55 protein-coding genes (2 of these 55 cut by a window edge) are annotated in these 56,894 nt (G+C 69.9%); 31 read left to right on the top strand and 24 right to left on the bottom strand.

Translation table 11 applies throughout. From position 1 onward, the window contains the following. Both CSX12_RS15760 and CSX12_RS15755 read right to left on the bottom strand, forming a co-directional pair. Positions 1-324: the 5' end (the start) of a sugar ABC transporter permease gene (locus tag CSX12_RS15760; RefSeq protein ID WP_051000795.1), read on the bottom strand. 615 nt of this gene lie to the left of the window's left edge; only the first 324 of its 939 coding nucleotides appear in the window; it begins with the start codon at positions 322-324; its stop codon lies off the left edge, out of view. Continuing rightward, positions 305-1,594 (bottom strand): extracellular solute-binding protein, encoded by a 1,290-nt coding sequence (locus tag CSX12_RS15755; RefSeq protein ID WP_026049649.1) that lies wholly within the window; start codon positions 1,592-1,594, stop codon positions 305-307. The genes CSX12_RS15760 and CSX12_RS15755 overlap by 20 nt, the downstream gene beginning before the upstream one ends. A 165-nt stretch (positions 1,595-1,759) precedes the next feature. Here CSX12_RS15755 and CSX12_RS15750 point away from each other — a divergent pair, with 165 nt between their 5' ends. Next, positions 1,760-2,779, top strand: coding sequence for a LacI family DNA-binding transcriptional regulator (locus CSX12_RS15750; RefSeq protein ID WP_017201760.1), 1,020 nt, complete (start codon positions 1,760-1,762; stop codon positions 2,777-2,779). A 65-nt stretch (positions 2,780-2,844) separates the two neighbouring features. Here the strand turns inward: CSX12_RS15750 and CSX12_RS15745 are convergent, their stop codons facing one another. The 5 genes from CSX12_RS15745 to CSX12_RS15725 all read right to left on the bottom strand — a co-directional run bounded on the left by CSX12_RS15745 (position 2,845) and on the right by CSX12_RS15725 (position 8,755). Next, the gene (locus CSX12_RS15745) at positions 2,845-4,380 is read right to left on the bottom strand and encodes an alpha-N-arabinofuranosidase (RefSeq protein ID WP_124896398.1); all 1,536 of its coding nucleotides are present in this window, start codon (positions 4,378-4,380) and stop codon (positions 2,845-2,847) included. A 37-nt stretch (positions 4,381-4,417) separates the two neighbouring features. Continuing rightward, positions 4,418-5,329 carry a carbohydrate ABC transporter permease gene (locus CSX12_RS15740; RefSeq protein WP_017201758.1) on the bottom strand — a complete coding sequence of 304 codons (912 nt, stop codon included), beginning with the start codon at positions 5,327-5,329 and terminating at the stop codon, positions 4,418-4,420. Next, positions 5,329-6,279, bottom strand: coding sequence for a sugar ABC transporter permease (locus tag CSX12_RS15735; RefSeq protein WP_017201757.1), 951 nt, complete (start codon positions 6,277-6,279; stop codon positions 5,329-5,331). The genes CSX12_RS15740 and CSX12_RS15735 overlap by 1 nt, the downstream gene beginning before the upstream one ends. Continuing rightward, entirely contained in the window at positions 6,276-7,613 is a 1,338-nt protein-coding gene (locus CSX12_RS15730) for an extracellular solute-binding protein (RefSeq protein ID WP_017201756.1), read from the bottom strand. Before CSX12_RS15730 ends, CSX12_RS15735 begins: the two co-directional genes overlap by 4 nt. Positions 7,614-7,708: 95 nt before the next feature. After that, entirely contained in the window at positions 7,709-8,755 is a 1,047-nt protein-coding gene (locus CSX12_RS15725) for a LacI family DNA-binding transcriptional regulator (RefSeq protein WP_124896397.1), read from the bottom strand. A 78-nt stretch (positions 8,756-8,833) separates the two neighbouring features. Between CSX12_RS15725 and CSX12_RS15720 the strand changes: the two genes are divergently transcribed. The 8 genes from CSX12_RS15720 (at position 8,834) to CSX12_RS15690 (ending at position 17,763) form a co-directional block, all read left to right on the top strand. After that, positions 8,834-10,093, top strand: a complete 1,260-nt coding sequence (locus tag CSX12_RS15720; RefSeq protein WP_124896396.1) for a D-arabinono-1,4-lactone oxidase — start codon at positions 8,834-8,836, stop codon at positions 10,091-10,093. A 135-nt stretch (positions 10,094-10,228) separates the two neighbouring features. Next, positions 10,229-11,248: a LacI family DNA-binding transcriptional regulator gene (locus CSX12_RS15715; RefSeq protein WP_017201753.1), complete on the top strand. Its 1,020-nt coding sequence runs from the start codon at positions 10,229-10,231 to the stop codon at positions 11,246-11,248. Continuing rightward, entirely contained in the window at positions 11,245-12,534 is a 1,290-nt protein-coding gene (locus CSX12_RS15710) for a sugar ABC transporter ATP-binding protein (RefSeq protein WP_346773344.1), read from the top strand. Before CSX12_RS15715 ends, CSX12_RS15710 begins: the two co-directional genes overlap by 4 nt. Next, on the top strand, positions 12,495-12,791 hold the full coding sequence (locus CSX12_RS18925; protein ID WP_346773343.1) for a hypothetical protein: 297 nt from the start codon (positions 12,495-12,497) through the stop codon (positions 12,789-12,791). Before CSX12_RS15710 ends, CSX12_RS18925 begins: the two co-directional genes overlap by 40 nt. A gap of 179 nt (positions 12,792-12,970) precedes the next feature. After that, a complete protein-coding gene (locus CSX12_RS15705) occupies positions 12,971-13,966 on the top strand; it encodes a substrate-binding domain-containing protein (protein WP_017201751.1) in 996 nt (331 codons plus the stop codon). A 91-nt stretch (positions 13,967-14,057) separates the two neighbouring features. Further along, positions 14,058-15,665 carry a sugar ABC transporter ATP-binding protein gene (locus tag CSX12_RS15700; RefSeq protein WP_124896395.1) on the top strand — a complete coding sequence of 536 codons (1,608 nt, stop codon included), beginning with the start codon at positions 14,058-14,060 and terminating at the stop codon, positions 15,663-15,665. Next, positions 15,662-16,729, top strand: coding sequence for an ABC transporter permease (locus CSX12_RS15695; RefSeq protein ID WP_017201749.1), 1,068 nt, complete (start codon positions 15,662-15,664; stop codon positions 16,727-16,729). Before CSX12_RS15700 ends, CSX12_RS15695 begins: the two co-directional genes overlap by 4 nt. Next, on the top strand, positions 16,726-17,763 hold the full coding sequence (locus tag CSX12_RS15690) for a sugar ABC transporter permease (RefSeq protein WP_017201748.1): 1,038 nt from the start codon (positions 16,726-16,728) through the stop codon (positions 17,761-17,763). The genes CSX12_RS15695 and CSX12_RS15690 overlap by 4 nt, the downstream gene beginning before the upstream one ends. Before the next feature lie 98 nt (positions 17,764-17,861). On the opposite strand, the gene CSX12_RS15685 is transcribed toward CSX12_RS15690, so the two are convergent. Then, complete coding sequence (locus CSX12_RS15685; RefSeq protein ID WP_124896394.1) at positions 17,862-18,701, bottom strand: NAD(P)-dependent oxidoreductase; 840 nt, start codon at positions 18,699-18,701, stop codon at positions 17,862-17,864. A 57-nt stretch (positions 18,702-18,758) separates the two neighbouring features. Between CSX12_RS15685 and CSX12_RS15680 the strand changes: the two genes are divergently transcribed. From CSX12_RS15680 to CSX12_RS15660, 5 genes are all read left to right on the top strand, one after another. Further along, on the top strand, positions 18,759-19,775 hold the full coding sequence (locus CSX12_RS15680; protein WP_124896393.1) for a LacI family DNA-binding transcriptional regulator: 1,017 nt from the start codon (positions 18,759-18,761) through the stop codon (positions 19,773-19,775). A gap of 213 nt (positions 19,776-19,988) precedes the next feature. Next, on the top strand, positions 19,989-20,708 hold the full coding sequence (locus CSX12_RS15675; RefSeq protein WP_017201746.1) for an L-ribulose-5-phosphate 4-epimerase: 720 nt from the start codon (positions 19,989-19,991) through the stop codon (positions 20,706-20,708). Further along, positions 20,705-22,309 (top strand): FGGY-family carbohydrate kinase, encoded by a 1,605-nt coding sequence (locus tag CSX12_RS15670; RefSeq protein ID WP_124896392.1) that lies wholly within the window; start codon positions 20,705-20,707, stop codon positions 22,307-22,309. Before CSX12_RS15675 ends, CSX12_RS15670 begins: the two co-directional genes overlap by 4 nt. A gap of 171 nt (positions 22,310-22,480) precedes the next feature. After that, a complete protein-coding gene (araA, locus tag CSX12_RS15665; RefSeq protein WP_124896391.1) occupies positions 22,481-23,995 on the top strand; it encodes an L-arabinose isomerase in 1,515 nt (504 codons plus the stop codon). Beyond that, positions 23,992-24,915 (top strand): aldose 1-epimerase family protein, encoded by a 924-nt coding sequence (locus tag CSX12_RS15660; protein WP_124896390.1) that lies wholly within the window; start codon positions 23,992-23,994, stop codon positions 24,913-24,915. The genes araA and CSX12_RS15660 overlap by 4 nt, the downstream gene beginning before the upstream one ends. 68 nt (positions 24,916-24,983) lie before the next feature. Here CSX12_RS15660 and CSX12_RS15655 read toward each other — a convergent pair whose 3' ends face one another. The 3 genes from CSX12_RS15655 to xylA form a co-directional block, all read right to left on the bottom strand. Further along, positions 24,984-25,952, bottom strand: a complete 969-nt coding sequence (locus CSX12_RS15655; RefSeq protein ID WP_124896389.1) for a hypothetical protein — start codon at positions 25,950-25,952, stop codon at positions 24,984-24,986. Between the two features lie 169 nt (positions 25,953-26,121). Next, positions 26,122-27,426, bottom strand: a complete 1,305-nt coding sequence (gene xylB / locus CSX12_RS15650; RefSeq protein ID WP_124896388.1) for a xylulokinase — start codon at positions 27,424-27,426, stop codon at positions 26,122-26,124. Between the two features lie 7 nt (positions 27,427-27,433). Continuing rightward, complete coding sequence (xylA, locus tag CSX12_RS15645) at positions 27,434-28,642, bottom strand: xylose isomerase (protein ID WP_017201741.1); 1,209 nt, start codon at positions 28,640-28,642, stop codon at positions 27,434-27,436. A 125-nt stretch (positions 28,643-28,767) separates the two neighbouring features. On the opposite strand from xylA, the gene CSX12_RS15640 reads away from it, so the two are divergent. Then, on the top strand, positions 28,768-29,922 hold the full coding sequence (locus CSX12_RS15640; protein WP_124896387.1) for an ROK family transcriptional regulator: 1,155 nt from the start codon (positions 28,768-28,770) through the stop codon (positions 29,920-29,922). Positions 29,923-29,969: 47 nt separating this feature from the next. Here CSX12_RS15640 and CSX12_RS15635 read toward each other — a convergent pair whose 3' ends face one another. After that, positions 29,970-30,992 (bottom strand): LacI family DNA-binding transcriptional regulator, encoded by a 1,023-nt coding sequence (locus tag CSX12_RS15635; RefSeq protein WP_124896386.1) that lies wholly within the window; start codon positions 30,990-30,992, stop codon positions 29,970-29,972. Between the two features lie 127 nt (positions 30,993-31,119). Between CSX12_RS15635 and CSX12_RS15630 the strand changes: the two genes are divergently transcribed. From CSX12_RS15630 to CSX12_RS18540, 8 genes are all read left to right on the top strand, one after another. Then, positions 31,120-32,355, top strand: coding sequence for an amino acid ABC transporter substrate-binding protein (locus CSX12_RS15630; RefSeq protein WP_192576678.1), 1,236 nt, complete (start codon positions 31,120-31,122; stop codon positions 32,353-32,355). 7 nt (positions 32,356-32,362) lie between these two features. Beyond that, positions 32,363-33,247, top strand: coding sequence for a branched-chain amino acid ABC transporter permease (locus CSX12_RS15625; RefSeq protein WP_124896385.1), 885 nt, complete (start codon positions 32,363-32,365; stop codon positions 33,245-33,247). Next, a complete protein-coding gene (locus CSX12_RS15620; RefSeq protein WP_241160487.1) occupies positions 33,231-34,367 on the top strand; it encodes a branched-chain amino acid ABC transporter permease in 1,137 nt (378 codons plus the stop codon). The genes CSX12_RS15625 and CSX12_RS15620 overlap by 17 nt, the downstream gene beginning before the upstream one ends. Beyond that, complete coding sequence (locus CSX12_RS15615; protein ID WP_206427103.1) at positions 34,364-35,128, top strand: ABC transporter ATP-binding protein; 765 nt, start codon at positions 34,364-34,366, stop codon at positions 35,126-35,128. The genes CSX12_RS15620 and CSX12_RS15615 overlap by 4 nt, the downstream gene beginning before the upstream one ends. After that, positions 35,118-35,870 (top strand): ABC transporter ATP-binding protein, encoded by a 753-nt coding sequence (locus CSX12_RS15610; RefSeq protein WP_124896384.1) that lies wholly within the window; start codon positions 35,118-35,120, stop codon positions 35,868-35,870. Before CSX12_RS15615 ends, CSX12_RS15610 begins: the two co-directional genes overlap by 11 nt. Positions 35,871-36,050: 180 nt before the next feature. Further along, the gene (locus tag CSX12_RS15605; RefSeq protein WP_241160486.1) at positions 36,051-40,235 is read left to right on the top strand and encodes a PQQ-dependent sugar dehydrogenase; all 4,185 of its coding nucleotides are present in this window, start codon (positions 36,051-36,053) and stop codon (positions 40,233-40,235) included. 96 nt (positions 40,236-40,331) lie between these two features. Beyond that, positions 40,332-40,700, top strand: a complete 369-nt coding sequence (locus tag CSX12_RS15600) for a hypothetical protein (RefSeq protein ID WP_124896383.1) — start codon at positions 40,332-40,334, stop codon at positions 40,698-40,700. 124 nt (positions 40,701-40,824) lie between these two features. Next, positions 40,825-40,995, top strand: a complete 171-nt coding sequence (locus CSX12_RS18540) for a hypothetical protein (RefSeq protein ID WP_017201731.1) — start codon at positions 40,825-40,827, stop codon at positions 40,993-40,995. 17 nt (positions 40,996-41,012) lie between these two features. Here the strand turns inward: CSX12_RS18540 and CSX12_RS15595 are convergent, their stop codons facing one another. Together CSX12_RS15595 and CSX12_RS15590 are read right to left on the bottom strand one after the other, a co-directional pair. Next, a complete protein-coding gene (locus CSX12_RS15595; protein WP_124896382.1) occupies positions 41,013-41,297 on the bottom strand; it encodes a DUF1905 domain-containing protein in 285 nt (94 codons plus the stop codon). A gap of 40 nt (positions 41,298-41,337) precedes the next feature. After that, positions 41,338-41,718: a DUF1761 family protein gene (locus tag CSX12_RS15590; RefSeq protein WP_124896381.1), complete on the bottom strand. Its 381-nt coding sequence runs from the start codon at positions 41,716-41,718 to the stop codon at positions 41,338-41,340. A 76-nt stretch (positions 41,719-41,794) separates the two neighbouring features. On the opposite strand from CSX12_RS15590, the gene CSX12_RS15585 reads away from it, so the two are divergent. Then, positions 41,795-42,415 carry a TetR/AcrR family transcriptional regulator gene (locus tag CSX12_RS15585; protein ID WP_124896380.1) on the top strand — a complete coding sequence of 207 codons (621 nt, stop codon included), beginning with the start codon at positions 41,795-41,797 and terminating at the stop codon, positions 42,413-42,415. Positions 42,416-42,448: 33 nt separating this feature from the next. Here CSX12_RS15585 and CSX12_RS15580 read toward each other — a convergent pair whose 3' ends face one another. After that, the gene (locus CSX12_RS15580) at positions 42,449-42,754 is read right to left on the bottom strand and encodes an NIPSNAP family protein (protein ID WP_017201730.1); all 306 of its coding nucleotides are present in this window, start codon (positions 42,752-42,754) and stop codon (positions 42,449-42,451) included. A 232-nt stretch (positions 42,755-42,986) separates the two neighbouring features. On the opposite strand from CSX12_RS15580, the gene CSX12_RS15575 reads away from it, so the two are divergent. Beyond that, positions 42,987-43,745, top strand: coding sequence for a glycosyltransferase family 2 protein (locus tag CSX12_RS15575; RefSeq protein WP_124896379.1), 759 nt, complete (start codon positions 42,987-42,989; stop codon positions 43,743-43,745). A 1-nt stretch (position 43,746) separates the two neighbouring features. Here CSX12_RS15575 and CSX12_RS15570 read toward each other — a convergent pair whose 3' ends face one another. After that, complete coding sequence (locus CSX12_RS15570; protein ID WP_124896378.1) at positions 43,747-44,634, bottom strand: alpha/beta fold hydrolase; 888 nt, start codon at positions 44,632-44,634, stop codon at positions 43,747-43,749. Positions 44,635-44,708: 74 nt separating this feature from the next. Then, the gene (locus tag CSX12_RS15565) at positions 44,709-45,317 is read right to left on the bottom strand and encodes a TetR/AcrR family transcriptional regulator (protein WP_124896377.1); all 609 of its coding nucleotides are present in this window, start codon (positions 45,315-45,317) and stop codon (positions 44,709-44,711) included. Positions 45,318-45,351: 34 nt separating this feature from the next. Here CSX12_RS15565 and CSX12_RS15560 point away from each other — a divergent pair, with 34 nt between their 5' ends. From CSX12_RS15560 to CSX12_RS15540, 5 genes are all read left to right on the top strand, one after another. Next, positions 45,352-46,278 carry a DMT family transporter gene (locus tag CSX12_RS15560; RefSeq protein ID WP_241160485.1) on the top strand — a complete coding sequence of 309 codons (927 nt, stop codon included), beginning with the start codon at positions 45,352-45,354 and terminating at the stop codon, positions 46,276-46,278. Between the two features lie 66 nt (positions 46,279-46,344). Further along, positions 46,345-48,051: an MDR family MFS transporter gene (locus CSX12_RS15555; protein ID WP_124896376.1), complete on the top strand. Its 1,707-nt coding sequence runs from the start codon at positions 46,345-46,347 to the stop codon at positions 48,049-48,051. Position 48,052: 1 nt separating this feature from the next. Then, complete coding sequence (locus CSX12_RS15550) at positions 48,053-48,508, top strand: MarR family transcriptional regulator (RefSeq protein WP_017201724.1); 456 nt, start codon at positions 48,053-48,055, stop codon at positions 48,506-48,508. A gap of 54 nt (positions 48,509-48,562) precedes the next feature. Next, positions 48,563-49,051, top strand: a complete 489-nt coding sequence (locus tag CSX12_RS15545; protein WP_017201723.1) for a MarR family transcriptional regulator — start codon at positions 48,563-48,565, stop codon at positions 49,049-49,051. A 48-nt stretch (positions 49,052-49,099) separates the two neighbouring features. After that, positions 49,100-50,188, top strand: coding sequence for an alkene reductase (locus tag CSX12_RS15540; RefSeq protein ID WP_124896375.1), 1,089 nt, complete (start codon positions 49,100-49,102; stop codon positions 50,186-50,188). Positions 50,189-50,191: 3 nt separating this feature from the next. Here CSX12_RS15540 and CSX12_RS15535 read toward each other — a convergent pair whose 3' ends face one another. Beyond that, positions 50,192-51,001 carry a DNA/RNA non-specific endonuclease gene (locus tag CSX12_RS15535; protein WP_124896374.1) on the bottom strand — a complete coding sequence of 270 codons (810 nt, stop codon included), beginning with the start codon at positions 50,999-51,001 and terminating at the stop codon, positions 50,192-50,194. Between the two features lie 110 nt (positions 51,002-51,111). Between CSX12_RS15535 and CSX12_RS18535 the strand changes: the two genes are divergently transcribed. After that, on the top strand, positions 51,112-51,264 hold the full coding sequence (locus tag CSX12_RS18535) for a hypothetical protein (protein WP_164479594.1): 153 nt from the start codon (positions 51,112-51,114) through the stop codon (positions 51,262-51,264). Positions 51,265-51,303: 39 nt separating this feature from the next. Here the strand turns inward: CSX12_RS18535 and CSX12_RS15530 are convergent, their stop codons facing one another. The 6 genes from CSX12_RS15530 to CSX12_RS15505 all read right to left on the bottom strand — a co-directional run. After that, complete coding sequence (locus tag CSX12_RS15530; RefSeq protein WP_124896373.1) at positions 51,304-52,050, bottom strand: glutamine amidotransferase; 747 nt, start codon at positions 52,048-52,050, stop codon at positions 51,304-51,306. A 102-nt stretch (positions 52,051-52,152) separates the two neighbouring features. Further along, positions 52,153-52,359, bottom strand: coding sequence for a CDGSH iron-sulfur domain-containing protein (locus tag CSX12_RS15525; RefSeq protein WP_017201718.1), 207 nt, complete (start codon positions 52,357-52,359; stop codon positions 52,153-52,155). After that, a complete protein-coding gene (locus CSX12_RS15520; RefSeq protein WP_124896372.1) occupies positions 52,356-53,405 on the bottom strand; it encodes an iron-containing redox enzyme family protein in 1,050 nt (349 codons plus the stop codon). Before CSX12_RS15520 ends, CSX12_RS15525 begins: the two co-directional genes overlap by 4 nt. 98 nt (positions 53,406-53,503) lie before the next feature. Beyond that, the gene (locus tag CSX12_RS15515; RefSeq protein WP_124896942.1) at positions 53,504-54,325 is read right to left on the bottom strand and encodes an endo alpha-1,4 polygalactosaminidase; all 822 of its coding nucleotides are present in this window, start codon (positions 54,323-54,325) and stop codon (positions 53,504-53,506) included. Positions 54,326-54,372: 47 nt separating this feature from the next. Further along, a complete protein-coding gene (locus tag CSX12_RS15510; RefSeq protein ID WP_124896371.1) occupies positions 54,373-55,770 on the bottom strand; it encodes an MFS transporter in 1,398 nt (465 codons plus the stop codon). A 38-nt stretch (positions 55,771-55,808) separates the two neighbouring features. After that, positions 55,809-56,894, bottom strand: the 3' portion of a protein-coding gene (locus CSX12_RS15505) for a YbdK family carboxylate-amine ligase (RefSeq protein WP_124896370.1). It continues 3 nt past the right edge of the window; the window shows 1,086 of its 1,089 coding nt (coding positions 4-1,089); its start codon lies beyond the right edge, outside the window; it ends in the stop codon at positions 55,809-55,811.

The raw sequence follows: 56,894 nt of genomic DNA, 5'->3' as shown, positions 1-56,894 counted from the left end.
CCGGATCAGCGACTGTCCGCGCATCCGGCGGTTCAGGAGCAGGGCGAGAAGGATCGCCGCCGGCCCCTGGAGGATGAGCGAGAAGACGAGGATGAACCCGTTGTGGGCCAGGGCCTCGTGGAAGAGCGGGTCCTGCAGGATCGTGAGGTAGTTCTTGAGGCCGACGAAGTCCGTGGGCGGCCCGTAGCCCTGCCAGCTGAAGAATCCGTAGTAGCCCGCCATCAGCACCGGGAAGATGACGAAGGCGAGGAAGACGAGGAGGGCGGGCCCGGCCAGAAGGATCACTTCCAGCCGGGCGACCGCCTTATGCCTTGGCTGCGGCATCCTGGACGGCCTTGACGATGTCCTCCGGGGTTCCCTGACCGGCGAGCATGTTCACGACGGCGACGTTCAGGGCGTTGCCGACGTTCTGTCCGTACACGGTGTCCAGCCACTGCGATGCGTAGGGCGCCGCGTTGTAGGCCTCGAGGATCGACTGCAGGTACGGTTCGGTCACGGCCTCCTGCGCGACGGTGTTGACGGGCGGGGCGTTGAACGCCTTGTAGTACGCGGTCTGCACGTCGGACGTGCCCAGGTAGTTGAGGAAGTCGACGCAGGCGTCCGGTGCGTCGACCGAGCAGGAGTAGCCGTCGACGCCGCCCATCATCGATCCGGGCTCGCCGTCGCCGCCCTCGACCTCGGGGAACGGGAACCAGGCCAGGTCGGCGAGGGGCTTCTGGTCGGGCGTCAGCGATCCGATGACGCCGGGGTTCCAGGCGCCCATGAGCTCCATGCCGGCCTGGTGGTTCGCGATCAGGCCCGCCGAGCTTCCGGCGCCCTGCTGGGCCGTGGTGGTGAGGAAGCCCGCGTTGAAGGGCTCGGTGGCCGCGAACGCCTGGAGGTCCTCTCCGGCGCGCACCCAGCACTCGTCGTCGAAGTTCATCTCGTCGGCGGCCTTGGCGAGCGTGTCGGAGCTGCATTCGCGCAGCGCCAGCCAGTAGTACCAGTGCGCTGCGGGCCAGGCGTCCTTCGCGCCGAGGGCGATCGGCTCGATCCCGGCGGCCTTGAGCTTCTCGGTCGCGGCCTCGAGCTCGTCGAGCGTGGCCGGGTTCTCGGTGATGCCCGCCTGGTCGAACAGGTCCTGGCTGTAGAAGAGTCCGCCGGGGAGCACGGCGACCGGCATCGCGTAGATCTTGCCGTCCAGGCTGTTGGCCGAATACGCCGCCTCGGAGATCTCCTCCTTCGCGTCGCCGGTGATCGCGTCGGTCAGGTCCTTGAGCTGGCCGGCCTTCACCATCGCCGCCATCTTGCCTCCGCCGCGCTGCAGGAAGATGTCCGGGGCATCACCGGAGTTCAGTGCGGTCTGCAGCTTGCCGTCCAGATCCTCGTTCTGAATGGACTGGATCTCGATGGTGACGCCGGGGTTCGCCTCCTCGAAGTCGGCGACGGTCTGCTCCCAGAACTCGACCCCCGGGCCGGTCGTGGAGTTGTGCCAGAGCGTCATCGTGGTGTCTCCGCCCTCCTGCGGATCGCTCGCGGTGCACCCGCTGAGTGCGAGAGCTCCGACGGCCGCGATCGCGGCCGCGCCCATCAAGGAACGCCGTGTGCTGTTCATGTGATCGTTCTCCTCGTCGAGAGTTGCGCACCGCGTCTCTGCGGGCGCCGCGGCAGCAGGGAATGAGACCGCGTCGGATGCAGTCTGCTGAGGGGAACGGATCTCGTCAAACGTTTTCGAAAACAGTTTCCGTCCGCACCGTCGACGCCGATACGCTGGGCGACCATGAGCACGCGAACCACCATCCACGACGTCGCCAAGGCGGCAGGCGTCTCGGTCTCGACGGTCTCGAAGGCGGTCAACGGCCGCTACGGCATCGCCGACGCCACGGTCCGTCGCGTGCTCGACGTGGTGCAGGAGCTGGGGTACGAGTCGAGCCTGGTCGCCAGCAGCATGCGAGCCAGACGCACCGGGGTGATCGGGGTGCTCCTGGCCGACTTCGAGCCGTTCAGCGCCGAGATCCTCAAAGGCGTCGGGGCCGCCGTCCACGACACGGCCGTCGACCTGCTGGCGTACAGCGGATCAGGGCACGGCCAGGGGCAGGGGTGGGAGCGGCGCTCGCTCAGCCGTCTCTCCGGAACCCTCATCGACGCCGCGATCATGGTCACCCCGACGGTGGTGGGGGCATCGGCCGAGATCCCCGTGGTGGCGATCGACCCGCACACCGGACGCGCCGACCTGCCCACGGTCGAATCCGACAGCTTCGGCGGTGCGCTGACCGCCACGCGTCATCTGCTGGACCTCGGCCACCGCCGGATCAGCTTCCTCGGCGGTCGCCCCGACCTGCGCTCCGCCGGACTGCGCGACGCGGGATATCGGCGGGCGCTCTCCGACGCCGGCATCCCGATCGACCCGGCGCTCATCCGGGACGGACGGTACGAGCTGGAGACCACGAGGGAGTCGGCGCGGGTGCTCCTGGCCGGGCCCTCGCGTCCGACCGCCGTGTTCGCGGCGAACGATCTCTCCGCCATCGCGGTGATCGAGGTCGCCCACGAACTGGGGCTGCGCGTGCCGGAGGATCTCTCCGTCGTCGGATTCGACGACGTGCCGGAGGCCTCGCGCCGCGCCCTGCCGCTCACCACGATCCAGCAGCCCATGCGTCGTCTGGGCGGGGTCGCTGCGGAGATGGTCTTCCGGCTCCTGGAGGGGCAGCCGGTGGAGGAGATGCATGTGACGCTGCCGACGCGACTGGTCGTGCGGGCCACCACGGCTCCGCTCGGCGCGGGCGCGGAACGCGGGCGCTGAGCACGCGCACGTGACGCGCACGCGGACGGGCTCGGCGACGCGATGCACCGCCGAGCCTGTGCGGCTCAGGCCCGCGCCACCTCGAGCTCGATGACCGACCAGGACAGCGCCGGCAGGGTCGCCCGCACCGCGCCGTCGAGGACCTCGGCAGCCGTGAGCGGCACCATGTGCACGCTGTCCGGCGCGGTCTCGAGGTTCGACGTGTGGCGGTCGCCACCCTCGGGCACGGTGAGCGTCTCGGCCTGCCGCACGCGCACATCGCCGAGGCCGTGCAGGTCGATCGTCAGGTCGTTCGCCTCGTCGAGCGAGCGGTTGGCGACGAACACCACCAGGCGGCCGGACTCCTCATCCCAGGTGGCCGCCGCATCGATCGCATCCACGCCGCCGTAGCGCTTGGTCTCGATCTGGGGAGCGGTGACCGCGAGGCGCAGGATGCGGCCGGTCGCGAGACGCGCCATGCGCTCGAAGGGCCAGAAGCTCGTCTGGCGCCAGGCCGGACCGTTCTCCTCCGAGCGGATCGGGGCGATCACGTTCACCAGCTGCGCCTGGTTGGCGATCTTCACGCGGTCACCGTGGCGCAGGAGGCTGTTCAGCAGAGTACCGACGACCACCGCATCCGTCACCGAGTAGGTGTCCTCGATCAGGCGGGGATGCTGGCGCCATCCGGCCTTCGCGATCTCCTTCGCCTCGACGTCGTTGTACTTCACCTGGTCCCACACGTTCCACTCGTCGAAGGAGATGTCCACCTGCTTCGTGTGCTTGCCGGATGCCTTGACCGCATCGATCGTGGCGATGACGCCCTCGATGAACGCGTCCATGTCGACGGACTCCGCCAGGAACGATTCCGCGTCTCCGTCGTGCTCCTGGTAGTACGCGTGCATCGAGATGAAGTCGACCTCGTCGTACGCGTGCGTGAGGACAGTGTGCTCCCAGCTGCCGAACGTGGGCATGGATCGTCCGGAGGAGCCGACGGCGACGAGCTCGATCGACGGATCGACCAGGCGCATCGCCTTGGCGGACTCCTGGGCGAGCCGGCCGTACTCGGTCGCCGTCTTGCCGCCGATCTGCCACGGACCGTCGAGCTCGTTGCCCAGGCACCACAGCTTGATGTCGAACGGCTGCTCGGCTCCGTTGCGGCGTCGCAGGTCGGACCAGTAGGTGCCGCCGGGGTGGTTGGCGTACTCGACGAGGGCGCGGGCCTCCTCGACGCCGCGGGTGCCGAGGTTCACCGCCTCCATCACCTCGACGTCCGCCTCCTTCGCCCAGGCCATGAACTCGTGCAGCCCGAACGCGTTCGTCTCGATCGTGTGCCAGGCTCCGTCGATGCGCACCGGGCGGTCCTCGACAGGGCCCACCCCGTCCTCCCAGCGGTAGCCGGAGACGAAGTTGCCGCCGGGGTAGCGGACCACGGTCGGGCCCATCTCCTTCACCAGGGCCAGCACGTCCTGCCGGAAGCCGCGCTCGTCGGCCTGCGGGTGGCCGGGCTCGTAGATGCCGGTGTAGACGCAGCGCCCCATGTGCTCGACGAACGACCCGAAGAGTCTGCGGGGGACGTCGGCGATCGTGAAGTCGCGGTCGATGGTGATGCGGGCCTGAGACATTGCTCTCCTTGTGTCTGGCTCTGTGGCCGGGTGGGGACTACTGACCGCCGAAGCCGCTGGTCGCGACGCCCTTGACGATCTGCTTCTGGAAGATGATGAAGATGACGATGAGCGGGAGCGCCGCGAGCACGGCCTGCGCCATGACCTGCGCGTACTGCACGCCGTAGGCGCTGATCACCGTCTGGAGACCGACCGGCAGCGTCATCAGCGTGGTGTCGTTGATCACGAGGAACGGCCAGAGGAAGTTGTTCCACGCGCCGATGAAGACGAAGATCGCCACGGACGCCAGGATGGGGCGCGACAGCGGGAGCACGATGGACCAGAAGATGCGCAGCCGGCCGGCGCCGTCGACGCGGGCGGCGTCCTCGAGCTCGATCGGGATCGCATCGAAGAACCGCTTCAGGATGAACACCATCGCCGGGGCGACGACCTGCGGCAGGATCAGGCCCCAGTACGTGTCGACGAGGTTGAAGGCGAGCATCTCGTAGAACAGCGGGATGATCAGCACCTGCGGCGGCACCACGATCGAGGCGATGATCACCACGAACAGCCACTTGCGTCCGGTGAAGTCCAGGCGGGAGAAAGCGTAGGCCGCCAGCGCCGAGATCGTCAGCGTGATCAGGGTGATCGCGACCGACGTGAGCAGGCTGTTCAGCGCCCACGTGTACACGTTGCCCTGCGACAGGATCGCGGTGAAGGCCTCGATGGTGGGGCCGCTCGCGCCGATCCAGCCCGGGTCGCCGGAGGCGGCATCCGTCTCGGTCTTGAAGGCGGTCGCGACCGCCCAGAGGAAGGGCAGCAGCCAGCCGATGGCCATCAGCGCGAGCACGATGAAGGCCACGACGCGGAGCGGGCCGAAGGGCTTCTGGCCGGGGACATGCGAGCGGCGAGGACCGCGGGCCTTCGCGGTCGTGATGGTCTCGGTGCGGGTGAGGGTGGCGGAGGACATCACAGCTGCTGCTCCTTCTTGCCGCGCATGATCAGAGCCTGCGCGACGCCGATGATGACGATGAGGGCGAAGAACACATAGGAGATGGCGGCCGAGTAGCCGAACCGGTAGCTCACGAAGCCGGCTTCGTAGATGTACTGCACGATCGACCGGGTGGTGTCGCTCGCGACGCCGCCGAGCATCTGGTACGCCTGGTCGAACAGCTTCAGCGAGGCGAGGATCTGGAGAATGAGGATCAGGACCGTCGCCGGCCCGAGCTGCGGGAGGGTGATGGACCAGAACTGCCGCCACGGTCCGGCCCCGTCGAGCGACGCCGCCTCGTATTGCTGCGGCGGGATGTTCTGCATCGCCGCGAGGTACAGCAGGAAGTTGAACCCGACCGTCCACCAGACGGTGGCGATCACGATCGACAGCATGTTGGTGTCGGGGTTCTGCAGCCAGGCGATCGGCTCGAGCCCGAGCGCCTTGAGGATGTTGTTGGCCGCGCCGACCTGGGGGTTGAAGATCCAGACCCAGATCTGCGAGATCACGGTCGAGGCGAGCAGATACGGCATGAAGAACGACAGCCGCCAGAGCCACTGCCCCGGAAGGCCGCGGTCGACGAGGGCGGCCATGACGAGCGCGATCAGCACGAGCGGCACGGTCGACAGGAGGGTGAACCACACCGTGTTGCCCATCGACTGCCACATCTTCGGGTCGCTCAGCGCCTCGGCGTAGTTGGCGAAGCCGACGAACGCGCCGCCGGCGCCGGTGAGCGACTGGTCGGTGAAGCTCAGGATGATGCCGTGGATGATCGGCCAGACCAGGAACAGGGCGAAGGCGATCAGGAACGGGGCGAGGAAAGCCCAGCTGACCAGCTGCTCCCGGTTGCGGGAACCCGGGCGACGGTCGCGGGGGATGGCCTTGGAACCCGTGACGATGGTGCGCGTGGAGTCGGTGGCGGCGGTCATGATCCGAACGTCCCTTCGGGGTCTGCCGGGTTGGGCTGGCGCAGCAGGGTGTTGACCCGTTCTTCGAACCGGTCGATCGCGGCGGCGGGGTCATCGCCCGAGAGCAGGACGCCCTGCACCGCGGCGCCGAACTCGCCCTGGAAGTTCGATCCCGATCCGGTGAACCAGGCCGTCGGATCGTAGACGACGTGCTGCGCGGCCTCGGCGTAGTGCGCCTGGGGGATGAGGTCGGCGTATTCGGGAGACTCGGTCACCGGCAGATACGCCGGGATGTGACCCGCCTCGGCCCAGTCGAACGAGCCCTTCAGCATGTCCGCGACGAACCGGTAGGTCAGGTCGCGGCGCGCGGGGTCGGCGTTCGTCTGGTGCGGGAGCACGAAGGAGTGCGAGTCCGCGTAGACGGCCGGCGTGCCGTAGAGGGTCGGGATCATCGTCGCGTCGAAGGGCAGCTCCGCCGCCTGCATCGTGCGCAGCTCCCAGACGCCGGTCATCAGCATCCCGCTCTTGCCGGTGGCGAACTCGGCGATGGCGCTGCCGTAGTCGTTCTGCGCCGCGGCGATCTCCCCGTCCAGCAGGGTCTGCATGAAGGTGAGGGATTCGACCGCGGCATCCTTGTCGATCACGGCAGTGCCGCCGACCGGAAGCTCGATCGCGAGCCCGTGCTGCGCGTAGAGGCCGTAGAACAGCCGCCACATCTGCGCGCCGTCGCCGAGGTAGCCGTAGGACAGCGCGTGGCCCGAGGCGGCTCCGCTCACCGTGCGCAGCTGATCGAGGAACTCCTCGGGTGAGTTCGTCTCCTGCAGCCGGCCGTCGGAATCGAGCACGCCGGCCGCGTCGCACACGTCGGTGTTGAACATCAGGACGAAGGGATGCGCGTCGAGGGCGACGCTGTACATGTTCTCGCCCACGAATCCCTTCTCCCAGATCGGCGTCGGGAAGGTGGAGTCGTCGACGCCGAGTTCGGCCAGCCGGTCCAGGTCCCAGGGGTCGAGCAGGCCGCCCGGCGCCCAGCCGACCGTGCGGGTGGCGTGCATGATCGCGACATCGGGTGCGCGTCCGCCGGCGCCGGCCATCGCGAGCTTCGTGTAGTACGGCGTGCCCCAGGCGAGCACGGTCGGCCGGATGCGGAACGCGGACTGCGCGCTGTTCACCTTGTCCAGCATCGACGACATCGTGACGCCGTCACCGCCGGAGAGCAGGTGCCAGAACTGCAGGGTCTGGGTCGCGGAGCCGGGGACGGCTCCGGGCGCGCAGCCGGCGAGGAGGGCCGTGCCGGCGGCGAGCGAGGCGGCAGCGAGGAACTGCCTGCGCGACAGATCGAGTGGGGGCGTCATCGGTCACTCCTTCGTGACTGTGAGGTGGACGCCCCATCATTACATCGATGTAATGATGCCCGCAAGCATGGATCTGCGACGAGACGGGCGTGCGATCAGGGGCGGTGACCGGCCGGTCTGCCCTCGGTGCTCGCGCGCTCCAGCAGCTGGTGCGAGAGCGTGAGCGACCGCGGGGGAGCGGAGCGGTCGTCGATCCGCGACTCCAGCAGTCCCAGCGCTGCGACGGCGAACGCGCGCCGGTCGAACGCGACCGAGGTCAGGGCGGGTGAGGTGTACCGCGAGAACTCCACGTCGTCGAAGCCCGTCACGATCACGTCCTCCGGGACGCGGATCCCGTTGTCGTGCAGGGTGTGCAGCGCACCGAGAGCCAGGGAGTCCGTGAAGGCGACGATGGCGTCGAACGGCACGCGCCGGGAGAGCAGGGTGCGCACGGCATCCGCGCCGCCGTCCATCGACCACGGCAGCCGGTTGATCTCCAGCGCCGGGTCCCTGGCGATCCCCGCCTCACGCAGCGCGTCGTGCACGCCTTCGAGGCGCAGCCGGCTCGTGGCGGTGGCGACGGAGGGATCGTCGTCGGCGCCGACGACCGCGACACGTGTGGCTCCGCGGGACAGCACGTGGCGGGTCGCATCGGCCGCAGCGCGTCTGCTGTCGATGCGCACGTGATCCGCGCGGTTCTGCTCGACCTCGCCGATCACCACCAGCGGCGGCAGGCGATCGGCGTACTTCAGGACGCTGTCCTCCAACCGGATCGGGTTGAGGATGAGGCCGTCGACCAGGTGCGCCCGCGCCCGTGAGACCAGCTCCTTCTCGCGTTCGGGTTCCGTCGCGGTCTCCTCGATCTGCACGGCCAGGCCCCGCTGGTGCGCGGCCTCGACGATGCGGTGCACGAGCTCGGCGGAGAAGGCGGTGGCCAGGTCCGGGAGTGCGACGGCGATGATGCCGGAGCGGCCCTTGCGCAGACCGCGGGCGTTGAGGTTGGGCACGAAGTCGAGCTGTGCCATCGCGGACTCGACCTTGGCGCGCGTGCTCTCGTTGACCGGGACGGTGCCGGTGACCACGTTCGAGACCGTCTTCGGCGAGACTCCGGCCAGCGCCGCGACGTCCTTCATCGTGGCGCGGGGCGGCGGCGTCGCGGTCATCCGGTCAGCCTAGCGGCGGGCGGTCGGGACGAGGGAGTACAACGATGTAGACCTCCGGACCGTGGCTATCATGGCGCCATGACCACCGAACGCAACTGGGCGGGCAACCTCACGTACCGCGCCTCGACGATCGCTCACCCGGAATCGATCGACGACCTCAGCGCCCTGCTCGCTGCGGGTGGACCGGTGCGCCTCCTCGGTTCGCGGCACTGCTTCAACGACATCGCCGACACGGACGGGACGCTCGTGGCGCTCGACCGGCTGCCGTCCGTCTTCGAGGTCGACCCGACCAGGACCTCCGTGCGCGTGTCCGGGGCCGCCAGGTACGGCGACATCGCCCCGCGGCTCGAGGCCGAGGGGCTCGCGCTCGCCAACCTCGCCTCGCTGCCGCACATCTCGGTCGCCGGCGCGATCGCCACCGGCACCCATGGCTCGGGCGACGCGATCGGCTCCCTCGCGAGCGCGGTCCGAGCGCTGACGATCCTGACCCCCGCGGGTGAGACGCGCACGCTCGCTCGGGGCGAGGACGACTTCGACGGTGCGGTCGTCAGCCTCGGTGCGCTCGGCGCCGTGCTGGATGTGACCCTCGACGTCGAGCCGACCTACGAGGTCGCGCAGCACGTGTTCGAGCATCCGGACTGGGACGCGGTGCTCGCCGAGTTCGACGAGGTGACCTCGATCGGTACGAGCGTCAGCCTGTTCTCCCGGTGGCAGCGCACCGACGTCGTCGACCAGATCTGGGTCAAGCAGCGTCAGCCCGAGGCTCGCGAGGCGACGCGGGAGTCGCTGTTCGAGCGGCTCGGTGCGGAGGCCGCGACGAGCAAGCGGCATCCGATCCTGGGTGTCGATCCGGTCGCATGCACGGAGCAGCTCGGCGCGGCGGGCCCCTGGCACGAGCGGCTCGCGCACTTCAAGCTCGAGTTCACGCCGTCGGCCGGTGCGGAGATCCAGAGCGAGTACCTCGTGCCTCGGGCCGACGCCGTCGCCGCGATCCAGGCCGTGCGGACACTCGCGGGGCAGATCGCGCCCCTGCTGCTCGTGAACGAGATCCGCACCGTGCGCGCCGACGACCTGTGGCTGAGCTCCTCGTACGGGACCGACGCCGTGGGCCTGCACTTCACCTGGAAGCCCGACGAGCCCGCCGTCCGAGCACTGCTGCCGACGATCGAGGCGGCCCTGCCGGCGACGGCCCGCCCGCACTGGGGCAAGGTGTTCACGCTCGACGCCGCCGAGGTGCGCTCCCGCTACCCCCGGTGGGAGGACTTCGCCGCGCTCGCCGCCCGCTTCGACCCCGCCCGCCGCCTGGTCAACCCCTACCTCGCCCGCCTCGGCCTGTAACCCTGCTCCCGTCGCGATATAACAGCCATATCGGCCCGGTTTGGCTGTTATATCGCGACGTGAGCCGGGGAGAGGGTGGCAACGGGCGGGGTGTTCTCGGTAACATCCTGGGAGGGTCGGCCGACGGAGGTGCGCATGGCCAACGTCGGTTCCGACAAGCCCAACATCCGCCAGGTCGCGACGATCGCCGGCGTCTCGCACATGACGGTCTCTCGGGTGCTCAACGACCACCCGAACATCAAGCCCGACACCCGGCGACGCGTGCTCGAGGCGATCGAAGAGCTCGATTACCGGCCGAACATGGCCGCCCGCGCGCTCGCCACCCAACGCACACGTCGCATCGGCGTGATCGTCGAGAGCGCGGTCGCGCACGGTCCGACCAGCATCCTCCGCGCCGTCGAACTGTCGGCGCGGGCGGCGGGCTACTCGGTCACTCCGATCGCGCTCCACGAGGGCGACGCGCTGTCCCCACAGGAGGCGGTCGACAACCTCGTCACCCAGGGCGTCGACGCGCTGTGCGTGATCGCGCCGCGATCGTCGTCGGTGGCGGCGCTGCGCCGGATCGCGATCACCGTGCCGATGCTCGTCGTCAAGGCGGATGCCGACCCGACCTTCCTCACCGTGTCGATCGACCAGCATGCGGGCACGACCCTGGTCGTCGACCATCTCGTCGCCCTCGGCCACCGGGACATCCTGCATCTGTCCGGCCCGTTGGACTGGCTGGATGCCAGGGCGAGGGAGCGCGCCTTCCATTCGCGGGCCAAGTCGTGGGGCATCCGCGAACGGCCGATCGTTGTCGGCGACTGGTCGGCCGACTTCGCCTACGACTTCGCGAAGGGCCTCACCCGACTCCCGGAGTACACGGCCGTCTTCGCCGCCAACGACGACATGGCGATCGGCCTCATCCACGGGTTGCACGACCGGGGCTTCGACGTGCCGACCGATCTCAGCGTCGTCGGCTTCGATGACGTTCCGCTCGCCCGTCACTTCCTCCCGCCGCTCACGACGGTCCGCCAGGATTTCGGGGCGCTCGGGGTCTCCGTCGTCGAGATGCTGCGGGCCGCGATCGAGGGCCGGGACATCCCCGCGCTGACCCGCATCCCGACCGAACTCGTCCCGCGCGCCTCCTCGGCCGCGCCGCGGGAGGTGCGATGACGCCCGACCGTGGCCTCGAGCCGGTCGTGCGTCTCGAAGGCATCACGGTGGAGTACCCGGGTACGCGCGCGCTCGACGACGTCGACTTCCGCCTGTTCGCCGGAGAGGTGCACGCCGTCATGGGGGAGAACGCGGCGGGAAAGTCGACCCTCGTTGGCGTGATCACGGGCACACATGCGCCGCAGGCGGGGACCGTCTTCGTCGGCGGCGCACCGCGTCGGTTCTCGGGCGTCGCCGACAGCCGAGCAGCGGGTATCGCGACGGTGTTCCAGGAGGCGCAGCTGAGTCCGAACCTGAGCGTCGCCGAGAACGTCATGCTCGGTCGCGAGCGTCGGGGTCGCCTCGGCATCGACTGGCGGCGCACCAGGGCGGACGCCGCCGAGGCCCTCGCGAGGCTGGGGCTCGACGACCTCGATCCGAAGACGCCGTTGTCGCAGCTCACACCCGCCCAGAAGCAACTCGTCGCGCTCGCCCGTGCGGTCGTCGACGAGCCGGGTGTGCTGGTGCTCGACGAGCCCACCTCGAGCCTGGATGTCGCGGAGGTCGCGACGCTGATGCGTGTGATCCGGGGTCTTCGCCAGCGGGGCGTCGCGATCCTGTTCGTCTCGCACTTCCTGGAGCAGGCGTTCGCGGTCAGCGACCGCATGACCGTGCTGCGCGGCGGGCACCTGGTGGGCGAATACGCCACGCGCGATCTGGACCGCGCCGACTTGATCTCGAAGATGCTCGGCAAGGACATCGACAGCCTCAGGGCGCTCGGCTCGGAGCGCAAGGCGCATCACTACTCGTCCGCAGGGCAGCCCGCGCTGCAGGCGTCGGATGTGGGTCGGCGCGGTGAGCTGGAGCAGATGGACCTCGAGATCCAGCGCGGCGAGATCGTCGGGTTCGCCGGTCTGCGAGGATCCGGTCGCACCGAGGCCGCCTCGCTGCTCAGCGGCGTCGTCCGCGCGGACAGCGGGACGCTGTGGGTCGACGGCGAGCAGGTGCAGCTGCGCAGTCCTTCGGTCGCCCTGCGGCATCGGATCGCGCTGTCGGCGGAGAACCGCGGCACGCAGGGTGTCATCGGCGAGCTCACGGCGAGGCAGAACATCCTCCTGTCGCTGCAGGCCCTGCGCGGGTGGTCGCGGCCCCTGTCGCGTGCGGAATCCTCAGCGCTCGTGGAGACCTACGTCGAGGCGCTGCATCTGGATCCGGCCGACCTCGATCGCCCTGTCGCGCTGCTGTCCGGGGGACCCAGCAGAAGGTCATGCTGGCCCGCGCGCTGGCCGTCCGGCCCCACGTCCTGATCCTCGATGAGCCGACCAGCGGCATCGACATCGGCGCCAAGCTCGACGTGCAGCGGCGGATCAGCCAGCTGGCGGGGGACGGCGTCGCAGTGGTGTTCATCTCCTCGGAGCTCGAGGAGGTCGTACGTCTGAGCGACCGCATCGTCGTGCTGAAGGACCGCGAGAAGATCGGCGAGCTCAGCAACGGACCGGGTGTGACGGTCGACACCGTCGTCGAGATGATCGCCGCCGAGCTGAGTCATAGCGCCGATCTGTGATCGGTAACAAACTCATTCGCGACTGAATCGACTGATTTTCACCGATTCTCTTGTGTTCCAGAAATTGTTCCCGGTAACATCGCCGCAGGACACGCGAAGAAGTGTCCTGCCATCACGTCAGGACCTCGACGGTCCGCCCCCGCCGGAGTGACCACCGGCATCTCAAAGAGGAGAGACACATGTCCGCGAAGAAGCGCACCCGCGTCGCGTTCGGCCTGGCCGCCGTCGGCGCACTCACCATCGGCCTCGCCGCCTGCTCGACCGGAGACTCCGGCGACGGAGGCGGGAGCTCCGACGAGCTCACCACCGTCGGCTTCGTCGCCGTCGGCCCCGAAGGCGCCTGGCGCGAAGCCAACGAGCAGAACATCCAGGACACCTTCACCGAAGAGGCCGGCTACGACCTCAAGTACGCCCCCGCCACCAACCTCGACCAGAAGTCCCAGATCGACGCATTCACGTCGTTCGTCGACGAGGGGGTCGATGTCATCCTGCTCTCCGCCACCGAGGCCTCCGGGTGGGAGGACTCCCTCAAGCGTGCGCAGGAGGCGGAGATCCCCGTGATCCTGCTCGACCGGGGCATCGAGCCCGATGACGACAGCCTCTACGTCACCCGCATCGCCCCCGACAACGTCGAGGTCGCCAAGGAGGTCGGCGCGTGGGCCGCGGCGACGTTCCCCGACGGCGGCAACTACGTCGTGCTGGAAGGTCCCGCGGGCGTGGGCGTCGTCAACGAGCGGAACACCGGATTCGACGAGGGGCTCGGCGACTCCTCGCTCACCAAGCTCGACGCGCAGACCGCGAACTGGTCGGCAGAAGAGGGCAAGAGCGTCTTCGAGACCATGCTCAAGTCGGCAGGCAACGACATCCAGCTCGTCTTCGCGCAGAACGACGAGATGGGCCTCGGCGCAGCGCAGGCGGCGGAGGAGGCGGGCCTCGTAGTCGGCGAGGACGTGAAGATCGCCACGATCGACGGCACGAAGAACGCCATGCAGGCTCTCGCCGATGGCCAGCTCAGCTACGTGCACGAGTACAACCCGCTGTTTGGCGACACCGCGCTCGAGGTCGTCGAGAAGGCGCTCGCCGGCGAGGACGTCGAGTCGTACATCGTCGTGCCCAGCGAGGCGTTCGACTCGGCCGAAGCCGCCCAGGCCGTGCTCGCGGACCGCAAGTACTGATCGAGCACCGACGCCGACGCGCAGCGATCGGGCGTCGGGTCCGGGTGGCGCCGCACGAGGCGCCACCCGGACCCCGAACGGAGAGACAGCGATGAACGAAGAAGTGCCCATCGTCGAGATGCGCGGGATCTCGATCGAGTTCCCCGGCGTGAAGGCCCTCGACGGCGTCGACTTCCGCCTCTTCCCCGGAGAGGTGCACGCGCTCATGGGGGAGAACGGCGCGGGGAAATCGACGCTGATCAAGGCGCTGACCGGCGTCTACCGGATCGACTCCGGCTCCATCGTCGTGTCGGGGAGCGAACGCCGCTTCGGTGGGGCCGACGACGCGCAGGAGGCGGGCGTCTCGACGGTGTACCAGGAGGTCAACCTCGCCCCCAATCTGTCGATCGGCGAGAACGTGATGCTCGGCCACGAGCGGCGAGGGGCGTTCGGCATCAACTGGACAGCCACCCACCGGGCCGCGAGCGAAGCCCTCGAGCGCCTCGGCCTCGGCCACCTCGACACGCGCAAGCCACTCTCCACGCTGTCGATCGCGCTGCAGCAGCTGGTCGCCATCAGCCGGGCCATGGCCATCAGGGCCAAGGTGCTGATCCTCGACGAGCCGACCTCGAGCCTCGACGCCGCAGAGGTCGAGGGGCTCTTCGCGGTCATCCGGTCGGTGCGAGACCAGGGCGTCGCCGTCCTCTTCGTCTCGCACTTCCTCGATCAGGTCTACGCGATCAGCGACCGCATCACGGTCCTGCGCAACGGACGATACGAGGGCGAGCACCTCACACGTGAGCTCGACCGCCATGCACTCATCTCGGCGATGATCGGCAAGGACCTCGACACGCTGAAGTCGCTCGGGGGCAACCGTCGTCGAGAGCCGAGGGACCCCGACGAGAAGCCGCTGCTGTCGGCGGTCGGCATCGCCAGGCGGGGCGCCGTCGAGGCCACCGATCTCGAGATCCGCCGTGGTGAGGTCGTCGGGTTCGCCGGCCTCCTCGGGTCCGGACGCACCGAACTCGCCCGGCTGCTGTATGCGGCCGACAAGGCTGACGTCGGCACGATCGAACTGCACGGGAGTCCCGTCGATCTCCGTTCCCCGGCAGACGCGCTCCCGCGGCGGATCGCCTTCTCGACCGAGAACCGGCGGGATGAGGGCATCATCGGCGATCTGACCGTCCGCGAGAACATCGTCCTCGCCGTCCAGGCGGAGCGCGGCTGGGCTCGGCCGCTGAGCCGCAGAGAGCAGGACGCGATCGTCTCCCGCTACATCGAGCAGCTGAACGTGCGTCCGGCCGATCCCGATCGCATGATCAAGAACCTGTCGGGCGGCAACCAGCAGAAGGTGCTCCTCGGCCGCTGGCTCGCCACACAGCCCGAGCTGCTGATCCTCGACGAGCCGACGCGCGGGATCGACGTCGGCGCGAAGGCGGAGATCCAGGAGGCCGTGGCCGAACTCGCCGAAGACGGCGTCGCCGTGGTGTTCATCTCCTCCGAGCTCGAAGAGGTCGTGCGCTTGTCCGAGCGCATCGTCGTGCTGAAGGACCACCGCAAGATCGGCGAGATCCAGAACGGCCCCGAGGTCACCGCTCAGGTCATCGTCGATGTCATCGCCGCCCACGGGGTGGATGCCGCCGCCGACACCCTCGACGACACGGAGGGCGCCGTGCCCGATAGCATCGCCCCCACGACCCACAAGGAGGCAGCGCGATGACCGCGGCAGCCGGCACCACGATCTGGCGGGAACTCATCCGCAAACCCTTCTTCTGGGGCATCGTCGCGATCATCGCGCTCCTCGCGCTGAACGTCATCAAGGACCCGACCTATCTGGCCCTGTCGATCAACCCGAACAACGGCAACCTCGTCGGCAACCTCGTCGACATCCTGCGCCAGGCGGCGCCGGTGATGATGATCGCGATCGGGATGTCGCTCGTCATCGCGACCGGCGGCATCGACCTCTCCGTGGGGTCGCTCATGGCCGTCGCGGGGGCCGTCTCGATGGAGTTCCTCAGCGCGGCAGGCGACTCCTTCGGCGCGGCGCTCGCCGCCGTCGGGCTCGCGCTGGTGATCACGGGCGTCCTCGGTGCGGTCAACGGCGTGCTCGTCGCGTACGTGGGGCTGCAGCCCTTCATCGCCACGCTCGTGCTGATGCTCGCCGGACGCGGCATCGCGAAGGTCATCACCGGCGGGCAGAACACCACCGCCTCGAACGACTCGTTCCGCTGGATCGCCAACGGCTTCCTGATCGGCATCCCCGTCGTGTTCCTCCTCGCGGTGCTCATCGTGATCGCGGTGGGACTGGTCGTCCGGCGCAGCGCATTGGGTCTCATGATCGAAGCGATCGGCATCAACCCCCGAGCGAGCCGCATGGCGGGCATCAAACCCAAGGGACTGCTGCTCACGGCCTACATCATGAGCGGGATCCTCGCCGGAATCGCCGGCGTCATGTCGGTCGGCAGCGTCATGACCGTCGACATCTCCCGCACCGGCTACCAGCTGGAGCTCGATGCGATCCTCGCGGTCGTCATCGGCGGCGCCTCGCTCGCCGGCGGCAAGTTCTCGCTCAGCGGAGCCTTCGTGGGCGCGCTGCTCATCGCCACGCTCGACAAGACCGTCCTGTATCTCGGCGTCTCGTCGTCGGCGACCCCGGCCTTCAAAGCCATCGTCATCGTCGTGCTGTGCCTGCTGCAGTCGGAGCGGGTGCGCGGCTGGTTCCGCCGTCGACGCAGGCCGCGGCCCGCCGAACGGCTGCTGCAGAAGGAAGAGGTGTCGGCATGAGCGCTGTGTCCGTCAGCCCCGAAGCGCGTCCGGTAGGGACCATCCCCGACCGCGCGCGCCGCATGATCACGGCGAACCCGTCGGTGCTGCCGACCATCGCATCGATCGTCATCTTCGTCGGCATGGTGATCTTCGGGGAGGTGGCATACGGCCGCATCCTGCAGTTCAACACGCTGTCGAACCTGCTCATCAACAACGCGCACCTCATCGTGCTCGCCGTCGCCCTGACGTTCGTGATCCTCACCGGAGGCATCGACCTGTCCGTCGGATCGATCATCGCCGTCTCATCGGTGGCCGGGGTGATGCTGTCGAACGCCGGATGGAACGTGTTCGCGGTGATCATCGCGATGATCGGGATCGGCGTGCTCTTCGGCATCGTGTCCGGCGTGCTCATCAGGTACTTCAATGTGCAGCCGTTCATCGCGACGCTGGCGATGATGTTCCTCGGACGCGGTCTGGCATCGCTGCTCAGCACCACGCCGGAGCGTCTCGGCGAGGACTCCCCGATCCGCTGGATCGGAGCCCAGCTGAAGATCATCGACGGTCCGAAGGTGAACGACCTCGTGATCACTCCGGCTGTGCTCGTCGCGGTGCTCGTCGTGATCGCGGCGTTCTTCGTGCTGCATCGCACGCGCATGGGGCGCACCGTGTACGCGATCGGCGGATCCGAGAGTTCGGCGCTGCTGATGGGGCTGCCGGTGCACCGGACGAAGGTGCTCGTGTATGTGATCAGCGGCGCGCTCGCCGGTCTCGCCGCGGTGCTCTACACCGCGCGGCTCGGCACCGCGCAGAACATCACCGGCATCGGGTGGGAGCTCGACGCCATCGCCGCGGCCGTGATCGGGGGGACGCTGCTGACCGGCGGCTACGGATATGTGCTGGGCTCCGTGGTCGGGGCGCTCGTGCTCGGCCTGATGAACGTGCTCATCACGCGCGACGGCGGCATCCCGCCGGAGATGACGACCATCATCACCGGCGGCATCCTGCTCGTGTTCGTGCTGCTGCAGCGCGCCGTCACCCGGCGCCGTGAGTAGCCCCCACCCACCCCACCAACCCCAGCCATCCCTGCTCCCGTCGCGATATAACAGCCATAACGGCCGGTTTTGGCTGTCATATCGCGACGGGAGCGGGGTCAGTCCCGCCAGGTGTGGCGGGGGGCGTAGCCGAGGAGGCGGCGGGCCTTGGCGATCGAGAGCAGGGTCTCGTTCGGAGCGAAACCGGCCTTGATCGGCACGTCGGGGAACACCTCGGCGAGCAGCTCGTCGTTCGGCCGCGACATCACGGTGTCGGCGGCCGCGATGATGAACCGGTCGAATCCGGCAGGGGCGACCTCCAGGGCGCGCTGCACCGCCTGGGCGCCGTCGCGGGCGTCGATGTATCCCCAGAGGTTCCACTTCCGCAGCGTCGCGTCGGCGTCGAACGACGGGAACTCCGCGTAGTCCTCCGGATCCATCACGTTCGAGAACCGCAGAGCCGTGATGGAGAGGTCGGGATGCCAGCGCACCAGCTCGGTGGCCAGCTGCTCCTCGAGCGTCTTCACAAGCGAGTACACGGATTCCGGGCGGGCCGGGTAGTCCTCGTCCACGGGCACGTAGGGCGGAGGGACATCGAACGGCAGGCCGAGGACCGTCTCGCTCGACGCGTACACGATGCGGCGGATGCCGAGCCGGACCGCCGCCCAGAAGACGTTGAACGTGGCGGGCATGTTGTTGTGGAAGGTCGCGACGTCGGAGCGGATGCCGGGGGCCGGGATCGCGCCGAGATGCACCACCGCGTCGATGCCGTCGTGCCGATCGCCCACCGCCGTGAAGGCGTCGACGACCTGGCCGTAGTCGGTCAGATCGACCTGCACGAAGTCGGGGCCGCGGGTGCCCGTGATGTCCATGCCGATGACGTCGTAGCCGTTCGCGCGGAGTTCCCGTGCGACGACGCGGCCGAGCTTGCCGGATGATCCCGTGAGAGCGATGCGCATGTCACCAGAGTGCCACGCCGGCGGCCGGGCGGCTCCGGTCGTCGTACACTCGTCCGCGTGAGCGACACCAGCAGCGGCCGGCCCCGACCCATCGGTGTGCGCGACGTCGCCGCGCGCGCCGGCGTCTCGCGACAGACCGTGTCGCGCGTGCTGAACGATCATCCGGATGTCGCCGCGGAGACCGGCGACCGTGTGCGCGCCGCGATGGCGGAGCTCGGCTACCGGATGAACAACGCCGCGCGCGCTCTCGGCACCCGACGCTCGCGGACCCTCGGCGTGCTGGCGTCGGACGCGCTGCAGTACGGTCCGTCGCGCAGTCTCGCGGCGCTCGAGGCCTCGGCGCGTGAGGCCGGGTACTGGGTGAGCGCCGCATTCGCCGACGCCGCGGATGCCGTCGCGGTGGTGGCGGCGGTCGATCATCTCGTCGTGCAGGGGGTCGAGGGGATCGTGGTGGTCGCGCCGCACGCGCAGACTCTCGAGGCGCTGGGCGGGCTGCGCATCGAGGTGCCCGTGGTGACGCTGCATTCCGCGGGGCTCGGTGCCGCGGGGCTGTCGGTGGACCAGGTCGCCGGCGCGCGGCTGGCGGTCGGTGCGCTCGCCGACGCGGGGCACACGCGGATCGCGCATCTCGCCGGCCCAGCGGACTGGCTGGAGGCGGAGTCGCGTGCTGACGGTTTCGCCGCGGAGCTCGCGGCCCGCGGTTTGACGCCGGGGCCGGTGATCGCGGGGGACTGGTCGGCGGGATCCGGTTACGCGGCCGTCGATGCCGTGCGCGACGCGGGTGTCACCGCGGTGTTCGCGGCGAACGACCAGATGGCGCTCGGGTTGCTGAGCGCGCTGCACGCGGCGGGGCTCGCTGTGCCGGGCGACGTGAGCGTGGTCGGGTTCGATGACACCCCGGATGCGGCGTTCTACTGGCCCGCGCTCACGACCGTTCGCCAGGACTTCGACGAACTGGCGCGGCGGGCCGTCGCCGCCGCGATCGGCGGATCCGATGCCGCGGCATCCACCCTCCCCCCGGTGGCCCCGGTCCTGGTCCCCCGCGCCTCCATCGCCCCGCCTCCCCCCTCCTGACCCCCTCCCTCCCCCCTCCCCTCCCTCCCTCCCTCTGGCGCCGAGTGGACGGCTTGCTGCCGAGTGCACGGCTTGGCAACGCGGCGAACCCGTGCACTCGACGCGAAGCCGTGCACTCGAGGTTGAACGGTGGGGCGGTTGCGCGGGAGGCGAGGGCGTGGGAGACTTCCGTGACCGGTCACAGTGGCCGGGATCCGAGACCTCGAGGCAGCTGTGAGCAACGACGCCCCCACCTTCGAACCCGCCGTCGAACGCGCGATCGCCGACGTCCGCGCCGATGTCGCCCGTCTGCACGGCGAGCTGGTCCGGTACGGCCTTGTCGTCTGGACCGGCGGCAACGTGTCGGGCCGCGTCCCCGGCGCCGACCTCTTCGTGATCAAGCCGTCCGGCGTGAGCTACGACGAGCTGACGCCGGAGAACATGATCCTGTGCGACCTGGACGGAACCGTGATCCCCGGCACGCCCGGCAGCGACCGCTCCCCGTCGAGCGACACCGCGGCGCACGCCTACGTCTACCGGCACATGCCCACCGTCGGCGGCGTCGTGCACACGCACTCGACCTACGCCGTCGCGTGGGCGGCGCGCGGTGAGGAGATCCCCTGCGTGATCACCGCCATGGCCGACGAATTCGGCGGTCCGATCCCGGTCGGCCCCTTCGCGATCATCGGCGACGACTCCATCGGGCGTGGCATCGTCGAGACGCTCGACGGTCACCGCTCCCGTGCCGTGCTGATGCGCAACCACGGACCGTTCACGATCGGCGCCGATGCGAAGGATGCCGTGAAGGCCGCCGTCATGGTGGAGGACGTCGCCCGGACGGTCCACCTCGCGCGCGAGGCCGGCCCCCTCGTGCCGATCCCGCAGTCCGCGATCGACAGTCTGTACGACCGCTACCAGAACGTGTACGGCCAGAGCGAGGACAGCCGCCGATGACCCTGCAGCGACCGTCGGGGACACCGGCTGACGACATCCGCGCCGGCCGCACGAGCCTCGGCATCGAGCTCGGCTCCACCCGGATCAAGGCGTGCCTGATCGGCAGCGACGCCACAGAAGTGCTCGCCACGGGCTCCTTCTCCTGGGAGAACCGGCTCGAAGACGGCCTCTGGACCTACGCGCTCGACGACGTGTGGACGGGGATCCGCTCGGCCTACGCGGCGCTGATCGACGACGCGGACCAGCGGCACGGCGTCCGCCCTGACACATTCGGCGCAATCGGCATCTCGGCCATGATGCACGGGTACCTCGCCTTCGACGAAGCGGGCGAGCTGCTCGTGCCGTTCCGCACCTGGCGCAACACGAGCACCGGCAGGGCGTCCGCCGAGCTGGGGGAGCTGTTCGGCGTGAACATCCCGCTGCGCTGGTCGATCGCCCACCTGCATCAGGCCGTGCTCGACGGGGAGGCGCATGTGCCTCGCATCGCGAGCATCAACACGCTCGCGGGGTTCGTGCACCACGCGCTGACCGGCGAGCGCGTGCTGGGGGTCGGAGACGCCTCGGGCATGTTCCCGATCGACGCGACCACCGGCGGGTACGACGAGCGGATGCTGCGCGCCTACGACACCCTCGCCGCCGGGCGGCTCCCGGCCCCGGTCGATCGACTGCTGCCCACCGTCCTGTCCGCCGGCGCCCCCGCCGGGGTCCTCACCGTCTCCGGTGCCGCCCTGCTCGACCCGAGCGGTGCGCTGCGCCCCGGCATCCCGCTGTGCCCGCCGGAAGGCGACGCCGGCACCGGCATGGTCGCGACGAACTCCGTCGCCCCGCGCACCGGCAACGTCAGTGCGGGCACCAGCATCTTCGCGATGGTCGTGCTGGAGCGACCGCTCGCGGCGGTGCATCATGAGCTCGACCTCGTCACCACCCCGGCGGGGGATGCCGTCGCCATGGTGCACTGCAACAACGGCGCCAGCGAGCTCGCCGCTTGGGTCGGGCTGTTCACCCGCTTCGCATCCGCCTCCGGGACGCCGGTGAGCGACGATGCCGCCTTCGACGCGCTGCTCCGCGAGGCCCTGGCGGGCGAGGCGGATGCCGGCGGCCTGATCGCCTACAACCACCTCGCCGGCGAGCCGATCGCCGGTCTGACCGAGGGGCGCCCGCTGTTCGTGCGCACCCCGGACAGCGCCTTCACCCTCGCGAACGTCATGCGCGCCCAGATCTACGGCGTCTTCGGCACGCTCGCGATCGGCATGCAGGTGCTCGCCGGCGAGGGCGTGCGCCTCGACCGGATGTTCGCGCACGGCGGTCTGTTCCGCACCGCCGGAGTGGCGCAGCGGTTCCTGGCCGGTGCCCTCGACGCGCCTGTCGCGGTCGGCGAGCTCGCGGCCGAAGGCGGAGCCTGGGGCATCGCGGTGCTCGCCTCCTACCTCGCGCACGCCGACGGATCCTCGCTGGCGGAGTACCTCGATCGGGAGGTGTTCGCCACGGCCGACCTGTCCATCGCGGAACCCGGCCCGGACGACGTCGCCGGCTTCGCCGCCTACCTGGACCGGTATCGCGCGGGCCTGGCCGTCGAGGCGGCGGCGATCGATGCGCTCTGACGCTTCGACAAGCTCAGCGACCCATCGTGGCGGCTCAGCGACCCATCGTGGCGGCTCAGCGACCCATGGTGGGGGCTCAGCGACCCATGGTGGGGGACCGGCGACCCAGGGTGGGGGGCCAGCGACCCGGGGTTGCGGCTCAGCGACCCGACCTCATTCGAAAGGCAGCTCATGACACTCACCACCTCCCTCGACGGCTACGAGGTCTGGTTCCTCACCGGGAGCCAGCACCTCTACGGACCCGAGACGCTCGCCCAGGTCGCGACGCAGTCGCAGGAGATCGCCCGCCTGCTCGACGCATCGTCCGAGGTGCCGGTCAGCGTCGTCTGGAAACCGGTGCTGACGGATGCCGCAGCCATCAAGCGCACGGCACAGGAGGCGAACGCCGACGACCGCGTCATCGGCCTCGTGGCGTGGATGCACACCTTCAGCCCGGCGAAGATGTGGATCGCAGGGCTCGACGCGCTGCAGAAGCCGCTCGCGCACCTGCACACGCAGGCGAACGTGGAGTTGCCGTGGGCCGACATCGACTTCGACTTCATGAACCTCAACCAGGCGGCGCACGGCGACCGGGAGTTCGGCTACATCCAGACGCGCCTGGGAGTGCCACGCAAGACCATCGTCGGGCACGCGTCCGACCCGCGGCTGCAGCGGGAGCTCGGCACCTGGCAGCGGGCGGCCGCCGGGCTCGCGGCCGCCCGCGACCTCAAGCTCGCCCGCTTCGGCGACAACATGCGCTTCGTGGCGGTGACCGAGGGGGACAAGACCGAGGCCGAGCTGCGCTTCGGGGTGCAGGTCAACACCTGGGGCGTGAACGAGCTGGCCGAAGCCGTGGCCGCGGCATCCGAGGCGGACGTCGATGCGCTGATCGCCGAGTACGAGGAGCTGTACGAGGTCGTGCCGGAGCTGCGGCGCGGCGGCGACCGTCATCAGTCGCTGCGCGACGGAGCGGCGATCGAACTCGGGCTGCGGTCCTTCCTGGAGGAGGGCGGCTTCGGGGCGTTCACGACCTCGTTCGAAGACCTGGGTGCGTTGAAGCAGCTGCCCGGTCTCGCGGTGCAGCGCCTGATGGCGGAGGGGTACGGCTTCGGCGCCGAGGGCGACTGGAAGACGGCGATCCTCGTGCGCGTCGCGAACGTCATGGGCGCGGGGCTGCCCGGTGGGGCGAGCCTCATGGAGGACTACACCTACGACATGACGCCCGGCGACGAGCTCATCCTCGGCGCGCACATGCTCGAAGTGTCGCCCTCGCTGACGACGGCCACGCCGACGCTCGAGATCCACCCGCTCGGCATCGGAGGCAAGGACGACCCGGTGCGGCTGGTCTTCACGGCCGACCCCGGCCCCGCGGTCGTGGTCGCCCTCAGCGACATGCGCGACCGGTTCCGGCTCACCGCCAACGTCGTGGAGAACGTCGAGCCGCGCGCCGCGCTGCCGAACCTCCCGGTCGGTCGTGCCGTGTGGAAGCCGCAGCCGGACTTCACGACCTCCGCCGCCGCCTGGCTCACCGCGGGTGCGGCGCATCACACGGTGATGTCGACAGCCGTCGGGCTCGAGGCCTTCCGCGACTTCGCCGAGATGGCCGAAGTCGAGCTCCTGGTGATCGATGACACCACGACGCTCCCCGAGTTCCAGAAGCAGGTGCGGTGGAACCAGGCGTACTACCGACTGGCGCAGGGGCTGTGACCTCCGACCGGCCGCGGTCGGGGCGGCAGCTGCGGATCGCGGCACACGGATATGAGGCCGTGATCGCGAGCGTCGGTGCGTCGCTGCGGAGCCTGACCTTCCGAGGACGAGACCTCGTCGTGCCCTTCGACGCCGACGAGGTGCGCCCTGGCTACCGCGGGACGACGCTCGCTCCCTGGCCCAACCGGATCGTCGACGGGGAGTACGAGTTCGGCGGACTGCGGCATCGGCTGCCGCTCACCGAACCCGAACGCGGGCAGGCCCTGCACGGACTCCTCGCCTGGGCCGAGTACGCGGACCGCCTCGTCGAGGACGACCGCATCGTGCTGGCGGCGGTGATCGAGCCGCAGACGGGATACCCCTTCCGCGTCGAGGTCGAGACCGAGTATCGCGTCGACGAGAACGGCCTGCGGCAGACCGTGACGGCGCGCAACGTCGGAGCGGATGCGGCGCCGTGGGGCACCGGACCGCACCCGTACCTGGTCGCCGGGCCGTCGCCCCTCGATGCGTGGACGCTGCTGCTCCCGGCATCCGAGGTCCTGACCGTCACGCCCGACCGTCTCAGCCCGGTGGAGCGCGAGCCCGTGGAGCGGCATCCGCACTGGGACTTCCGCACGGAGCGGGAGATCGGCGACGTGTTCATCGACCATGCGTTCACGGGCCTCGCACGGACCGAGGGGGTGGCCGAGGTGCGCGTGACGGCTCCGGACGGCTCCGGCGTCGCGATGACCTGGGACGAGCGATGCCCGTGGGTGCAGGTGCATACGGCGGACACGCCCTCCGTCCCGTCGACGCATCGGATCGGACTCGCCGTCGAGCCGATGACCTGTCCGCCGGATGCCTTCAACTCCGGTACCGACCTCATCGTCCTCCCTCCCGCTTCGTCTTCCGCCGCTTCCTGGGTGATCGCGGCCATCTAGACCTGTTCCGGTCGCGATATTCCATCGATCTGCCGGTCGGATCGATGGAATATCGCGACCGGAGCGGGTCAGAGAGCCCGGCGGACACGGGCGATCAGGTCGTCGGGGCGGCGGAGGAGGGGAGCGGTGACGTCGATCACCGTCCAGCCGGCGGCACGGAAGGCGGCGATCCGCTCCACGTCGGCGGCCCAGGAGGCGCCGTGCAGCATGCCGTGGTACTCGACGATCACCCGCCGGCTTGCATAGACCAAGTCCGCGCAGCCGAGGAAGCGGCCCTCGTGGTAGATGTCGACGTTGAGCTCGGGTTCCGGCAGGCCCGCCCCCAGCAGCACGCAGCGCACAGCGCTCTCCCGCGGCGACCAGGAGTCCTCGCGGATCCACTCGACCGCCTGCCGGAGGCGTCCGATCCCGAGCCGGCGCCCTGATCCCGTCGCGGCCCGCAGTTCGTCGATCGTCGCCAGCGGAGCCCTCCCCGGTGTCGGCCGGCCTCGTCCCTGCCGCCAGACGCGGCAGAAGTAGTCGCCGAGCGCGACGAGATCGACGACCGACAGCGCTCCGAGGCTCGCCCAGGTCGTCGCGGGCGTCGCCAGGCGGATGCCGTCGTGCTCGGTGACGAAGGTCCGGTCCGCTCGTCCGCGGTGGCGTGCGACCCCGGCCGTGCGAGGGAGGGGGCCGTCGCCGATCACGGTCACGTGCACCGGCAGGTTCGAAGCCTCCGCGATCCAGTCGTCGGGGCCGAACGCGAGCGGAAGGGGCCCGCCCCACAGCGCTGCGGCCGACTCGTGGCTGATGTGCTGGGAGTCCGGCATCCGTCGCGCGTAGAGCCGTGCTCTCTCCGTCCGCGCCCGCCGCTGCCGGAGGTAGGGGTCGTCCGGTTCGGGGTCCGACGGGTCGGGGTCGATGCGCGCACGGAGTCCGGGGAACGGGATCTCGAGGTCCCTCCCGTGCAGTCGGCCGCGTCCCACGCCCGCCCCGTGCGCCTCGTGCACGTCGAACACGTCGCCGAGCTGATCTGGAAGGAGGATTCTGCGTCCCATCCCTCCACCCTCCCCGCCCCTTTCCCTGCCCCGTCTGGTTTATCCCCAGGGTTTGTCCGCTCCGGTCGCAGTATTCCAGCGATACCGGCCCTGGATCGATGGAATATCGCGACCGGAGCGGCAAACGAACGGCAGTTGGGGAGGAGGGGTGGGGAGGAGGGGTGGGGGGTCAGAGGGTGGCGGCGGCCTGGCGGGCGGCGCCGAGGGCGACGTACTCGGCCGCGTCGGGGACCTCGACCGGGATGCCGAGCACCTGCGGAGCGATCGCCCGCACCGCGTCCGACTGCGCACCGCCGCCGATCAGCAGCGCGCGGCGCAGGGGCACCCCTTCCGCGCGCAGGGCGTCGAGGCCTGCGCCGAGGCCGGACAGCATCCCCTCGACGGCCGCGCGCGCGAGGTTCTCGCGGGTGGTGGAGGCGAGCGTCATCCCGGAGAGCGTTGCCGTCGCATCCGGGAGGTTCGGGGTGCGCTCTCCCTCGAAGTACGGCACGAGCGCGAGGCCGTCCGCCCCGGCAGGCGCGTCCAGGGCGAGGCGGCTGAGCTCGTCATGGTCGACGCCGAGAAGCGCGGCCGTGACGTCGAGCACGCGCGCGGCGTTGAGGGTGCACACGAGCGGGAGGAAGTGCCCGTCCGCCGAGGCGAACCCCGCGATGATCCCGGAGGCATCCGCCGACGGCGTCTCCGACACCGCGAAGACCGTCCCGCTCGTGCCGATCGACACCACGACGTCTCCGGGTCCTGCCCCGAGCCCGAGGGCGGCCGCCGCGTTGTCACCCGCGCCGGCCGCGACGCGCCGGCCGTCGGCATCCGTCACCCATTCGTCGGGGCCGAGCACCCGGGGCAGGATCGCGTCGTGGCCGAGCGCGGCGCGGAGCAGTTCGCGGTCGTAGTCGCCGGTCGCGGGGCTCCAGTATCCGGTTCCCGATGCGTCGGATCGGTCGGTGACGAGCTCATCCAGCACCGAGCCGCGGGTCGCCCCTTCGGCGCCGTCCGGACCGAAGCCGCGCAGCCGCCAGGTGAGCCAGTCGTGCGGCAGGGCGATCGCGGCCACGCGCGCCGCGTTGTCGGGTTCGGCGTCGCGCAGCCACCGCACCTTCGAGATCGTGAAGGACGCCACGGGCACGACGCCGGTGCGGTCGGCCAGCTCCTGCGCCCCGAACGCGTCGACCAGCGCGGACGCGGCGCCCGCCGAGCGGGTGTCGTTCCACAGCAGAGCGTCGCGGATCACCGCCCCGGAGGAGTCCAGGGCCACCATGCCGTGCTGCTGCCCTCCGATCGACCACGCGGCGATGTCGTCGAGTCCTCCGGCCTCGTCGATGGCCGCCCGCAGTGCGATCCACCACGCTTCCGGGTCGACCGCCGTGCCGTCGGGGTGCGCAGCGCGTCCCGACCGCACGACGGCTCCCGTCTCGGAGTCGAGGACGACGACCTTGCAGGACTGCGTCGAGGAGTCGACGCCGAGAACGAGAGCCATCGACGGATCAGCGCGCGCCGAGCAGGTGCTCGGTGGCGAGCTGCTGCAGCCGGACGAATCCGAACCCCTTGCCGCCGAGGTACGCGTCGGCGTCGAAGTCCTCGTAGGCGCTGCGGTCGGCGAGGAAGGCCTCGTAGCCCTCTCCCTCGTCCAGCGTCGGCGTCGAGAGCTCGGCGACCTTCGCGGCGGCCAGCGCCTCCTGCACCTCGGGGTCGGCGCGGAAGGCCGCGGCGCGCTCCTTCAGCAGCAGGTAGGTGCGCATGTTCGCGGCGGCCGATTCCCACACGCCCGTCTCGTCCTCGGTGCGCGAGGGCTTGTAATCGAAGTGGCGGGGGCCGTCGTAGGCCGGAATCGGCTGGGTCCCCGAGCCTGTCGAGGGGCCGCCGTTCTCGAGCAGGTCCACGAGCGAGAAGGCGTTGTGCAGGTCACCGTGGCCGAAGACCAGATCCTGGTCGTACTTGATGCCGCGCTGACCGTTGAGGTCGATGTGAAAGAGCTTGCCGTGGTAGAGCGCCTGGGCGATGCCGGCGGTGAAGTTGAGGCCGGCCATCTGCTCGTGCCCGACTTCGGGGTTCACCCCCACGAGCTCGGGGCGCTCGAGCGAGTCGATGAACGCGATCGCGTGGCCGAGCGTCGGCAGCAGGATGTCGCCGCGGGGCTCGTTCGGCTTCGGCTCGATCGCGAAGCGGATGTCGTAGCCCTTGTCGGTCACGTAGTCGCCGAGCAGGTTGACGGCTTCGCGGTAGCGCTCGAGCGCGGCGCGCACGTCCTTGGCGGAGTCGTACTCCGCGCCTTCACGGCCACCCCACATGACGAACGTCTTGGCGCCCAGCTCGGCGCCGAGGTCGAGCTGACGGAAGACCTTGCGCAGGGCGTAGCGCCGCACCTGGCGGTCGTTCGAGGTGAAGCCACCGTCCTTGAAGACCGGAGCGCTGAACAGGTTGGTGGTGACCATCGGCACGACGAGGCCCGTGTCGGCGAGGGCGCCCTTGAGCCGGTCGATCTGGGTCTGGCGCTCGGCATCCGTCGATCCGAACGCGAACAGGTCGTCGTCATGGAAGGTGAGGCCGTAGGCGCCGAGCTCTGCCAGCTTCTCCACCGCGTGCACGACGTCGAGGGCCGGACGGGTCGGACCGCCGAACGGGTCGGTGCCGTTGTATCCGATCGTCCAGAGGCCGAACGAGAACTTGTCTTCGCGGGTCGGGGTGAGGCTCATGATGCTCCTTCGCATGGTGGCGCGCGGCGGCGTGCGCACATATGTTGTGAGACACAACATATAACGCGGAGGCGGCGATGTCCAGGCTCCTAGACTGAGACGCCGAAGCGGAATGCGAGGACGATGTGACGGAATCCGTCGAGGCCGCGGCCCCCCGGGATGTCGGCGGCGGTGTGCGCGCGGGGAACCTCGCCCGCGTGCTGCGGCTCATCCACCGCGGAGGAGCGCAGTCACGGGCTCAGCTGACCGCCTCCACGGGCCTGAACCGCTCGACCATCGCCGACCTGGTGGCCGAGCTCGTCGCCGAGGGCTGGGTGGTCGAGCGCGATCCCGACCCGATCGGTCGGGTGGGACGCCCCTCGCCCGTGGTCGCCGCCTCTGCCCGGACGGTCGTGATCGCGGTGAACCCCGAGGTCGACGCCGTGGAGGTCGCCGCCATCGACCTGGGCCGACAGGTCGTGGTGCGCGAGCGCATCGAGTCGGAGTCCGTGATCGGGGCCGCCGAGGTCGCCGACGTGGTGGGTGATGCGATCGAACGGTGGCGGCAGGGTGCGCTGTCGGACGCGCGACTCGTCGCGGTGGGCGTCGCCGTGCCAGGACTCGTGCGCGCGGCCGACGGGCTCGTCCGCAACGCGCCGCACCTCGGATGGATCGATGCCCCGCTGAGCGCGCTGACCGCCGATCGGACCGGTCTGCCCGTGGCGGTCGGCAACGACGCGAGCCTGGGCGCCGTCGCGGAGCACCTGTTCGGGGCCGCCCAGGGCGTGGACGACGTCGTGTACCTGAACGGCGGGCCGTCCGGCATCGGCGGCGGCATCATCGTCCACGGGTCTCCCGTCGGCGGAGTGGGCGGATACGCCGGGGAGTTCGGTCAGAACCGGGTCGACGCGTCATCCGCGGTCGTCCTGGAGGATGTGGTCAGTCGGGCGAGGCTCCTGTCCGCGCTCGGGCTCCCGGCGGCGGACGATGCGACCCTCGGTGAAGCGCTCGCCGCCGCCGTCGAGGAAGACGCCGTGCATGCCGAGTTCCAGGGTCAGCGCGGCTTCCTCGCGCAGGCGATCGCCGATGCCGTGAACATCCTGAACCCCTCGGTCGTGGTGCTGGGCGGCTTCCTCGCGCAGCTCGAGGAGCTCGACCCCGAGGGCTTCGCGGCCGACGTCGCGGCCCGAGCGATGCCCGAGAACGTCGAGGGCCTGCGCATCCTCCCCGCTTCCCTGGCCGCCGACCGTCTCCTGCTGGGCGCCGCCGAGCTGTCCTGGACCGCTGCCGGCGTCATCTGACCCCGCTCCGGTCGCGATATAACAGCCAAAACCGGCTCCGGAGGCTGTTATATCGCGACCGGAGCGGGGGGACCGGACGACTGACGGATGATCAGCTCGTGCGAGGTGGCGATGGTGCGGGGCTCATCGCTCGCGGGGCGGAGGATGAGCGAGACGGCGTGCTGACCCATGTCGAACATGGGGATGCGCGCGGTGGTCAGGGCCGGGGCGACGTCGGCGGCCACGGCGATGTCGTCGAACCCCACCACCGACATCTCCTCGGGCACACGGATGCCGTGCTGTCGCAGCTCGCTGAGGATGCCGATGGCCATGGCGTCGTTGAGCCCCACGATCGCCGTGAGACCCCGACCGAGAAGCTCGCGGGCTCCGGCGATGCCGCCCTCCCGGGTGAACGCCTGCGACACGACGGTCAGCTCCACGCCCGGCTCGTCCGTCCCCTCCCTGAGCCCGGCGATGCGGTCGGCCACGGTGTTGAGCTCGAGCGGTCCGGCGACGACCCCGATCCGACGGTGGCCGAGCTCGGCGAGATGCCGCCCGACCGATACGCCGGCGCGGTGGTTGTCGGGCAGCACGGCGTCGACCGGGAGGTAGTGGCGTCCGATCACGGCGACGCGACCTCCGGCGAGGGTGAAGTCCACGAGGGCGTCGGACATCCGCTGCTCGCGGTGGCTGTCGGCATAGCCCGACCCGGCGATGATGATCGACCCGATCCGCTGCCGCATCAGCGACTTCACCTGGGCGAGCTCGCTGTCGGGTGTGCGCTCGGCCTGCGCGATCTGGACCGATCGGTTCTCGAGCGTCGCGCTGCGGATCACGCCGCTGGCGATGTCGGAGAAGTAGGGGTCGCCGATCTCGTGCACGACGAGTCCGATCGTCGGGACCAGCCCGCCCGCGAGGCCTCTGGCGTGCATGTTGGGCTCGTAGCCGAGCTGCTGGGCGATGCCTCGCACATGCGCGGCGACCTCGGGGGAGATCCCGGATCCGCCGGACATCGCTCGCGACGCACTCGCCAGGGAGACGCCGGCGGCCTCGGCCACGTCGATGAGTCGTGGCGCGCCCTCACGCTTCACGAAGCCTCCCCCTGAGGAGCAAGATCGACGCTGATTGCGCTGTAGGTTGCTCTTCGTTCTTCCGTCCCACTATAGTGGCGGAAGCGCTTACGAAAGCGCTTTCGCTACGATGACGTAGGAGACTCGGATGACTGCACCCAGACACGGTCGACGGATCGCTGCGGCGATCGGAACGCTTTCGATCGCCGCGCTCACGGTTTCGGCCTGTTCCGGAACCGGAGACCAGGGCGAGGGGGGTGGCTCCGACGATCCGATCGTCATCGGCATCTCCCTCCCGCTCACCGGCGACTTCTCGGAGCCGGGCAAGGGCGTCGAGCGCGGCTACGAGGCCTGGCGCGACATCGTGAACGAGAACGGCGGTCTCCTCGGCCGGCAGGTCGAGCTGAAGATCCTCGACGACCAGTCCAACGCCGACCGCGTCGTCTCCGACTACGAGTCGCTGATCGCGCAGGACGGCGTCGACCTCGTGTTCGGCCCGTTCTCCACCCGGCTGGTCGTCCCGTCCGCCCGCGTCGCGCAGGAGTACGGCATGCTCTTCGTCGAGCCGGCCGGTGCCGCGGAGGAGGTCTTCGAGCAGGGCTTCGACAACCTCTTCTACGCCGCGCCCGCGATCGCCAACGACCACTACAACAACCTCGCGGACTACCTGCTGGCCCTCCCGGAGGACCAGCGCCCGGAGACCGCGGCCGTCGCCGCCATGGACGACCCCTTCGCACAGGGCACGGCCTACGGCCTCAGGGACAAGCTGGAAGAGGCCGGGGTCGAGATCCTCGTGAACGAGGTCTACCCGCCCAACACCACCGACTTCTCCACGATCGCCGCGAAGATCGCCCAGTCCGACGCCGACATCGTGATCGGCGGCACCCAGTACCAGGACGCGGTGAACCTGATCATCGCGCTGCAGCAGCTGAACTACCAGCCCGAGCTCGCCGCGTTCTCCACCGCTCCGACCAACCCGGAGTTCGCCGCGGCCATCGGCGGGGCGACCGAGGGCATCCTCGCTCCGACGGGCTACTCGCCGAAGTCGCAGTTCCCCAGCAACGTCGAGTTCGTCGAGAAGTACACCGAGATGCACGGCAACCCGCCGTCGGAGGACGAGGCGAACGCGTACACGACCGGTCAGGTCGTCGCGGCGGCGGTCGAGGCCGTCGGCTGCGCCGAGCAGGGCGAATGCCAGCAGGAGCTCATCGACTGGCTGCGCGACAACGAGGTCGAGACCGTGGTCGGACCCCTCAGCTGGGACGAGACGGGCAAGCCCACCGGCGCCCACCTCATCCAGCAGTGGATCGACGGCGAGATCCTGATCGTCCTCCCCGAGGACGTCAAGGAAGCCGACTTCCTCTTCCCGAAGCCGACGTGGTGATCTGCACGTGAGTGGAGCACTGCTGCTGCAAAGCCTGATCCTCGGCGTCCTGCTGGGAGGGCTCTATGCCCTCCTGGCGGCCGGGCTCACGCTCTACTTCGGGATCATGCGCGTCGTCATGATCGCGCACTCGGCCTTCCTGATCCTGGCCGCCTACCTCGCGTGGTGGTTCAACAGGGAGACGGGCATCGATCCCCTCGTGTCGCTCATCGTCACGGTCCCGCTGTTCTTCCTGACCGGCGTCGTGATGCAGCGGCTGCTGGTGTCGAGGCTGAAGCCCCTGACGCTGACCATGATGTCGGTGCTGCTCACCTTCGCGGTGGCGCTCATCATCGAGGGGGCGCTCGGGTTCTTCTTCACCGGCACCCAGCGCCGCATCCCGCTGCCGTACGCGAGTGCGAGCCTCGATTTCTTCGGCGCGCAGGTGCCGGTGGTCAAGCTCATCGCCTTCGGTCTCGCGGCCGTGGCCCTCGCGCTGCTGTTCGTGCTGCTGAAGTACACGAAGTTCGGTCAGGCGCTGCGGGCGACGATCCAGCACCCGGAGGCCGCGCGCCTGGTCGGCATCAACACCGACCGCGTCGCCGGCTACGGCTTCGGACTGGGGCTCGCGACCGCCGCCATCGGCGGCACCGCGCTCTCGCTCGACGCGACGATCTACCCGTCGCTGCACTGGCACTGGATCGGCCCGCTCATGGCGATCATCGTGGTCGGCGGCCTCGGCAGCATCCCCGGAGCGGCCATCGCCGCGCTCGTCCTGGGGATCGCGCAGAGCCTGCTCCAGCTCCCGCTGGGGCCGACGTGGGCGCAGACGGTCTTCTACGTCGCCCTGTTCGCCACGCTCATGTTCCGTCCGCAAGGATTCTTCGGAGGTCGTCTTGCCCAGCGTTTCTAGCAGAGAGCCGATCGCCACCGAGACGGTCGTGGTCGCCCCGCCCGCCCCCGTGCGGCGGAAGTCGAGCAGGTGGGTGGGCCTCGTCCTCCTCGTGGTCGGCGCCGCCCTGGTGCTGTCCTTCCCGCTGGTCGCCCCGAACCCTTACATCCTGTCGGCGGGGGTCGTCATCCTCAACTACGCCGTGCTGTCGACGGGGTGGAACTTCATGGGCGGCTTCACCGGGTACATCTCCCTCGGCCATGCCGCGTACTTCGGCCTCGGCGCCTACGGCACCGGTCTGCTGATCAAGTACCTGGCGCTGCCCGGCTTCGTCGCCTGGATCGTCGCGGCGATCCTGGTCGTGATCATCGCGATCCCGATCGGCATCGCCGCCCTCCGGGTGCGCGGCGCCTCGTTCGTGATCGTCTCGATCGCCTTCGTGCTGATCATGCTGCTGGTGTTCCAGAGCTGGCGGGAGGTGACCGGCGGCTCGGAGGGACTCAACGTCCCCCGCCCGTTCGACGTGCTGCGTCCCGAGCATCACCGGATCTTCTTCTACCTGTTCACGGCGCTGCTGGCCTTCGCGCTGGTGGTGTGGTGGGTCATCGACCGGTCGAAGTTCGGCACCGCGCTCAAGTCGATCCGCGAGGACGAGGACAAGGCCCAGTCGCTCGGCGTCCCGACCACGCGGTACAAGCTGATCGCGTACGTGCTGTCCGCGCTGTTCGTCGCCCTCGGCGGCGGGCTCTACGCCCTGTGGTTCGGCGACCTGGATCCGATCTTCCAGTTCTCGATCCTGATCGGCTCGTACATGGTCCTGATGGCGCTGCTCGGCGGGGTCAGGAACCTGTTCGGACCGCTGCTCGGCGCCGTCGTGGTCGGCATCGCGCTCGAGTACTTCAAGCTCGAGTTCGGCGACACGCAGTTCCACCTCATCGCCACGGGCATCCTGCTCGGCGTGGTCGTGCTGTTCATGCCGGACGGGGTCATCCCCGCGGTGAAGGGCCTGTTCACCCGCAAGTCGGACCAGGCATCCATCCGCGAGGTCACCGCCGGCGAGCTGCTGGAGCAGAACAAGGCCAAGACGGCGGCCGCCGCCCCGCGCACCGCCGCCGCGTCGACAGAGGAGACGTCATCGTGAACGCCCCCACCGCACAGTCCCCGACCACCCTGGAGAGTCTGAGCACGGTCGAGATGACGAAGTCGTTCGGCGGCGTCACCGCGGTCGACGGCGCGACCGTCAGCTTCCGTGAGGGCAAGGTCAACGGTCTGATCGGGCCGAACGGCTCCGGCAAGACCACCTTCTTCAACTGCGTCACCGGGATGATCAAGCCGGACTCCGGCGCGGTCCGCTACCGGGGGCAGGAGATCACGCGCAAGTCGCCCGACCGGATCGCGCGCACCGGGATCGGCCGGAGCTTCCAGCTGTGCCGGGTGTTCCCGCGCATGACCGTGATGGAGAACCTGCTGGTGGCGGTGCGCAGTCCCAGCATCCGGCGCCAGCTGCGCTCGGCGCACGACCCGGAGGAGCTGGAGCGGGCGCGGGGATGGCTGCGCCGCGTCGGCATCGACCACCTGGAGCACGCCGAGGCGCGCAACCTCAGCTACGGCCAGCAGAAGCTGCTCGAGCTGGCCGGCGTGCTGATGGGCGAACCCGACACGATCATGCTCGACGAGCCGGCCGGAGGCGTGAACCCCGCTCTCATCGGACGCATCGCGACGCTCGTGCGCGAGCTCAACGAGGAGGGCAAGACCTTCATCATCGTCGAGCACAACATGGAGATGGTGATGAGCCTGTGCGATCACGTCGTGGTGTTCGACCGCGGGCGTCCGATCGCCGAGGGAACGCCCGAGATCATCCAGCAAGACCCGCGAGTCCTGGAGGCCTACCTTGGAGTCTGAAGCGAAGAACCTGCTGGAGCTGCGTGACATCGAAGCCGGTTACGGCCGGGCGGCTCTCGTGCTCCGCGGACTCACCGTGGAGGTGCCGCCCGGATCCGTGGTCTGCCTGGTCGGGCCCAACGGCGCCGGCAAGTCGACCGTGCTGAAGGTGGCCAGCGGCATGCTCAAGCCGCGGTCGGGCTCGATCCACGTCGACGGGCGCGACATCACCGGCGACGGCCCGCAGTCGATGCTGCGCAACGGGCTCGCGCACGTCCTCCAGGGGCACAGCGTGTTCCGGGAGATGACCGTGGGCGAGAACGTGATGCTCGGGGCGTTCACTCTGAAGGACCAGAAGGTCATCCAGGAGCGCGTCGAGTTCGTGCAGAACCTCTTCCCGATCGTGGGGGAGCGGTGGAAGCAGCTGGCCGGGCTCCTCTCCGGCGGACAGCAGAAGCAGGTCGAGTTCGCGCGCTCCCTGATGGTCAGCCCCAAGGTGGTGCTGCTGGACGAGCCATCGATGGGACTCGACCCGAAGACCACCGAGAAGGTGTTCGAGCAGGTCGTGCGAATGCGCGATGCCGGAACCGCCGTGCTCCTCGTGGAGCAGAACGCCCGGAGGGCCCTCGAGACCGCCGACATCGGCTGCGTGCTCGACCTCGGTCGGGTGCACATCTCGGGACCGGCGTCCGAGCTGCTCGCCGATCCCACCCTCGCCGCCCTGTACCTGGGCGGGAAGCCCTCCGTGGCCGACGCGGGATGATCTCGGAGCGGGTGGGGGCTGCGGCCCCCACCCGCTCTTCTCCACCCCGCGACGAAAGCGCTTACTCACCTGGGAGGTCCCACCCCGCATCCCCGTCTTCCCCGCCGCAGTGCCGCCTCCGGGGAAGGAGCACGATCTGTCGGCACGACACCGCACGACGATGACGTTGAGAGGTTTCTGATGCACGAACGAACCATGCGACCGGCCCGCTCGAACGGACGACCGGAATCCCCGCCGACAGGAACCCGCCGCGGTCTTCGCGCCGCCGCCGTCGTGGCTGCGGTGACGGTGGCGGGAGCGCTGCTGACCACCGTGCCCGCCGCGGCCGCCGAGCCGTTCACGGAGCTGCTCGACTTCGAGGCGTATGAGCGCACCGCGCTGAACGGTCAGGACGGATGGGTGGCATCCGCCGCTCCTCGCGTGATCGCCGACCCCCTGAACGGGAACAACCAGGTGGTCGAGTCCGTCGGCGGCGGGCAGCAGTCGTATCGCGCCATCCCCGCGATCGCGGAGGGCGACACCGGAACCCTGTTCTTCCGGTTCCTCCGCACCGGCAGCGTCGACACCTCGTTCGGGCTCACCGACGTGGATGCACCCAACGACTACGTGAACAGTCGCGCGTACGTGAACAACCAGAACGACGACGTGCTGCGGGTGCGCGACGGCGGTGCCTTCAAGCCCGCCGGCGTGTGGTCGAAGGACGCGTGGCAGTGTGTCTGGATCGTCGCCGACAATGCGGCCGACAAGGTCACCGTGTACAGCCAGGGTGGCGCCTACGAGGAGCAGACCCGCCTCCCCGAGGGCACGGAGCAGCAGTTCGGCTTCCGGCAGGCCGTGAACGGCGCGCTCGACCGGTTCTTCTGGAAGAACGGGTCCTCCAGCGCCGGGCGCCTGCTGCTGGACGACGTCGCGGTCGACAACACCGGGGAGAACCTCGCGATCGCCACCGGCAACCCCGGTGACTGCGCTCCCGGCGGCACGGCGAACGAGCCGCTGCTCAACCCGCTTCCCGACCCCGCGCTCGCCGACCTCGGCATCGAGGTGACCGAGCTCGCGCAGCTGCCGAAGTCGCAGACGACCCCGGCCACGCAGGATCAGCGTCTCGTACGTCACAACCGGATCACCCACCTCGACGAGGTGCCGGACGGCTCCGGCCGCCTGATGGTGCCGGACAACAACGACATCCTCTACCTGGTCGACAAGGAGTCCGGTGCGTATGTGCCGTACCTCAACGTGCGGAACGAGTTCATCGACAACTTCCACAACAGCGCGGGACTCGGCACGGGGTTGGGGTCGGCCGAGTTCCACCCCGACTTCGCCGAGAACGGTCTGTTCTACACGGTGCACACCGAGGGGGGAACGGCGCTGACCGAGGACACCCCGGACTTCCCGGCGTTCGGCAACACCGCGTTCCACAGTGTGATCACCGAGTGGAAGGCGAGCGATCCCTCCGCTGAGACCTTCTCGGGAACGCACCGCGAGGTCATGCGGATCCCGTTCGCCGGTCGCGTGCACACCGTGCAGCAGATCGCGTTCAACCCGACGGTCGCGGAGGGCGACGCCGACTACGGCAACCTCTACATCCTCGTCGGCGACGGCGGCAACGGCGTCGGCAACGGCAACCCGCAGGACCTCGCCACCCCGCAGGGCAAGATCCTGCGCGTGAACCCGACCGGCGACGACAGCGAGAACGGCGAGTACGGCGTGCCGGGGGACAACCCGTTCATCGACGAGGCGGATGCGCTGCCCGAGATCTACGCCGTCGGCATGCGCGACCCGCACCGCATCAGCTGGGATCCGGAGGGCGAGCACACGATGTACCTCGCGCACATCGGCGAATGGCAGGTCGAATCGATCTACGCCGTCGAACCGGGGGACAACTTCGGCTGGTCGGTGCGCGAAGGCTCGTTCCTCGCCGACAACCGGCAGATCTTCCCGCTCCCGGCAGACGATGCGCAGTACGGCTTCACCTATCCGGTCGCCGCCTACGACCACAACCGCGACCCCGGCCAGACCGGAGACGCCGGAGTGGCCGTGAACGGCGGGTTCGTCTACCGCGGCGACATCCCCGAGCTGCAGGGGCGGTACCTCTTCACAGACCTCGTCCGCGGCTGGGTGCTGTCGACCGATGCCGACGAGATGGTGCGCAACGACGGCGACATCGACGACCTCGCCACGATCGAGGAGCTGCGGGTCTTCGCCGACGGTGAGGAGACCACGTTCCAGGAGCTGGTCGGCGACAAGCGCGTCGACCTGAGGTTCGGCTCCGATGCCGACGGCGAGCTGTACCTCGTGTCCAAGGCGAACGGAAAGATCTGGAAGGTCACGGGGGCGAGGACGGTGGATGAGCCGGTGTCGCCGTTCGTCCTGCCGGCGCTCGCCCCGAACCTCGTGGCGCACTACGACTTCGATCACCCGGACGCCGCGAAGCCGACCGTCGAGGTCGACCAGGGGCGCTCCGGCACCGACATCTCGCTGATCAACGGCGGCATCGAGATGCGCGTGGCCGATCGGGCCTATCCCGGAGCCGGCGAGGCGCTGCAGACCCAGCAGATGAGTCCGCGCACCGCGTCGAACGACGACTGGAAGGCCGGCGTCTACGATGCCTCCGGCGTCGACTCGCTGGACGCATTCGCCGGCACGGACAAGGCCGCGGTCATGGGATGGTTCAAGCCGACCGGCGACCACCCCGCGCTGAACTCCGGAACGGCGAATCCGGACGACGTGTACAACGCGATCGGCCTGGCCGGTGTGCTCACCGGCACCTCGGACGGACACGCGGTGCGGGCGCTGCTCGAGGTGATCACGGTCGACGGCGAGCTCAAGCTCGTCGCCCTCGGCCGTCGCGTCGACGGAGCCGGCTCCTGGACGTTCGCGGCCGACCTGCCGTGGGACGAGATCCTCGCGAAGGGGCAGTGGGTCCATCTCGCGGCGACCTTCGACTTCGCAGCGGGCGAGATGAAGCTGTTCCGGAACGGCGAGGAGCTCGCGGGGAAGTACACCGCGGCCAACCCCTGGGGTGAGGGCGTCACGTCCGACACCGCTCCGGCCGGGATCAAGATCGGCGGCAGCTTCCCGCAGAACACGCGCGAGGCCAACCCGTTCACCGGTCGCATGGACGACATCATGCTGCTCGACACCGTCCCGCCGGCCGAGCAGGTCGCCGCGCAGTACGCGCTGTACGCCGTGCCGCCCGTCGAACCGCCCACCCCGCCGACCTGCACCCCGGACGGTCCCGTCATCACCGACGTGATGGCGGAGGACGACTGGGCGCCGCGGACGCCGGCGAAGTGGGACTTCCCCGGCGACGAGGTGGTCCTCACGGAGGCGGGGACCAACCCGAACGACGGCATCCGTCGCCCGTTCGAGTACGCGGTCCTCACGGAAGGTGCGTCTCTGGGATCGTTCGACCTCAGCGCCCAGGTGCGCCTGGACGAGCGGGCGTCGGTGAACAACCGCGACGTGATCCTCGTGTTCGGGTGGAAGTCCGACACGGAGTACTACTACGCGCATCTGTCGCAGGACAACACGATCTACGCCCACAACGGCATCTTCAAGGTGAACAAGGCCGACCGGGAGCGGATCGACGACCAGTGGGACGGGTCGGTCGGGGCGCCGCCGGCGGTCACGGATGAGGAGTGGCACGACGTGCGCCTGGTCCGGTGCGCGGACAGCGGCGACATCGCCGTCTACGTGGACGGCCTCGACACCCCGCTGATGACCGCGAACGACAAGACCTTCACGGAGGGCCGGGTGGGCTTCGGCTCCTTCGACAACTTCGGGCGTCTGCGTGAGCTCTCGGTCACGACGGTGCCGACCGACACCACGGCTCCGGCCGTGACGGTCAAGAGCGGCGCGGAGTTCACGGTCGGCCGTGACGGCGTCTACAGCGCGGTGTCGTTCAAGCTGAACGACGCGGGCAAGGTCGACCGCCTGACGCTCAACGGCGTCGAGAAGGATCTGACGGACGACGTCTGGTCCGACCTGAACGGTGTGAAGCCCGGAGTGTTCGGTGCGGTCGCCGGAGCGAACACGCTCGTCGTGTACGACGCGGCGGGCAATGCCACGACGGTGCGCTTCACGCTCGACGTCACGGCTCCGTCGGTGACCGTGAAGGAGGGGCCGGGACTCACGGCGGGGGCGGGCGGGACCTACAGCTCGGTGTCGTACAAGCTCCACGACGCCGGGAAGATCGACCGCCTGACGCTGAACGGGGTCGTGAAGGATCTGACGGACAACGTCTGGTCCGACCTCAACGGCGTCAAGCCCGGTGCCTTCGGTGCCGTGCTCGGCGCGAACACCCTGGTGGTCTACGACGTGGCCGGCAACGCCACAACCGTCGACTTCACCCTGACGGCGCCCTAGCCTCGCCGTTCCGGTCGCGATATGACAGCCAGAATCACCCTCTGAGCCTGTTGTATCGCGACCGGAACCGGAGGAGGCCCGGGTACCCTCGGAGGCATGCGCCGTGTTCTCCTCGTGCCCCTCGTCCTCGCGATCGGTCTCCTCGCGGGCTGCGCCCAGGTGACGCAGATGGCCGGCGACGCGGTCGGCGTGGATGTCGCGGCGACCTGCACGACGATCGATGAGGCCTACGCGCAGTATCGGTCGTTCCTCGACCAGGGACAGGTCTCGGCGGAGCAGGCGGATGCCGCCCGCGATGAGCTCGTCGCGACGATGGATGGCGTGGCGAGCGACGTCGACGGCCAGCTGGGAGACCTCATCCGCTCGACGGCGGACCGGATCGCGGGGATGACCGACCTGCAGGCGCCCGAGAGCGTGGCGGCCGTCGAGCAGCTGAAGGGCGCCGTCTCCGCGTTCTGCGGCTGACACCCGCCGTCGCCTTGTCAAGGCCCGCGTGCCGTCACGGCGCGCGTCGTATTTTGGAACACGACACACCGCATCGCCCCGTCTCCGGGCGGAGCGTCGACGTGACGGAACAGAGGAGGACGCCATGAGCGCCGGAACCGAACGAAATGACATCAGCTCCGAACCGTCTCCCGGCCCCGAGGAGAACGACAACCTGGGCGCCGAGGACGGCAAGGGAAACCCGCCCACAGTGCCGCCGAGCGGCCAGAACGACGCCGATGACGTCGCCGCGGAGGACCCGGACAGCGAGAGCTGACCTGAGCAAGACGCCGCTCAGTTGAGGCGTTCGGACAGATGGACGGTGACCTCGTCACCGTCCGTCCGTCCGATCCGGCGGCGGATGGCCGCGGTGATCGGCAGCTTGTGCGTGCCGTCGCCGAGTGCCATGAAAGCCCCGCGGAACGGTTCGCCGTCGACGGTTCCGGCGACTTTCACCAGGCCTCGCGTGCCGAACACGGCGGCGGAGTCGGGGAGCTGGACGCAGGTCCAGGTGTCGCCCTCGCGGACTTTGCCGAGGGTCGCGGTGAAGGTGATGTCGAGCGGTGTGGGTTCGGCCATGGCTCTCTCCTGTCGTGCGGTCGCGGATGCGTCGTGCGGTTCAGATGAAGAGGCCGACGAGGGCCCCGATGATGGTGAGCTTGATGACCCAGTCGAGCAGGTGGACGGCAGCCGCGGATGGCGCCGTGTTCTCGTGCACGATTCCTCCCATCAGGAGGATCAGCGGCAGCACCGACAGTGCGAGTCCGAGCGCCGCTCCCGATGCCGCGCCCTGCCAGCCGGCCGCCGCCATCAGCCCGGCGACCAGGCAGGAAGCGAGGAGGCTGCGCAGCAGGACCGACGCCATCTGCACGGCGACCGGGAGGCCGGGTCGAGGCGTGCTCGTGCGCGTGACGAGCGCGGAGACCGGCGGGACGGCGTACAGCGCAGCGCTGGCGATGAACGAGACGACAGTGGCGATGGCGATACCGAGGATGAACATGTGCAGCCTCCTTTAGTACTGGCTGGTACTCAAGGTAGGTCCTCGTTTTAAGACTGTCAAGTACTAAACTTGGATCATGGCCACAGAACTTCGACCCCGAGGGCGTCCCGCCGGATTGAACGGCGACGACCTCCTCGCCGTCGCGCGGGAGGTATTCCTGCAGCGCGGCTATCGCGGCGCGTCGATGGACGAGGTCGCCAGGCGCGCACGGATCTCGAAGGCGTCGCTGTATCGGGAGCACGCGTCCAAGAGCGCGCTGTACGCCGCCGTCGTCCACCACTGGACACTCGCCGGGCGCGATGCGATGCGACCGGCCCTGGAGCGACTTCGGGCGAGTGGCGACCTGCGCCGCGGACTCGTCGACCTCGCGGAGACGATGCGCGCCGGCATCCTCAGTCCGCCGGTGGTCGCGATGCGACGACTGGTCACCGCGGAGGCGCGGGAGCAGCCCGAGGTGGCGGCCACGTACCTCGAGGAAAGTTGGAACACCAATATCGGCAGACTGGCCGAGGCGCTCCGGGCTCTCGCGGACTCGGGACGCCTGCGCATCGAGGATCCTGCGTCGGCTGCCGAGCAGTTCACGTGGCTGGTCATCGGCGCTCCGTTGAACGCGCGGATGCTGGGCGGCGACGGGTCGGCCACCGGGGTCGACGCCGCCGTCGATCTCTTCCTCGCGGGGTACCGCGCGAACGCGTGATACGCGATCGTCGGGTTCCCGCAGTGCGGCTGCTCAGCTGAAGAGGGGCGTGAGGAAACGGCGCTCGTAGCGGCGGATGCACCGCGTGCGGCGGGCGAGCTCGAACGCGGCGAGACACTCCGGATCGACCATCGACGCCGACCGGTACGCTTCGTACTCCGCGAGCGAGGGGAAGGTGAACAGCGCGAACGCCTCGTCGCTGTCGCCCTCGCTGGGCAGGAAGTACCCGTGATGCGTGCCGCCGAGCTTGGTGACGAGGCGGATCCACTCGCGGCCGTACTCGGTGAAGGCGTCGAGCTGTTCGGGGTCGATCTCGTAGCGCAGGTGCACGGTGATCATGGAGGCTCCTTCGTCCTGGCGCCAGGTGCGGCCCGATGATTCTCGCCGATGCGCGCGTGTCGTCACCGCTGCTTCGGCCCTCATCGCGGGAAGTGGCGCGGAAACGCGGAAGCTTGGCAGTTCCGTGCGGTCTGGCGCGCGGTCGGAGCCGCGCCCGGCCCGGTCATCGCGGGCGGGCGAGCGTCGGGTGCAGACTGTGCGTGAGCATCCGGATCTGCCGAGGGGGAGGACCATGACGACCGAGCTGCCAGGTTCCGTCAGCGTGGTCATCCCGGTTCGCGACGACGCGCCCCTGTTGGAGCTCTGCCTGCGCGCGCTCGAGCGGCAGACGCATCCGCCCGACGAGATCGTCGTGGTCGACAACGGCAGCAGCGACGACACGGCGGCGGTCGCCGAGAGGTTCGGAGCCCGCGTGGTGACGGAGCCCATACCCGGGATCCCGCGTGCGGCGGCGGCCGGCTACGACGCGGCCACGGGCGACATCATCGCGCGGCTGGATGCCGACTCCCGCCCCGGCCCGGACTGGATCGCGCGGATCGCCGGCACGTTCCGCGATCGCCCCGACGTCGACTTCGTGACGGGGGAGCCGCGCTTCTACGGCTCCACCCGGCTCGTGCACTGGGCGGGGAGGCACCTGTACATCGGCGGCATGTACGCGGCGATGACTCCGCTGCTCGGGCACGCGCCCCTCTTCGGATCGAACATGGCGATGCGCTCCTCGAGCTGGCGGGCACTGAGCGGCGAGGTGCATCGCGAGGCGCGGAACATCCACGACGACTTCGACCTGTCGTTCCACGTGCGTCCGGAGATGACGGTGCTGCGGGACCGCGGTCTGGTCGTGGACGTGTCGGCGCGTCCGTTCCAGGACTGGGCGTCCCTCCGGCGCCGGTTGAGCTACGTGGTCCCGACCGTCCGGCTGCACCTGCCGCAGGAGACGCCCCGGCGCCGACGACAGGCGCGACGTCAGGCGGAGTCGGCCATCCGCGGGTGACTCAGCGAGCGCGCGCGTAGAGGTCCAGGAGGTCGGCGGCCAGCTGGTGGGGCGTGGTCTCGCTCGGACTGTGGCCGGTCGCGTACGACCGGAAGTCGGCGTGGATCTCGCGCGCGTAGCGTTCGTGGGCGGCGAGGGGCCACAGGTCGTGCGAGCCTGCCGCGACGAGCTTCGGCACCGGGAGCGCCCGCACACCGTTGCGCAGATCGGGCGAGGCCATCATCAGGCCCACGATCTCGTCGACGCTGCGGCGGCTGGTGAACGCGAACCGCGAGCGCACGAACGCGAGCCGGCGCGGCGGCACCCTGTTCTTGTTCGTCACGATGCCCCAGATCATGAGCGCCGCCCCGCGGCGGGGACCCGCGATCGGGGCGAGCCGGCCCAGCCACTTCATGCTCGCGAAGACGTTGCCGGAGCCAGGAGGGGTGGTCAGGAGCGCGAGCGACAGCACGAGGTCAGGGCGGCGGACGGCGACGAGCTGCGCCACGGTGCCGGCGAAGGAGTAGCCGAGCAGATGTGCCGGAGCACCCGCTTCCAGGAAGGCGATGAGGTCGGCGATGAACAGCTCGTACGTGTACGCCGCGTTCGCGCCGGCCGCGGCGGATTCGTACTGTCCGGCCAGGTCGAAGGACTGCACGAAGTACCCGGCCTCGGCGAGGAGCGGGAGCACCAGCGCGAAGTCCTCCTTGGATCCGGTCGCCCCGGGCACGAGCACCACGCGGGGGTGCGTCGGGTCGCCGAGCGAGATCACGGCGAGCTGCCCGCTCGGTGCCGCGAACCGGGACGCGGTGGATCCGGCAGGCGGGATCGTCCAGTCGATGTCCCCGATGGCCGCATCCAGGGTCGCCGGGTCGGTGAGCGCTCGGCCGCTCCGCGAGTCTGTCGACACGCTGTCACCGTACTCCCCGAGCCTCGCTCGCAGAAGGCACGCACGCCGTCCGCGGGGCGACGCATCCGGCCGGCTCAGCGGCCGGCGAGTGCGGGATCCTGCTGCAGCACCGCCCGCGCCACGCCCCTGGCCACCTCGAAGGGCTGGTCGAACGTCTCCATGCCGACCGTCACGATGGCGCCCTCGTACAGGAGGGTCATCGTGCGCGCGGTCAGCTCCACGTCGGAGACTCCGGCCTCGCGGCACAGCTGCAGGAAGAGATCGAGCAGCCAGGCCTTCTGGCGGGCCACCTCCGGGAACACCGGGTTGCCGTCGTGGGCGTCGCCGATCTCGGCGCGGGCGTTGATCGCGCTGCACCCCTTGGGGCTGTTCGCGTCCGACCAGGCGATGGCCGCGTCGAACACCGCCAGGATGCGGTCGATGCCCGGCTCGCCGCGGCGGGTGAGGTGCTCGAGGACGTGCGCGCGCCAGCGGGCGTCGCGGTGCTGCAGGTACGAGACGACCAGCGCCTCCTTGGAACCGAACCGGTCGTAGAGCGTCTTCTTGGTCACTCCCGCGGCCTCGGCGATCGTGTCGACGCCGACCGCGTGGATGCCGCGGTCGTAGAAGAGCCGGGAGGCGGCGTCGAGCACGCGGGCGGCGCCGGGAGTGAGGGCGGGCAGCTCGGGAACGGTGACGACCATGTTGTCCAGTATACCAACCTGTATAGTCGGGGAAATGAGTAAACAGATCGGTGTACTTGGTGCGGCGGTGACGGTGGCGGCCGCTGTCGCTTTCGTCCTGACCTGGAGCTCCGGGTTCCTCGTGCCGGCCATCGCCGCCGACGTTCCGCCACTGTCGCTGCTGGTGTGGCGCTTCGTCCCCCTCGCCGTGGTCCTGCTCGCGGTCACGATGCTCACGGGTGCCGCCCGCGGCCTGACCCGTGCCGACCTGGGCCGACAGGCGCTCATCGGGCTGTGCGCGCAGTTCGGGTACTGCGTGGCGGTGTACGCGGCGATCGCGTCCGGGGTCGCCACCGGGACCACGGCCCTCATCGATGCGGTCCAGCCCCTCGTCGTCGCGGCGCTGGTCGGTCCGCTGCTCGGACTCCGGGTGCGCGGCGCGCAGTGGGCGGGGCTCGTGGTCGGAGCGCTCGGGGTGCTGCTCGTCGTGCGCTCGCAGCTCGAGGGCTCCCGCGCCGATCTGTGGGCCTACGCGTGGCCGGTGATCGCGATGGCGTGCCTGGTCGTCGGCACCTTCGTCCAGCGCCGATCGGCTGTGCAGACGGGCACGCTCGTCACGCTCACCATCCACGTGACGGTCACGGCGGTGGCGCTGGTGCCCGTGGCCGCGCTCTTCGGGGCGCTCGTCCCTCCGGCATCCGCGTCCTTCTGGCTGGCCGTGGGGTTCGCCGCCGTCTTCCCGACGCTGTGCGCTTACGGTCTCTACTGGTGGCTGCTGCGGCGGGTGGGGATCACGGCGCTCAACGCCCTGCTGTTCCTGATCGCCCCGACGACCGCCTTCGCCGGCGCGCTGATCCTCGGGGAGCCGTTGACGGCCGTGACGCTCCTCGGTTTCGCGCTCTGCGGGTCCGGGGTCGCCGCCGTGCTCGTGAGCGAGGCGCGCGCCGCGTCCGCCGAACGAGCGGAGCCGGTGCGACGATAGTTGCGCTTTCGCAACTATCGGAGTATGGTTGACCTCGATCAACTTTCTACGCAGGAGCGCACACCCTTGACAGACATCTCTCCCACTCCACCCGAGACCACGCGCTCGGCCCGCGAGGTCTTCACCGCGATCTCCGGCCTCATCGTCGGCATGTTCGTCGCGGTGCTCTCCGGCACGGTCGTGTCGACCTCGATGCCGGTGATCATCGCCGACCTCGGCGGCACCCAGTCCCAGTACACCTGGGTGATCACGGCGAGCCTTCTCGCGACAGCGGTCTCCACCCCGATCTGGGGCAAGCTCGCCGACCTGGTCGACCGCAAGGTGCTCGTCCAGATCTCGCTCATCCTCTTCACGGTCGGCACCGTGATCGCCGGATTCTCGACCGACACGAACATGCTCATCGCCGTCCGCGTCGTGCAGGGCATCGGCGTCGGCGGTCTCATGTCGCTCGTCATGATCGCCGTGGCCCTCATCATCTCCCCGCGTGAGCGCGGCAAGTACATGGGCGTCGTCGGCGGCATCATGGCCCTCGGCACCATCGGCGGCCCGCTGCTCGGCGGACTCCTCACCGACGTGTGGGGCTGGCGCTCCAACTTCTTCGTCGGCGTGCCGTTCGCGATCCTCGCCCTCGTGCTGCTGCAGTTCACGCTGCACCTGCCCAAGCCGCAGCGCGGCACCAAGGTCTCGATCGACTACTTCGGCATCGTCCTGCTCGCCGTCGGCGTCTCGACCCTCCTCATCTGGGTCTCCATGGGCGGCAACCAGTTCGATTGGGACTCCGGGACGAGCATCGCGCTCATCGTGATCGCGGTCGTCGCGATCGCCGCCTTCATCACGGTCGAGTTCTTCGTCAAGGAGCCGATCGTCCCGATGACGCTGTTCCGCAACCGCACCTTCACGCTGTCGGTCATCGCCTCGATCGCGATCGGCGTCTCGATGTTCGCGACCTCGGTGTTCCTGGCGCAGTACTTCCAGCTGGCCCGTGGCGCCACGCCGACCGAGTCCGGCCTGATGACCATCCCGATGATCATCGGTCAGATGGGTGCGTCGATCATCATCGGCCAGCTCGTCAGCCGCTTCGGCAAGTGGAAGGGCTGGATGATCACCGGCTCGATCCTCGCCACGATCGGCGTGAGCCTGATGGCCACACTGCGCTACGACACCCCCTTCCCGCTGGTCGCGGTCTACATGTTCGTCCTCGGTGCGGGGCTCGGCATGGTCATGCAGAACCTGACCCTCATCGTGCAGAACGACACGGCCCCGCAGCAGCTGGGCGCGGCCTCGTCGAACGTCAACTTCTTCCGCACGATCGCCGGCACCATCGGCGTGACCGTCATGGGATCGCTGCTGTCGACCAGCGTCGCCGACTTCATGAAGGACGGCCTGAAGGGCTTCGTCCCGACGTCGCCCGACGAGATCAGCGCCCTGGAGCGCCTGGGCTCCGGCGACGTGCCGAAGGTGGGCGAGCTGCCCGACTCGATCCGCACGATCGTGGAGAGCGCCTACGGACACGGCATCGCGGATGCGTTCATCCTCGCCATCCCGCTGGCCGTGATCGCGGTCATCGCGATCGCGTTCATCAAGAACAAGCCGCTGTCCACCAAGAACGCCGCGGAGCAGCTGCGCGAGCAGGCCGAGGAATCGGTGATCGAGGTCTCCGAGGCCGAGGTCGGCGCGAACCTCTCGACCGGCACCGTCCGCATCGGAGCCTCCGGGACCGCTGCTGCGACCGGCCCGGTCGGCGTGCTCGATCGCGAGGATCGGGACCGCTGAGGTGATCGCCTCCGAAGCCGTGGGGTCGCCGGACGTGGACACCGCGCTCGGCGACCTCCAGGCCGACCTGAACCTCATCTTCGCGAGGACCAGGTCGCTCTGGCGGGAGTCCGCCGCACGCGTGCATCCCGACCTGCAGGTCGCCGGATACAAGCTGCTGACGTTCATCGCCCGCGCAGGGACCGCCAACGCGCATGAGCTCGCCGACCGGTTCGAGATGGACAAGTCGGTGATCAGCCGGCAGGTGCGGATGCTGGAAGAGCTCGCGCTGCTCGAGTCCCGGCCCGACGAGCGCGACGGCCGGCTCCGGGTCCTGACGGCCACGCCGCAGGCCTGCACGGCGCTCGCCGAGGTCCGCCGCGAATACGGCACGCGCCTGCAGGCCGTGATCGACGAACTCACGGCCGAGGAGATCCAGGCCGCATCCAAGGTCTTCCGACTGCTCTCGGAGGTCTGAGCCGAAGCCCCGCTGTCGTGATCGGCAGCGGGGCTTCGCCGTACACTGGCGAGCATGAGCGCCCCGTCCGACGCCCCCGCCACGCCCGATCCCTCGCCGGCCGAACGCCTCGGAGACACCGAGCTCGAGCAGGCGGTCACGAGGGTCGAGCAGGAGCTCGGACGCCTGTTCGCTCGCATCCGCGTCGGCTGGCGTGAGGCCGCCCTCACCGTCCATCCCGATCTGCAGCCGCTGGGCTATCAGGTGCTGACCTCGATCGCGACGGGCAAGGCGACCTCCGCGGGGGCGATCATCGAACGACTGCAGACCGACAAGTCGGCGGTCAGCCGCCAGGTGCGCCAGCTCGAGCAGCTGGGTCTCGTCGAGAGCGTGCCCGACCCCGAGGATCGCCGAGCCCGCGTGCTCGTCGCCACGGAACTCGCGCAGGAGCGGGTCGCGCTCGCCCGCTCGCGGTACGAGGGGCGCATCGGCGAGCGGCTGCGCAACTGGACCGCCGCCGATCTGGATCACTTCGCTGACTTGCTCGCGGGTCTCGGGGGCTGAACGCGCCGAAGGGGAATACGCAGCCGCGCGGGAGTCTTGTCTCCCACTGTGGATCTCTTCGAACCGGCCGTCTTCGGCGCCCTGCACCTGTCCAACCGCGTCGTGATGGCGCCGCTCACCCGCACCAGGGCCGATGCGGACGGTGTGCCCACCGCCGTCATGGAGGAGTACTACCACCAGCGGGCGGGCCAGGGGCTGATCATCTCCGAGGGAACATGGCCGGCCGCGGAGGGCAAGTCGTACGCCGGTCAGCCCGGCATCGTGACCGAGGCGCAGATCGACGGGTGGCGGCGGATCGCCGACACCGTGCACGCCGCCGGCGGCACCATCGTCATGCAGCTCATGCACGGCGGACGCGTCGGCCACCCGGCGATCTCGGGCGAGCCGCGCGTGGTGGCTCCCAGTGCTCTCGCCGCACCGGGCCAGACGCACACGCCGCAGGGAAAGGCCGATCTCCCCGTCGCGCACGCCCTCACCCTCGCGGAGATCCCCGAGGTCGTCGAGCAGTTCGCCCAGGCCGCCCGCAACGCGATCGCCGCCGGTCTCGACGGCGTCGAGGTGCACGGGGCCAACGGGTACCTCGTCCACGAGTTCCTGTCGCCCGTGTCGAACATCCGCGACGACCGTTACGGCGGCTCGCCGGAGAACCGCGCACGCTTCGCGATCGAGGTGACGCGTGCGGTCGCCGAGGCCATCGGCGCCGACCGCACCGGCATCCGCCTGTCTCCGCAGCACAACATCCAGGGCGTCCTCGAGGAGGACGACGCCGACGTGCTCGCGACCTACACCGGCGTCGCTGAGGGCCTCGCGCCGTTGCGACTCGCGTTCGTCGACATCCTGCATGCCGAGCCGGCGAGTGCGCTCATCCAGCACATCCGGCGGACCGCAGGCGCCCCGCTGATCGCGAACACCGGCTTCGGCGTCCCCACGACCAGGGAGGCTGCCGCATCCCTCCTGGCCGAGGGAGCGGCGGATGCCGTGGCCGCCGGTCGTCCGGTGATCGCCAATCCCGATCTGGTCGAGCGCTGGCGTCAGGACGCGGAGCTCAACGAGCCCCGGCCGCAGCTGTTCTACGGGACGACGGCCGAGGGATACACGGACTACCCGGCGCTGGAGTCCGTGCGCGCCGGCGCCTGACACTCACGTCGTCGGCGGCGGCTCCGCGCCGAGGATGACGTCGCCCGCGGAGTCCAGTTCCCGCCAGACGGTGCTGCGCGCTCCGCGGTCCGTCAGCACATCCGCGTCGACGAGCGGACCGAGGGCGATGCCGGTCAGCGCCGCCACGTCGGCGATCGGCACTTGGAATGTGCGGAACGCCCCGAGCGGCGGGACGGCGAGCGTCTCCTCCCGCGTGTCGATCAGGGTGGACTGGTCGAGGACGAACCCGGCAGCGGCGAGGCCGTTTTCGCTCCGCCAGGAGGCGATCTTCCAGAATCGCAGCGGGATCCGGATGCCGCGGTACGGCGGGTCGGCGGCGTCGAGCACCGGAGCCGTGAAGACGCTCACGCGCTGGTCCGTCGTCTCGGCATACGAGAGCACATGGTCCTCCAGCCCGAGCCACAGCTCCTTGGACTGGTTGAACCCCGCGGCCTGAGGTGCGGCGTTCGGGTAGAAGAAGGTCGCCTCGCTCGCCTCCCTCGCCGTCTCCACCGGACCCCATCCGGGGTCGCGACGGCGCACCAGATGGCCCCGGTCGAGGTCGTTGCGCGCGTAGACCCCCGGTCCGGTCTGTTCGTCCGCCGCGGCACGCGGGTCCAGCCGCCACTCACCCGTGCGCGGGAGCGCGCGCAGCCGGGCGCCGTCGATGTTCACGGCTGTGACGGCCGCGAGTCGACGCGCAGGGTCCAGCAGCACCGTGAACCGCGGATACGCCAGCGTCCGCACGACCTGCACGGGCCGGGGGAGTGGGAGCGTCGTCGCGAGGAACCCCGGGTCGTAGCCGTCTGTCATGCCTCCATGGTGCCGTGGGGGTCTGACGTCCGCACGCTCCCGTTGTCAAGGCGCTGGGCGGCGCCGCGCTTCTCGCCCACCATGGAGGTCCACGACACCCAGGAGGAATCATGTCCGATCCCCGCGACGACGACACCGGCTTCGACGGCGAACCGCCCACGGCGCACAACGGCGAAGGGCAGGCTCCGGAGGTCGATGTCACCGACCTCGACAGCGAAGAGGCCGAAGACGGCGTCGACCCCGACGAGGCCGGGCGGCGCTGACCGGCCTCGGAGCGTTCCGGTACCGCGGGCGCGATCCGCTCAGGGCGCGGACCCTCCGACGCCCGGTGCCGCGTGGTCGAAACCGTCCAGCCACAGACCGATCGCGTGGCGGGCCGCCTCCTCGAGCTCCGGTCCGTAGGCCGCGGCGTCCGCTCGGATCGTGCGCGGGTCGATGCCGTGGTGCTGCAGTTCGTGCGCATGGCCGATCAGCCAGCGCTCGATCGCGCGGGGATCGGCTTCGAGGTGGAACTGCAGCGCGAGTGCGGTGTCGGTGCTGAACGCCTGGTGGGGGAAACCGGGTGTGCCGGCGAGGTGCCGCGCGCCGGCGGGGATGGAGAAGGCGTCCCCGTGCCAGTGCAGCACGGGCACCCCCTCGAGCGGTCGCAGCGGAGAGTCGAGGCCCTCCTCGGTGAGGATCAGCGGAGCGTACCCGATCTCCACCCCGCCGGTCGGACGGACCTCGGCGCCGAGTGCCTCGGCGATGAGCTGTGCTCCCAGGCAGACGCCGAGCACAGGGCGTCGCGCGCGAAGGCGTCGGGCGATCATCTCCTTCTCCGTCCGCAGGAAGGGGTAGCTCTCGGTGTCGTCGACGCCGATCGGTCCGCCGAGGACGACGAGCAGGTCGGCGTCAGCCACATGTTCGGTGTCGACGGCCTGCGCATCGACGTCGACGTGGTCGACCCGGTACCCGCGTGCGGTCAGGAGGGGTTCGAGGATGCCCAGATCCTCGAAGTGGACGTGCCGGAGAGCGACGGCGGTGCGCTGGTGGGGATCATGGGTCGTCACTCTGCTGCCGCCTCCCTGCCGCCGACGCGGCGTTCTCTTTGACCTATGTCAAAGTATCACGCCGCGTCGGTGACCCACCGGGAGGGTGACCGCGCCCCGCCCTCAGTCGTCCGTGCGGAAACCGGAGGCCTTGTGCGTTCCGTCGCAGAAGGGCTTCACTGCCGACAGCCCGCAACGGCACAGCGCCACCGTGCGACGCCCGGGGTCGATCGGCTCGCCGTCCGCGGTGCGCAGCTCGACGTGCCCGCGCACGAGGAGGGGTCCGTCCGGGTATGGGGTGATCGTGACGGGGTCCCGGTCCGCGCTCATGAGGCCGCTCGTGCGCGGAGGGAGGATTCTCCCGCCGACCACGACTCCAGGACGTGCGTTCCGGCCCAGCCGTCGACCGTGAGGCATGCCGCCGCGCCGAACAGGATGTCGGGCAGCAGCTCGGGGTGGTCCTCCGCCAGAGACCCGGCGAGGTCGCGTGCGGCGATCTGCTCGTGCACCGCATCCGCCTCCACGTGCTCGTCGAAGTAGGCGGAGACGTCGGGATCGAATCCCAGGCGCCGGAGGCCGTCCGCGTACAGTCGGCACGGTATCGACGACGTCATCTCGTAGGCCGCGAGGTGTCCGACGATGGCCCCCACGAGGCGCCGGTTGAGCCCGAACAGCGACATCATGGTGAACGAGGCGAGCGTGATCGCCGGCAGGTCGTCGATGTACGCGCCGTAGGTGGCGTCCAGTCCGGCCGCCCGCATCGCCCGCGCGAACAGCTCCGCGTGCACGCGCTGGGGGCGCCCTCCGCCGTACTCGTCGGACTGGATCTCGACGAGCGCCGCCTTGGCGCGTCCCTCCAGGCGAGGGATCGCCCACGAATGCGGGTCCGCCTCGCGCAGCGTATATGCCGAGCGCTGCATGAGCATCTCCCTGGCCTGATCCTCGGTCGCCTTCTTGGCGATGTACCGGGACAGGCTCGGCCCAGAGTCGGCGGCCGCGAGCTCGAACAGGGCGCGGCCGACCGCGTCCACCGTCGCCTCGGGGGCGGTCGGCACGGGGACTGTCCGGCGCAGCGCGTCCTCGAACGCGCGCTCCAGGGTGCGCCGTGTCGCCAGCAGCGCCGGGTCCCACTCCAACTCAGGATCCAGCTCGGGCAGCGATCCGTAGGCGGACGCGTACAGGACGAACAGCGTGAGCTGGATGTCGTCGTCGCGCACGATGTCCGCGCTCGCCGCGACGGCCGCCTCGGCCAGGCTGGTGTGATCGGTCCCGTCGTGCGCGCCGGTGAGATGCGCGAGGACGGCACGGCTCAGCGGTCCCCGGTCGCCGAAGGCCAGGGATGTGGCTCGGGCGGGTGCAGGGGCGGATGCGGTCATGAGTGCTCCCATCGATGTCTTCTCCGGAATCCTCGCGCAGGCGACCCGGCGCTTCCAGGGACTTGACGAGCGCACCGACCCTGGGCAAGCACGGCGCCTCAGTGAGGGCAGGTCTCGAACGCGTAGGCGGCGTCGCCGGGCATGACCAGGTCGCGGTCGCGGAGCACCATCGACGAAGGCGAGTCGTCGTCCGCGCACATCTCCGCGAACGTCCGCGGCAGCTCGTCGGTGTACTCGATGTCGACGACGCGCTGCCCGTAGACCGCGGTGTACGACCCGCACTCCCGGTACGCGGCGCACTCCTCGGTGACCGCGAAGTCGAAGCCCGCGCGCTCGTGGAGAGCGGCCGCGTCCTCGGCGGCGTTCTTCTGCCCCGCGGCGAGCCCCGACGCATGGGCCGCGTCCACGAGCACGGTCGCGAGGGCGACGTTGTCGTCGAAAGACAGCGCCCCGTCAGACCGGGTGTAGGAGTCGAGGTTGTCGAACTCGACCGCGTCGAAACCCGCCTCGGCGCATCCCTCGATCCAGGGCACCACCACGGCGGCGATGCGTTCCCGTCGCGGCGCGGAAGACGTGTCGAGGAGAGCCTCGTCCGGCCAGTCCGGGTCGAACACGGTCTCGCCGTCGCGCTGCAGCAGAAGGTCGTCCGGCCACGCCGCGAGCTCCCCTGGCTGCGTCTGGAATCCGTTGACGTAGCAGATCGAGTACACGCCGTCCGCCGGGGCGGCGGTGCGATCCCGGCCGACGATGCCGACGCCGGATGCCGGGTCGTAGGCGCCGCCGAGCTGATAATCGGGTTGTGCGCCGGAGGGCGGGAGGTCGGCTGCGGCCGGGTCCGCCGCCGGGGCGGCCGCACATCCGCCGAGCAGGAGCAGCAGCGCGGCGGCCGCGATGGCGGCGGCCGCGCGGCGCGGCCGGATCAGTGCGCGGGGCGATGCGTCCCGTCTGCGCGCGGGTTCCGACGCGGTCAACGCGGTTCCGGTGCGACGGCGGCCGCATCCGCCGGTGTCGGCTCCGCCGGGTTGCGCCGGATCCCGATCCACGACACGACGCCGCCGAGCACCAGCAGCGCCGCTGTGACCCAGGCGGCGCTGTGGAATCCGTCGAGGTCGAGCGCTCCGCCGACGATGGTGGAGAGCATCGCGACGACGAGGAGGCCGGCGACCCGGGAGACCGCGTTGTTCACGGCCGAGGCGATGCCGGAGTGCTTCTCGTCGATCGCCCCGAGGATCGCCGCCGTCAGAGGAGCGACGGTCAGCGAGAGGCCGAGGCCCATCACGATCATCGCGGGCAGCACCTGCCACCAGTAGTCGAAGTCGGCGCCGACCAGCAGCAGCAGCAGGGCGCCGGCGGCCATGATCAGCGGACCGATCGTCATGAAGATGCGTGGTCCCCAGCGGCCGGCCCACAGTCCGGCGCGCGAGCTGATCAGGATCATGAGGATCGTCATGGGCAGGCTCGCCAGTCCGGCAGCGGTCGCGCTCAGTCCCGCGCCCTGCTGCAGGTACACCCCGACCACGAAGCCGTTCAGCGACAGCGCGGCATAGACGAACAGCGTCGCCAGGTTGCCCCAGCCGAAGTCGCGCACCCGGAACAGCCACAGCGGCATCAGCGGCGAGGCGGAGCGCTGCTGGCGGATCAGGAACAGCGCGAACAGGGCGGCTCCGGCGGCCAGGGGCACCCAGATCGCCGGGGACTGCCAGCCGAGGTTGGGCTGCTCGATGAGCGCGAACACGACCGCACCGAGGCCGAGCGCGCACAGAGCACCGCTCCACCAGTCGACCCGGACCCCGCGCGGGTGCTCCGGCAGGTGCAGCCGCGCCAGCAGCAGCAGGGTGATGCCGATCGGGATCACGTTGATGAGGAAGACGAAGCGCCAGGAGAGGTAGTCGACGAACAGCCCGCCCAGCAGGGGGCCGACCAGCTGCGCGCCCGTCGTGAACGCCGTCCAGACGCCGATGGCTCTGGACTGCACGTCGGCGCGCATGGTCGCCGTGATGAGGGCCAGGGAACTCGGCACCAGCAGGGCTCCGGCAGCGCCCTGCGCCGCCCTGGCGATGATGAGGGTCAGCGGGTCGAAGGCGGCAGCGACCGCGATCGAGGCGACGCCGAACGCGATGAGGCCGATCCGCATCACGAACACGCGGCCATAGGCGTCGGACACCGATCCGGCCAGCAGGATCAGGGCGCTCAGCGTGATCAGGTACGCGTCGACGACCCACTGCTGCGTCGTGATGCCGCCGCCCAGCTCGCGGCTGATCGCCGGCAGCGCCACGTTCACGACGGTGCCGTCGAGGAACGTCACGAAGGAGGCGAGCACCGCGATCGAGATCACGAGACGCTGGACAGGCGCGAAGGATGGCACAGGCCGACCCTACTCCCGGCCGGGGACGTCGGGGCGGGTCAGTCGAGTGCGACTCCGGTACCGCTCGCCAGCAGAGCGGCGAGGGCAGGGGTGCCGCCCCTGGCGTAGGCCTCCCGCTGTCGCATCGACCCGGTGCCGTCGGCGCGGAGGCGCTCCAGCCCGGCGACCACCGCCTCGTGATCGCCGAGCTGCTGCAGCGCGGGGGTGATCTCGGCGAGCAGCCGCCGCGCCACCGCCCAGGCGTCGTCCACCTCGCCCGTCATCGGATCGACGATCCGCGCCTGCATGCCCGAGCGCGCCGCGGTCCACAGGGAGACGTCGATCGCGTCGATGTCGTCCGCAGCGAGTCGCAGGTCCGTCGACGCGACGATCCCGCGGAACAGCAGCGCGGTGAGCACGGAGTCCTCCGCCGTGAGCTGGGTGTCCGACACCCGCACCTCGACCGTGGGGTACCGCTCCGACAGGCGCACCGCCCAGGAGAGCGAGGTCGCCTCGCCGATCGTGCCGAGCTCCAGCAGCTGCGCCACGTGGGCGCGGTAGTCGTCCGCATCCTGGAACCGGGGCGGGCACCACGACGACGGCAGTCGACGGATGAGCATGCTCCGCCAGCTCGCGAATCCGGCGTCGAGGCCGTTCGCGAAGGGGCTGTTGGCACCGAGGGCGAGCAGCAGAGGCAGCCAGCCGCGCGTGCGGTTGAGCGCGCGGACCCGCTCCTCCTCGTCGTGCACCTCCACGTGCACGTGCAGGCCGTTCACCTCGTGCTCCCGCGTGAGGTGGGCGAGTCTGCGGGCCACGTCGTCATAGTGCGGGGAGGGGGAGAGCGTGGGTGTGCGCAACGTGGCGAAGGGGCTCCCGGTCGGCGCCGCGATCGCGCCCTGCTGCCGTGCGTGCGCGCCGATCAGCTTGCGGAGACCATGCAGCTGATCCGCCGCGTCGGCGCCGGTCGTGACCGGTTCGGTGAGGGCCTCCAGCTGGGAGGCGAGGTACTCCGTGGTGACCCGTCCGTCCACACGGTCGGCGTCGCTCGGACGGATGATGCGCTCGCGGGAATCGGAGGACAGAGCGACAGGGATGAGGGAGTCCTCGTCGAGAAGGAGGAACTCCTCCTCGATGCCGAAGCGCGC

Origin of the sequence: Microbacterium sp. Y-01 (assembly GCF_003856715.1) — a bacterium.
GTDB classification, from domain to species: Bacteria; Actinomycetota; Actinomycetes; order Actinomycetales; family Microbacteriaceae; genus Microbacterium; species Microbacterium algeriense.
This window is presented reverse-complemented; position numbering and strand designations above follow the sequence as displayed.

Coding starts and splice junctions, on each gene's coding strand:
- CSX12_RS15755 (WP_026049649.1), bottom strand. CDS start 1,594: ATGAACAGCACACGGCGTTCCTTGATGGGCGCGGCCGCGATCGCGGCC.
- CSX12_RS15750 (WP_017201760.1), top strand. CDS start 1,760: ATGAGCACGCGAACCACCATCCACGACGTCGCCAAGGCGGCAGGCGTC.
- CSX12_RS15745 (WP_124896398.1), bottom strand. CDS start 4,380: ATGTCTCAGGCCCGCATCACCATCGACCGCGACTTCACGATCGCCGAC.
- CSX12_RS15740 (WP_017201758.1), bottom strand. CDS start 5,329: ATGTCCTCCGCCACCCTCACCCGCACCGAGACCATCACGACCGCGAAG.
- CSX12_RS15735 (WP_017201757.1), bottom strand. CDS start 6,279: ATGACCGCCGCCACCGACTCCACGCGCACCATCGTCACGGGTTCCAAG.
- CSX12_RS15730 (WP_017201756.1), bottom strand. CDS start 7,613: ATGACGCCCCCACTCGATCTGTCGCGCAGGCAGTTCCTCGCTGCCGCC.
- CSX12_RS15725 (WP_124896397.1), bottom strand. CDS start 8,755: ATGACCGCGACGCCGCCGCCCCGCGCCACGATGAAGGACGTCGCGGCG.
- CSX12_RS15720 (WP_124896396.1), top strand. CDS start 8,834: ATGACCACCGAACGCAACTGGGCGGGCAACCTCACGTACCGCGCCTCG.
- CSX12_RS15715 (WP_017201753.1), top strand. CDS start 10,229: ATGGCCAACGTCGGTTCCGACAAGCCCAACATCCGCCAGGTCGCGACG.
- CSX12_RS15710 (WP_346773344.1), top strand. CDS start 11,245: ATGACGCCCGACCGTGGCCTCGAGCCGGTCGTGCGTCTCGAAGGCATC.
- CSX12_RS18925 (WP_346773343.1), top strand. CDS start 12,495: ATGCTGGCCCGCGCGCTGGCCGTCCGGCCCCACGTCCTGATCCTCGAT.
- CSX12_RS15705 (WP_017201751.1), top strand. CDS start 12,971: ATGTCCGCGAAGAAGCGCACCCGCGTCGCGTTCGGCCTGGCCGCCGTC.
- CSX12_RS15700 (WP_124896395.1), top strand. CDS start 14,058: ATGAACGAAGAAGTGCCCATCGTCGAGATGCGCGGGATCTCGATCGAG.
- CSX12_RS15695 (WP_017201749.1), top strand. CDS start 15,662: ATGACCGCGGCAGCCGGCACCACGATCTGGCGGGAACTCATCCGCAAA.
- CSX12_RS15690 (WP_017201748.1), top strand. CDS start 16,726: ATGAGCGCTGTGTCCGTCAGCCCCGAAGCGCGTCCGGTAGGGACCATC.
- CSX12_RS15685 (WP_124896394.1), bottom strand. CDS start 18,701: ATGCGCATCGCTCTCACGGGATCATCCGGCAAGCTCGGCCGCGTCGTC.
- CSX12_RS15670 (WP_124896392.1), top strand. CDS start 20,705: ATGACCCTGCAGCGACCGTCGGGGACACCGGCTGACGACATCCGCGCC.
- araA (WP_124896391.1), top strand. CDS start 22,481: ATGACACTCACCACCTCCCTCGACGGCTACGAGGTCTGGTTCCTCACC.
- CSX12_RS15655 (WP_124896389.1), bottom strand. CDS start 25,952: ATGGGACGCAGAATCCTCCTTCCAGATCAGCTCGGCGACGTGTTCGAC.
- xylB (WP_124896388.1), bottom strand. CDS start 27,426: ATGGCTCTCGTTCTCGGCGTCGACTCCTCGACGCAGTCCTGCAAGGTC.
- xylA (WP_017201741.1), bottom strand. CDS start 28,642: ATGAGCCTCACCCCGACCCGCGAAGACAAGTTCTCGTTCGGCCTCTGG.
- CSX12_RS15630 (WP_192576678.1), top strand. CDS start 31,120: ATGACTGCACCCAGACACGGTCGACGGATCGCTGCGGCGATCGGAACG.
- CSX12_RS15605 (WP_241160486.1), top strand. CDS start 36,051: ATGCACGAACGAACCATGCGACCGGCCCGCTCGAACGGACGACCGGAA.
- CSX12_RS15600 (WP_124896383.1), top strand. CDS start 40,332: ATGCGCCGTGTTCTCCTCGTGCCCCTCGTCCTCGCGATCGGTCTCCTC.
- CSX12_RS18540 (WP_017201731.1), top strand. CDS start 40,825: ATGAGCGCCGGAACCGAACGAAATGACATCAGCTCCGAACCGTCTCCC.
- CSX12_RS15595 (WP_124896382.1), bottom strand. CDS start 41,297: ATGGCCGAACCCACACCGCTCGACATCACCTTCACCGCGACCCTCGGC.
- CSX12_RS15590 (WP_124896381.1), bottom strand. CDS start 41,718: ATGTTCATCCTCGGTATCGCCATCGCCACTGTCGTCTCGTTCATCGCC.
- CSX12_RS15585 (WP_124896380.1), top strand. CDS start 41,795: ATGGCCACAGAACTTCGACCCCGAGGGCGTCCCGCCGGATTGAACGGC.
- CSX12_RS15580 (WP_017201730.1), bottom strand. CDS start 42,754: ATGATCACCGTGCACCTGCGCTACGAGATCGACCCCGAACAGCTCGAC.
- CSX12_RS15575 (WP_124896379.1), top strand. CDS start 42,987: ATGACGACCGAGCTGCCAGGTTCCGTCAGCGTGGTCATCCCGGTTCGC.
- CSX12_RS15565 (WP_124896377.1), bottom strand. CDS start 45,317: ATGGTCGTCACCGTTCCCGAGCTGCCCGCCCTCACTCCCGGCGCCGCC.
- CSX12_RS15560 (WP_241160485.1), top strand. CDS start 45,352: ATGAGTAAACAGATCGGTGTACTTGGTGCGGCGGTGACGGTGGCGGCC.
- CSX12_RS15545 (WP_017201723.1), top strand. CDS start 48,563: ATGAGCGCCCCGTCCGACGCCCCCGCCACGCCCGATCCCTCGCCGGCC.
- CSX12_RS15535 (WP_124896374.1), bottom strand. CDS start 51,001: ATGACAGACGGCTACGACCCGGGGTTCCTCGCGACGACGCTCCCACTC.
- CSX12_RS18535 (WP_164479594.1), top strand. CDS start 51,112: ATGTCCGATCCCCGCGACGACGACACCGGCTTCGACGGCGAACCGCCC.
- CSX12_RS15525 (WP_017201718.1), bottom strand. CDS start 52,359: ATGAGCGCGGACCGGGACCCCGTCACGATCACCCCATACCCGGACGGA.
- CSX12_RS15520 (WP_124896372.1), bottom strand. CDS start 53,405: ATGACCGCATCCGCCCCTGCACCCGCCCGAGCCACATCCCTGGCCTTC.